Genomic DNA, 54381 nt, shown 5'->3' with positions numbered 1-54381 from the left:
CCGTCTCCATCAGCGTCTGACTCCAGCGGCGCAGCCGTGCCATGGCTTCCGGGTCGGTCTCGAAGGCCTCGACGACTTGCCTGACACGCTGAACCGCGCCCTCCACCGAGGGCTGGGCTGCCCGTATCCATTCCGCCAAATGAATGAGCCAGAGGTGGCGTTGCGCAAGCCCGGCGTCGGGGTCCAGAGCTGCGATCAGCTCTGGCAGGGTTGTTCGGTTTTTTTTCATGTAAGAGGGGGCAAATCTTTCAGTGCAGCACGCGCTTTTCAGTCATGGGCATGACTTCGCCGGGATCGGTGGTCTGCAGCACAAAGAGCGGAATCTCGCATTCGAAAGTTTCTCCCTCATGGGTGACGCACAGATAGCTGCCCTGCATGGTCCCTGTGGGAGTGCGCAGCTGGCAGCCGCTGCTGTATTCGAAGGACTCACCGGGCTGTAAGAGAGGCTGGCGGCCCACCACGCCCAGGCCCTTGACCTCTTCGACATGGCCCAGCTCATTGGTGATGATCCAGTGCCGCGCAATCAGCTGCGCCGGCACCTCACCGGTGTTGGTGATGGTGATGGAATAGGAAAACACATAGACACCGGCTGCCGGAGCGGATTGCTCGGGCAGGTAGGCGGGCTGGACTTGGACCAGAAACTCGTTCATTGGCATGGCGCAATGGTAACTGCGACAATTGCACCTCATGAGCCCCACCTACCGTATTGCCCCCTCCATCCTGTCAGCCGACTTTGCCCGTTTGGGCGAAGAAGTGCGCAACGTCATTGCTGCCGGTGCAGACTGGATCCACTTCGACGTGATGGACAACCATTACGTGCCCAACCTGACTTTCGGCCCCATGGTTTGCCAGGCCTTGAAGCCCCATGCAGTCACTCCCGATGGCAAGCCCGTGCCTATCGACGTACACCTGATGGTGCAGCCGGTGGACGATCTAGCCACTGCTTTTGCCAAGGCTGGTGCTGACTACATCAGCTTTCACCCCGATGCTTCGCAGCACGTGCACCGCAGCATCCAGAACATCAAGAGCCATGGCTGCAAGGCTGGCTTGACCTTCAACCCCGCCATGCCGCTGGATGTGCTGGACTGGGTGATTGAAGACATCGACCTGATCCTGTTGATGAGCGTGAACCCCGGTTTCGGGGGGCAAAGCTTTATTGATAGCACGCTGCGCAAGGTGGAAGACGCCCGCAAACGTATTGAAGCCTCTGGTAAGGATATCCGTCTGGAAGTGGATGGCGGCATCAAGGAAGCCAATATCCGCGCCGTGGCCGATGCTGGTGCCGACACCTTTGTGGCGGGCAGCGCCATCTTTGGCAAGCCGGACTACAAGTTGGTGATCGATCAGATGCGCAAGAACCTGGCCGCCTGAGCGAGCCGGAGAAACCCAAGGCCTGCATGGTCGCATCATGCAGGCCTTTTTTAACGTTTTTGGCTGCAAGCCTAATGCTGGAAAGCGCATGCAGCTATTGAATTGATAGTTGTATGAAGCTGACTCTGCCCGCACCTGCCCAAGCCCTTGAAATTGACGCCGTGATGGTCGATCTGGACGGCACCATGGTGAACACCTTGGGTGACTTTGCAGAATCGCTCAATCGCATGCTGGCGGACCTGCGACTGCCCGCGATCGCGCCCCAAGCCATTGAACACATGGTCGGCAAGGGCAGCGAGCATTTGATCCGCTCCGTGCTGGCCCATGTGGGCGCGCAGGATATTGACGCTCTGTATCCGCAAGCCTGGCAGCGTTATGAGCACCACTACCTGGACATCAATGGCCAGTTCGCCGATGTCTATCCGGGCGTGGTCGAGGGGCTGAACGCGTTGCAGGCTCAAGGTCTGCGCATGGCTTGCCTGACCAACAAACCCTTGTCCTTTGCCCTGCCCCTGCTGGCAACCAAGGGGCTGGATGGTTTTTTTGATTGCGTGTTTGGCGGTGACTCTTTCCCCCGCAAAAAGCCCGACCCCATGCCACTGCTTGAAACCTGCAAGGCGCTGGGCAGCTCTCCTGCACGCACGCTGATGGTGGGTGACTCCAGCAACGATGCCCAGGCAGCCCATGCGGCCGGCTGCCCTGTTGTGCTGATGACTTATGGCTACAACCATGGGTTGCCCATTACTGCTGTGGATGCTAGCGCTCACCTGAGCTCGCTTTCGCAGCTTGCTGTGTGATGGGGTGAAGTTGTATGCATTTCTGGCAGGAATGAGTGCGGATAAGCTTATTTGGTAGAGTCTTTGACTTTGTTTTAACCATGTCGGAGCACCGCTGAGGTGCATGTCCGGCAGAGAACGAAGGGGGACTCACGCCACATGCACGGACTGCACCTGACCGCCGACCTTTACCAATGCTCTGGCGACGAGCGCTATATGCTCGACGCCGACGCCATTGCTCAACTGTGCCGCGACCAGACCGCGGCCTCTGGTCTGACTCTGGTGGATGACACCTGGGTAAAGTTCCCGCCATACGAAGGTCAACCTGGCGGGGTGACTGGCACGGTGCTGCTGGCAGAGTCTCATCTGGCAATCCACACCTGGCCGGAGACCGGCAGCGTCACCATCGACGTATATGTCTGCAACTTCTCCGATGACAACTCCGGCAAGGCGCGTCAGTTGATGGAGGGCGTGATCACTGCGTTCGCGCCCAAGCGCGTGCTGCGTCAGCATTTGATGCGGGGCGATATCAGCATGGCTACGGCCTGCGACAAGGCGGCCCAGGAGCAGCAGCCCGAGACCGATGCCAACTGGGTGCAGGAGCAGCTCACGCCCAACAGCCGCTTTGGCTATCGCGCTACGGCCACTGAAAAGCGTCAGACCCCGTTCCAGAAGCTGGAGCTGCTGGAGACGTTGGAATTCGGCAAGGTGCTGCGCCTGGATGGGCGCTTCATGACCTCCGAAAAAGAGGAGTTTTTCTACCACGAAGCCATGGTGCATCCTGCGGCCATGGCCCACCCCGCGCCGCGCAAGGCCTTGATTCTGGGCGGCGGTGATGGTGGTGCTGCGGAAGAATTGCTCAAGCACCCCAGTATTGAACGCGTGGTGCTGGCTGAGCTGGATGAGACCGTTGTCCAGTTCTCGCGTGAGCACTTGCAGGCCGTGCATCGCGGTGCACTGGATGACCCGCGTGTGCAGGTCAGCATCGGCGATGGCATGGCGCTGGTGGATAGCACGGATGAACGCTTTGATCTGGCCTTCATGGACCTGACCGACCCGGATACCCCCGCCAGCGCGCTGTATGCCTCAGAGTCGCTGGCCCGCATGAAGCGCGTGCTGACGCCGGATGGAGCCTTGGTGCTGCACCTGGGCAGCCCTGTCTTTCATGGCGCACAAGTTGCGGAGCTGGCGCGCAGCCTGCGCGAGCAGTTTGAAGTCGTGCGTTGCTACGGCCTCTACATTCCTCTGTACGGTGCCTACTGGGGGCTGGCGGTGGCCTCTGACCGCCTGGACCCTTTGCAGCTGACAGAAAAGCAGGTGGCAGAGCGTTTGCAGCAGCGCAAGGTGCAGGATCTGCAGTACTACAACGCGCAAACGCACGGCGGCCTGTTTGCGCTGCCGGGCTATTACCGCGACCTGTTGGCACCGCAATATCGCATGCTGTAAGGCTTGGCTTGCCGGACAGCGCTAGCTGGTCTTGCCCAGCAGCGCCTTCTTCAACTGCTGGTCTGCCGGTTGAGGCCCCAGCCAGATGCCCAGCAGGGCGTTGAAGAACTCCGGCTCCTTGAAGGCCTCGCCTTGCGGCTGACCTTTGACGGAAACCAGGGTGCCTTGTCCTGGAACCCAGTCCACCGTGAAGTTCTCCCCGGTATGCAGCTTTTTGTGCTGTGTGAAGATATCGCTCATGCGCATGACGCCGGGGATCAGCTTGGAGAAGGCTGAGCGCTCCATGTTGTCCTCCATGCCGCGAGAGAACAACTTGCCCAGCTCGGCGGAGTCAATGTCACGCAGCATGGTGACGCTGATGCGTTTGGGGCCGGGCAGTGCAGCAATGTCTTGCAGACTGTGCGCTGGCTTTTCCAGGTACAGACCGGCGGTATAGACCTTGAACACGGCTTTGTAGCGCGTGCCTGCGCCATTGAGCTGCAAAGGCTTGCCCTGCAGTTGCAGGGACGGCGCATAGCTGATGCCGTGGATATGGAGTGGCTTGGCTGGCGAATCCTGCGCCAGTGCGACAGAGCTGGTCAGCGCTGTGGCCAGTAGCAGCGCAGGACCTAGGCGAGAGCGGTGCATGGGTGTCTCCTCGTGATTTCTGGTCAGGCGGCTTTGTTGGCGGCCTTGGGTGCTTTGCGCCAAGGCGCTGCCGGTTGGGAGGTGTATGTTTGAATTTGTCAGCAATGCCTGCAATCAGGACTCTCCCCAGCATGTGAGTCTTTGCACTCTGGAGCTTTTGCGTTGTGTAAAAAAGCGGTGGCTCTTGGGCTGCCGCTGTATGCGCTACACTGTCCCAATCATGTTCATTCATCGCACGTTCAATGCAGGTTGTGGAGACCGGGGAGCCTGGCCCTGGCGTAAGCCTGCACATTTGAACTGCTGAAGCACTCCGGTACGAGCCCGGCGTGCACCCGCGGCCTATATGCTTTTGGGCATATCTCACAGGCCAACTGGAATGAACCGGCGCATCTCCCCAAGCACTCTTGCTTCCCCTGCTTTTGACACGCAAACCCAGCAGGTATGCCATGCGCCCTGACTCCCGGAGCTTCTCCCGTGATCACGGAACTGGAATTCAAATCTCTTGCGGCCCAAGGCTATAACCGCATCCCCTTGTTGACCGAGGCCTTTGCCGACCTCGAAACCCCGCTCTCTCTCTACCTCAAGCTCGCCCATGCCAATGGCGATGGCAAGTACAGCTTCTTGCTGGAATCCGTCGTCGGTGGTGAGCGCTTTGGCCGCTACAGCTTTATCGGCCTGCCCGCCCGCAGCTTTGTACGAGCCTCGGGCTTTGGCGCTGAAGCCAAAACCGAAGTCGTGACGGATGGCGCCGTGGTCGAGACCGCCAGTGGCAACCCGCTGGACTTTATTGCTGCCTATCAAAAGCGCTTCAAGGTCGCGATTACGCCCGGTATGCCGCGCTTTTGCGGTGGTCTGGCCGGCTACTTCGGCTATGACGCCGTGCGCTACATCGAGAAGAAGCTCGAGAGCAGCTGCCCGCCCGATTCGTTAGGCACGCCCGACATCATGCTGCTGCAGTGCGAAGAAGTGGCCGTCATCGACAACCTCTCGGGCAAGCTCTACCTCATCGTCTATGCCAACCCTGGCGAGGCCGAAGCCTATACCCGTGCCAAAAAGCGTCTGCGTCAGCTCAAGGACCAACTGCGCTATTCGGTCAGCGCACCGCAGATTCGCGCCGGCGAGAGCTACCCTGCAGAGCGCAGCTTTGACAAGCAGGACTATCTGGATGCGGTGCAAAAGGCCAAGGAGCTGATTGCCGCAGGCGACTTCATGCAAGTGCAGGTGGGCCAGCGCATTCACAAGCGTTTCACAGCCTCGCCGCTGAGCCTGTACCGCGCGCTGCGCTCGCTCAACCCCAGCCCTTACATGTACTTCTACCATTTCGGTGATTTCCATGTGGTGGGGGCCAGCCCCGAGATTCTGGTGCGCCAAGAGACTACGCCCGACGGCGAAAAGGTGACGATTCGTCCGCTGGCCGGCACACGCCCCCGTGGCAACACGCCCGAGGTGGACAAAGCGACCGAAAAAGAGCTGGTGGCCGATCCCAAGGAGCGAGCCGAGCACGTCATGCTGATTGATCTTGCGCGCAACGACATCGGCCGAATTGCCAAGACCGGCAGCGTAAAAGTGACCGAGGCTTTTGCGGTGGAGCGCTACAGCCACGTCATGCACATCGTCAGCAACGTCGAAGGCCTTTTGCAGGGCGGTATGGAGAACATGGACGTGTTCAAGGCCACCTTTCCCGCAGGTACGCTGACGGGGGCGCCCAAGGTGCATGCCATGGAGATCATCGACCAGCTCGAACCCACCAAGCGCGGCATTTACGGCGGCGCCTGCGGCTATCTGAGCTTTGCCGGCGACATGGATCTGGCGATTGCAATTCGCACCGGCGTCATCAAGGACAACGTGCTCTATGTGCAGGCCGCTGCCGGTGTGGTGGCTGATTCCGTGCCCGAGCTGGAGTGGAAAGAGACCGAGCACAAGGCCCGCGCCCTGCTGCGTGCTGCAGAACTGGTTGAGGAAGGTCTGGAATGAAGAGTGACCACCCCCTGAGGCACTGCGCGCCTTCCCCCTTGAAGGGGGACGACGGCCTTTGCTGCGGGGCGGCCCTTGCTGGCCGTCTCGCGCATAGTGCTGTGCTGGTATCCAGCGCCACGCGTGCTTTCCAAAGCTGTGGAGATATGAAGTGACTCGTTCAATTGATCTGGTGCAGCACTGCACCACCATGGAAGATGTGCGCCGCAATGTGAATGCGCTCGACGATGTGCTGGTGCCGCTGCTGGTCACGCGCATTGGCTATATGCAGCAGGCCGCGCGCATCAAGGGCGATGTGGGCCAGGTGCGCGATGAAGCGCGTATCGAAGCCATTGTCAGCCGTGTGCGTGAGCGCACGGTGGCGGAGGGCGGTCAGCCCGACGTGATGGAAGCTGTGTACCGCGAGTTGATGGAGGCCTGCATTGCTTACGAACACCAGGAATTTGCGCGTCTGCGCGGAAATTCTCACCAGGAGGGATGAGCATGAAACTGCTGATGATCGATAACTACGACAGCTTTACCTTCAACATCGTCCAGTACTTTGGTGAGCTGGGAGCCGAGGTGACCGTGGTGCGCAATGACGAAACCACGGTGGCCGAAGTCGAGGCGCTGATGGCGCGTGAAGGCATTGAGCGTCTGGTGATTTCGCCCGGCCCCTGCTCACCCAACGAGGCAGGCATTTCGGTCGGTGCCATCAAGCACTTTGCGGGCAAGCTGCCGATTCTGGGTGTCTGCCTGGGGCACCAGAGCATTGGCGCGGCCTTTGGCGGCGACATCATCCGTGCGGGCCAGCAGATGCATGGCAAGACCAGTGTGATCAGCACCGATCAGAAGGGCGTATTTGCCGATCTGCCCCAAGAGTTCACGGTCAACCGCTACCACTCGCTGGTGATTGACAAGAGCACGCTGCCGGATTGCCTTGAAGTGACTGCCACCAGCGAGGATGGTGAGATTCAGGGCGTACGTCATAAGACGCTGGCCATCGAGGGTGTGCAGTTTCACCCCGAAAGCATCCTGACCGAACATGGCCATGCCATGCTGAAGAATTTTTTGGAACAGAAATAACCGTTGAATGATTGATAGCTGCCAGCGCTTGTCACTGCTTGATTTCAGAATGAAAACGATAGGAAATCAATGCAGCTATTGCGTGAGCAGCTCTCAAAAGCATAGAAGGATATTGCAATGATTACCCCCCAAGAAGCGCTGCAGAGAACCATCGAGCACCGCGAAATCTTCCACGACGAAATGCTGCACCTGATGCGCCTAATCATGCGCGGCGAGTTGTCCCCCGTCATGACCGCGGCCATCGTCGTGGGCCTGCGGGTGAAGAAGGAAACCATTGGCGAGATCTCGGCCGCTGCCGAGGTGATGCGCGAGTTCTCCAACAAGGTGAACGTGCACGATAAGACGCACCTGGTCGATATCGTGGGCACCGGCGGTGACGGCGCCAACACCTTCAACATCTCCACTTGCTCCACCTTTGTGATTGCGGCAGCGGGCGGCAAGGTCAGCAAGCATGGCGGGCGCAGCGTCAGCAGCAAATCGGGCAGTGCCGATGCTATGGAAGCGCTGGGCGTCAACATCAACCTTGAATCGACGCGCATCGCCGATTGCATTCGCGATGTGGGCATTGGTTTCATGTTCGCGCCCAACCATCATCCGGCCATGAAGAACGTGGCGCCCGTGCGCAAGGAGCTGGGTGTGCGCACCATCTTCAATATTCTGGGGCCGCTGACCAATCCGGCATCGGCCCCCAATATTCTGATGGGCGTGTTCCACGAAGATCTGGTCGGTATTCAGGTGCGTGCGCTGCAGCGCCTGGGCGCCGAGCATGCGCTGGTGGTCTATGGCCGCGACGGTCTGGACGAAATCAGCCTGGGAGCAGGCACGCTGGTTGGTGAGCTCAAAGACGGCGTGGTACGCGAATACGAAATTCATCCCGAGGACTTTGGTCTGCGCATGTCCAGTACGCGCTCGCTCAAGGTCGAGAACCCCGAAGAATCCAAAGCCATGCTGATGGGCGTGCTGAAAGGTGAGCAAGGCCCGGCGCGCGACATCGTCTGCCTGAATGCAGGCGCGGCGCTGTATGCGGCCAATGTGGCCAGCTCGATTGCAGATGGGCTGGTGCGTGCTCAGAAGGCCATTGACAGCGGTGCGGCACTGGCCAAGCTCCATGAGCTGGTGGGCTACACCCAAAAGCTGAGCACTGCGGCATGAGTCTGCTCGATGCTCCTATCTGGAACGATGCCGGCACCTGGATTGTGCTGGGCATCTCTTTGCTGTTCATCGTGGTTGGCATCATCATGCACCGCGTCATCATGAAGGTATTGCGCGCCCCTGCGGATGACGCAAGCAACAAGGAAAACCATGTCTGACATTCTGAAAAAAATCTGCGACGTCAAAGTTCAGGAAGTGGCAGCCGCCAAGAAGGCCGTGCCATTTTCCGAGATGCGCCGCGATGCGGAAAGCCGCGTCTCCACGCGTGATTTCGTGGGGGCCATCCGCGCCAAGATCGCCAAGGGTCAGGCGGGCGTGATTGCCGAGGTGAAAAAGGCCAGCCCCAGCAAGGGCGTGATTCGCGCCGACTTTGACCCCGCCGACATTGCCCAGAGCTATATGGTGGGCAACGGCAAGATCAGCGCAGCCTGCCTGTCGGTGCTGACCGATCGCCAGTTCTTTCAGGGCCAGCCCGATTACCTGAAGCAGGCGCGCGCAAGCACGCTGCTGCCGGTGCTGCGCAAGGACTTTATGGTCGATCCCTACCAGATCTACGAGTCGCGTGTGATGGGCGCCGACTGTGTGCTGCTGATCGCTGCCTGCCTGGATGACGCGCAAATGGCGGAGATGGAGCAGATTGCGCACAGCCTGGACATGGATGTGCTGGTGGAGGTGCACGATGGCGAAGAGCTGCAGCGCGCCCTCAAACTCAAGACACCGCTGGTGGGCATCAACAACCGCAATCTGCGCACGTTTGAGGTCGATATTCAGACCACGATTGCGCTCAAGAAGGATGTGCCGGCCGATCGTCTGCTGGTGACCGAGTCCGGCATCATGACGCCGGCCGATGTGAAGACCATGCGCGATGCGGGCATTGATGCCTTTTTGGTGGGCGAGGCCTTTATGCGTGCTCGCGAGCCAGGCGAGGCACTGGCCAAGCTGTTTCAGTAAGCGATGGGTGCAGGGCAGGCTCAGGCCAGCAGCTGCACGTCGGCATCCAGAAAATAGCCAGCGCCACGCTTGGTCTTGAGCAAGGTGGGAGTGCGGCTGGATGCCTCGATCTTGCGACGCAGGCGCAGCATTTGCACATCAATGGCGCGGTCAAAGACATCGTCTTCGGCCTGTGTCATGTCCATGATTTGCTCGCGGCTCATGATTTGCTTGGGGCATTTGAGCATGGCGAGCAGCAGGGAGAACTCGGTCTTGGTCAGGCCCACTTCTTGCCCAGCATCGCTGATCAGGCTGCGCGAGCGCAGGCGCAGCTCCCAATGAGCAAACCGAAAGCCTTGTGGGCCCAGGTTGAAAGCGGAGCGCGCAGAAGTGAAGAAAGCCTGAGCTGCCGATGTGTGGGAATGACTGGTGGACGATGTTTGCATGAATAACTCCTTGTTAGCCTGAGCCATCAAGTGGTTGGCTATGTTGGTGTCGATTTTTTTGCAAATTGTCAGAATTTGTCACTCACTGAAATCAGGTATTTTGATGACGAAAAATAAGCAAAAACCCTTGGCTTTCCATCTGAATGCCGAGGGGAGCTGAAAGAATTGCGCAATGAATGACATCAACCAAGGTGCAAACCCCATGGCTTCTGCTGCAGCGCAGCAGTTGCTGAGTGCTGACCCCGCAAACTGGCGGGTAGCGCCTGGCTGGCAGGCGATAGTGGATGCTTTTTTTGCCGGAGCTACTGGGGGCAGGGTGCTGCAATTTTTGAAGCAAAGAATCGATGCTGGTGCTGTGATTTTTCCGCCAAGTCCTTTGAGGGCTTTAGAGCTGACACCGCCCGAGGAGGTACGTGTCGTCATCTTGGGGCAGGACCCCTATCACGGACGTGGACAGGCTGAAGGCTTGGCATTTTCCGTGGCACCTGGTGTTCGGGTACCGCCTTCGCTGCAAAACATCTTCAAGGAAATGCAGCGTGATCTGGGGACTCCATTCCCTGCTTTTCCTCATCCGGGTGGTAGCTTGGTGAGCTGGGCCCAGCATGGTGTCTTGCTGCTCAATACCTGCTTGACGGTGGAGGAGGGGCAGGCGGCAAGCCATGCCAAAAAAGGTTGGGAGGAGTTGACGGACGCCATTATCCGGCAGGTTGCTGAGCAGGGGCGCCCAACGGTATTCATGCTCTGGGGTGCACATGCCCAGTCCAAGCGCGCTTTCATCCCTCAGGATCGTGGGCACTTAGTGCTTATGAGCAATCACCCCTCACCACTCTCGGCTCTGCGTCCACCGGTTCCATTTATCGGCAATGGGCACTTTGGCAAGGCTAGGGAGTTCAAGGTCAAACACGGCTATTGAGATGACCTAGGCTAAAGAAAATCGGCTTCAGCCTGAAGAGATTTCTGGTGTGCGGCTCAGCAGTCCCTTATGAAAATAAAAAACCGCGTGCTGCCACGCGGTTTTTGATGCGGATATTTTTGCCTTACCAGGGCATGGCCTTGCGAATACGGGCGAGTTTTTCGGCTTGCTCGGGTGAAGACTCTTTTGCGGTACGCACTGCCTGACGGATGAAAACAAACAGCAGCAGCACGAAACCGGTAGCAACTGCGCTGCCAATTGCAAGCAAGGATTTTTTCGGTTTGATGGACTGCTCGGGCAGAGTGGGCATCTGAATCACATCGTCTTGATCCAAGCCAGCGAGGCGGCGCTCCATATCCAGAATGGCGCGCTGGCGAGTGCTATTGGCGGCGAGCAGCTCGCCGTAGAGGCGACTGGTTGCTTCGCTCATGCTTTTGCCGGATGCAAGATTAGCGGCAGTGTCATGTTCAAGCTTGACGGATTCTTGTAGACGCTCTTTTTCGGTCGCCAGCTGTATTTCCAGCTGCTTTTTTTCCAGACCCCGTGGCTTGCTGAGGGGAAATAAAGTGTCAAGCAGCGCTTGGTTCAACTTTTGAGCTGCTTCGGGGGATCTCGCCTGCGTCTCAATGCTCAGCAGCTTGTCCTGCTTGCCGACGCTGACACTGATGCGCTTGCTTAATTTGTTATAGATTTCTTCGGCAGTGAGCTTGTCGTCCAGTCCGGCAACTGGTGCAATTTGATGCAGCACGTCTGCTGATACCGCCAAGCTGGCGGCAATGGGGGCGGTAAAGCTTGATCCTGCGCGCTCAACCTGAACCGATGAGCTACTTTCGAAGGTCTTGGGAATGACAAAGCCAATGCCATATGCCGCAATACCCGCAAGCAATGGCGCAAAAACTAAAAGCTTCCAGTTCTCCGCCAGTGTGACCAGCAGATCCAGTAGGTCGAGCTCTTCATCCTGTGGGTTTTGGTTTTGTATTTCCATTGAATGTTTATGAATGAACAAGTAATTCGATTAAACCTGTAAATCTACCACCTGGCACTGATGCACCCGTGCATTTCATGTAACGCTTTCTTTTGAATTCATGAAATGCACAGGTGTGGTACAGCCAATCAGCGTTTGCGCTCCAGCAGCATGGAGTCTCCATAGCTGAAGAAGCGGTAGTGCTGGGCAATGGCGTGCTGGTACATGTTCATGATGTGTTCGTAACCGGCAAACGCGCTGACCAGCATCATCAGTGTGCTCTTGGGCAAGTGGAAGTTAGTGATCAGCATGTCGACCACCTGGTACTGAAAGCCCGGTGTGATGAAGATGCTGGTATCGCCGCTGATATTGCCGTATTTCGCCCAGGATTCCAGTGTTCGAACGGTAGTCGTTCCCACAGCGACGATACGGCCCCCCCTCTTGCGGCAGCGCTCCATGGCCGCCAGTGTGGGCAGGGGGATGTCGTACCACTCGCTGTGCATGGTGTGCTCGGCGATGTTTTCGGTCTTCACTGGCTGGAAGGTGCCGGCTCCTACGTGCAGGGTGACGCTGGCGCGCTCCACGCCCTTTGCTTCGAGAGCAGCGAGCACTGTCTCGTCAAAGTGCAGGGCGGCAGTGGGAGCGGCTACGGCGCCAGGGTGGGCAGCAAACACGGTTTGATAGCGTTCGCTGTCTTCTTTTTCGTCAGGGTCGTGCTCTGCGTTTTGCTGGCGCTCGATATACGGAGGCAGCGGCAGGTGACCAAACTGCTCCAGCAAGTCGTAAGGGGACTCTGCGTTGTTGCCTTTGAAGGCAAGGTGGAAGAGGGGCCCGTTTTCGTCAGGCCAGCGGCCTAGCAGCGTGGCTTCAAAGCCGCCGTTCTTGAGGCCACCGCACAGGTGAATTTTGGCGCCGGGCAAGGGCTTCTTGCTCACGCGCATATGGGCGACAACTTCGTTGTTCTGCAGCACGCGCTCGACCAAGAGCTCGATTTTGCCGCCGCTGGCTTTCTCGCCAAAGATACGGGCCTTGATGACCTTGGTGTCGTTGAAGACCAAGAGATCGCCCGGTTGCAGCAGATCTGGCAGCTCGCGGAAGATGCGGTCGGTAGGGGGGAGGCTGCGGCCATCAAGCAGGCGCGAGGCGCTGCGAACGGCTGTGGGATGCTGGGCAATCAGGGATTCGGGCAGGTCGAAGTCGAAATCGCTGAGAGTGAATTCACGGGTGCAGGAAGACATGTGCTGCTTGAGGGCCGTACGGGGCCCGTTCCAAGTTCAATCAAACAAGGGGCTGATTGTCGCAAATCGGTATTAGGGCTGCCCGACTCAGGGCTGTGTGGCACTGAGGGGAGTCCAGAGGTCTTCGAGGTTGCGAAACGGCCAGTCGCAAGGATCTTCGCGACCGATGATTGCGTTGCTGGCATGGGGGGGCGGCAAGGTCCACGATCTCAGGGGTGATGCGGCGCTTTTGCTGGAGGCAATAAAAGCGCCGCACTTGAGGCGTCAAGAGACGGGACTGAGAGTTATCCGTCACCACTGCCAGATGCTGCGATTGAAGCCGTACCAGCGATCCCAGAGGGTAGATACCAATGGTCTGAACAAACTGCTCAAAGATGGCTTTGTCGAAGTGCTGGGGTGCCCATTGCGCCATGCGCTGCAGGGCGATTGCCGGTGGCCAGGCTTTTTTGTAAGGACGATCTGAGGTGACAGCGTCATAGATATCGGAGACGGCCGTCATGCGGGCGAGCAGTCCGATCTCGTCGAGTTTCAAGCCATCGGGGTAGCCACTGCCATCGACTTTTTCGTGATGATGCAGACAGGCGTCGGTGATCGCTTCATCCAGCCCTTGAGGCTGCAGAATTTCATAGCCCCTGCGAGGGGGGGACTTCATGATGTCCCATTCCTGGGCGTCCAAGGCGCCAGGCTTGTTCAGCACCTCCAGTGGAATCTGCGTTTTGCCAATGTCGTGCATCAGCCCTGCCCTGCCTGCTTGATGGCTCTGGTGCTCGTTCAGACCCATGCGGCGGGCCAGGCCAATCATGAGAGCGCACACAGCGATGCTATGCATATAGGAGTAGTTGTCCGCAGTCTTCAAGCGCGCCAGGCTGATCAGTGCATGTGGATTGCGCTGAATGGACTGCGTCATCTCTTCGACCAGCAGGCCGGATACAGGAAGGTCCACGGGATGACCAAGGCGTACATCGTGAAGCATGTCCTTGAGGACATCACAAGCCTGGTTGATGATTTGCTGGGCCGGCTGCAACTCCACGCGGGTTGACGTGGGCGAGACCTGTGCTGCAGGAGGGGGGCAGTTTTTGTATTGGGGGCGGCTGCAAGCTCCACTGTTTCTGCATCGGAGTCAAGATTCGCTCCCTTGCTGGTATCAATCCACACTTGGCGAACAGTGGTGGCGAGCAGCCGCTCCAGGTCGCGTGGTTGATCGAGGAGAAAGCGGGAACGCAAAAAAGGATGTTCCATCCACGAGCCGCAAAACCCATGCACAAACATTCCTAGACGCAGATGCTCAACATTGACTCGCTTCAACATGCTATTGATGGAAACAAAAGGTAACAAAAAAGGATGTGAGCGATTTTGAGGAGCCCTCGCTAACGGCCCGCTGTCGTAAACTCGAACATGCTGTACATACATACACTGTTTATTCCGCAAACACAGTGTAGATAAGGAGCGTGAGTTGTCTGTGTCAAAAAAGCCTGCCGAGGAGTCCAAGCCTGCTGTCAAGCGCAGCGGCACTCGCGTCAAAAAGGCCGATGCAGACAAGGCGGTCACACCTAAAAAGACGATCAGCCCTGCACAGCAGGCGTTGCAGAAGATGGGGCTGACACGCGATATCGACTTGGCTTTGCATCTGCCCTTGCGCTACGAGGATGAGACGCGCATCGTGGCGCTGAAAAATGCCCGCGACGGCGACACTGTTCAGATAGAGGCAACCGTCACGCACAGCGAAGTGCAACTGAGGCCTAGGCGCATGCTCAAGGTCACGGTGGATGATGGCACTGGCACTTGTGTGCTGACGTTCTTTAGCTTCTACCCCTCACAGCAAAAGACCATGGCTCCCGGGGCACGTCTGCGTATCCGAGGCGAGGTCAAGGGCGGCTTCTGGGGGAGGCAGATGATGCATCCTGCTTTTCGGGTGGCTGGCGGCGAGCTACCGACGGCCTTGACGCCCGTCTACCCCGCAACGGCAAGCCTGCCCCAGGCTTATCTGCGCAGGGCCATTGCATCGGCCTTGTTGCGCGCAGACCTCTCGGAGACTTTGCCGCCGGGACAAGAGCCACCGATTGCTCAGTTTTATAGTGAAAATGGGCTGCAGGCAGCGTATGACCTGCGCAATGCGCTTACTTTTCTGCATCATCCGACACCCGATGTGGCCCTGGTGACGCTGGAAGATCATTCGCACCCGGCCTGGCAGAGGCTCAAGGCAGAGGAGCTGCTGGCGCAGCAGCTCTCGCAGTACGAGGCCAAGCGTGAGCGGGCTAGGCTGCGTGCGCCACAGCTTAGGCCGCAGGCAGGTCTACAAGGGCTGACGCAGCAATTCCTGGCCCAACTGCCCTTTGGCTTGACGGGGGCGCAGCAGCGCGTAGTGGCTGAAATCTGTGCCGATATGGAACGCCATGTGCCCATGCACCGCCTGCTGCAAGGGGATGTCGGGTCCGGCAAGACCGTGGTGTCTGCTTTGGCTGCGGTGGCCTGTATTGAGGCCGGCTGGCAATGCGCGCTGATGGCACCCACGGAAATTTTGGCCGAGCAGCACTTCGGAAAGATGGTGGGCTGGCTGGAGGCTTTGCTTGCCCCTTTGGGCAAGAAAGTCGCCTGGCTGGCGGGCGCGCAGAAAAAGAAAGAGCGCGCTGAAATGCTGGCGCTGGTTGCCAGCGGTGAAGCGGCCTTGGTCGTGGGCACCCATGCTGTGATTCAGGAGCAGGTGCAGTTCAAGAACCTGGCTCTGGCCGTGATTGATGAGCAGCACCGCTTTGGCGTGGCGCAGCGACTGGCGCTGCGGCAAAAGCTGGCGGCAACAGGGCTTGAGCCGCATATGCTGATGATGAGCGCGACGCCCATTCCACGTACGCTGGCCATGAGCTATTACGCCGACTTGGATGTCTCCACTATCGATGAGCTGCCGCCGGGGCGAACTCCCATTGTCACCAAGCTGATTTCGGACAGCCGCAAGGATGAGGTGATCGAGCGCATTGGCGCACAGGTTGCCAGTGGGCGGCAGGTGTATTGGGTCTGCCCACTGATCGAGGAGAGCGAGGCGCTGGATTTGTCCAACGCCACGGCGACCCACGAATATTTGAGTGAAATGCTGCCGGGCGTCATGGTCGGTCTGCTTCACTCGCGCATGCCGGTGGCGGAGAAAAAAGCCGTGATGGAGCTGTTCACCGCCGGTGTCATGGGGGTGCTGGTGTCCACCACCGTGATCGAGGTGGGGGTGGATGTGCCCAACGCCAGTTTGATGGTGATCGAGCATTCCGAGCGCTTTGGGCTCTCGCAGCTGCACCAGCTGCGCGGCCGGGTTGGCCGAGGAGCTGCTGCATCGGCCTGCGTCCTGCTGTATTCCGTCAACGACAACGGACGGCTGTCGGATACCGGCAAAGAACGACTGCGAGCGATGGCAGAGACCAATGACGGCTTTGAAATCGCCCGGCGTGACCTGGAAATTCGTGGCCCGGGAGAATTTCTGGGAGCCAGGCAGTCAGGAGCGCCCATGCTGCGTTTTGCCGATCTGGAGCAAGACATATTGCTGCTGGACTGGGCCCGAGAGCTGGCACCGCGCATGCTGGAGCAATATCCGGCACTGGCAGCACGCCATGTCAGTCGCTGGCTGGGGGGCAAGGCTGAATACCTGAAGGCTTAGGTGGGCTGACGCATGTTCTGGTGAGGGGGAAGGGATCTGATCTCTTGCCTGGCTCAGGCTTGATGGCGCCTCTTGGGGGCAAATACCCGCAAAGCATTGGCGATGCTGCTTTTGCTCATGTGTTTGTAATTTCTGGTGGGGTCGATCTGTGTTTGAATGCACTCCATTAGATGAATCAATGCTGTTATTGGTGAACTGCATCACCGACTATTTATGACGCTTACCGAATTGAAGTACATCGTGGCTGTAGCACGGGAAAAGCACTTTGGCAGAGCCGCCGAAGCTTGTTATGTTTCCCAGCCTACGTTGTCCGTGGCCATCAAGAAGCTGGAAGAGGAGCTTGACGTCAAGATTTTCGAGCGCAGCGCTGGCGAGGTTTCGGTCACCACGCTGGGCGAGGAAATCGTGCGCCAGGCACAAAGCGTGCTGGAGCAGGCCAACGAGATCAAGGAAATTGCCAAGCGCGGCAAGGATCCGCTGTCAGGCGTTCTGACCCTGGGCGTGATCTACACCATTGGCCCTTATCTGCTGCCAGATCTGGTGCGCAACTCCATCAATATGACGCCGCAGATGCCATTGATGCTGCAGGAGAACTTCACCGTCAAGCTGCTGGAGATGCTGCGCACGGGCGAAATCGACTGTGCCATCATGGCCGAGCCTTTCCCGGATACCGGGCTGGCGCTGGCACCGTTGTATGACGAGCCCTTCATGGCAGCCGTGCCCAGCACCCACCCGCTGGCGGCGAAAAAAAGCGTTTCCACCTCCGAACTCAAGAACGAGACCATGCTGCTGCTGGGCGCGGGCCACTGCTTTCGCGACCATGTGTTGGAGGTCTGCCCCGAGTTTGCGCGCTATGCCAGCAACTCTGAAGGCATTCGCCGCACGTTTGAAGGCTCCTCGCTGGAAACCATCAAATACATGGTAGCTGCAGGCATGGGTGTGACTCTGGTGCCGCGCCTGTCCGTGCCGGAAGAGGCGCTGGTCACGACCGAGCGCCGTCGCCGTGCCGATGAGCCTCATATTCGCTATCTGCCCATCCATGAAGAGGATGGTATTGCGCCCCCCACACGCCGTGTGGTTCTGGCGTGGCGCCGCAGCTTTACCCGCTATGAAGCCATTGCCGCCTTGCGCAATGCGGTGTATGCCAGCCCGCTGCCGGGGGTGAAGCGACTGTCGGAGTAAGCGTGGCTTCAGCGGCTCGATGAGGGCGGGAGTCTGGATTCGTTAAACATGAAAGGTGAGTGCATGACCAAGCAAGGCAAGGACAAATCGCAGAAACAGAAGTCGGACGCTACGCCGCAGATGCCCGCAGGCATCCACATCGGCATCAGCGACGAGGATCGCGCCGCCATCGCCAAGGGGTTGTCGGCGCTGCTGGCCGACACCTACACGCTGTACCTGACCACGCACAACTTCCACTGGAATGTCACGGGACCCATGTTCAACACGCTGCACACCATGTTCATGGCGCAGTACACCGAGCTGTGGAATGCCGTGGATCCCGTGGCCGAGCGCATCCGCGCACTGGGCCACCATGCGCCCGGCTCCTATGCCCAATTCGGCAAGCTCACCAGCCTGCCCGATGCACCGGCGCAGCCGCCCAAGGCTCTGGAGATGGTGCGCATTCTGGTACAAGGCCATGAGGCCGTGGCGCGCACGGCCCGCCAGCTGTTTCCCCGTGCCGCCAAGGCCGGAGACGAGCCCACGGCAGATCTGTTGACACAGCGCCTGGCCGTGCACGAGCAGACCGCCTGGATGCTGCGCTCCCTGCTTGAGGAGTGAGCTGCTTACAGTCCCCCGTTCTTGCGAACTACCCAAGCCCTGACGGGCCTGCCTCCAAAGGCCCGTCAGGGCTTGGTCGCTTTTGCACCTGAAAGGAATGCCTGTGTTTTCTGCGACAACTTCCGTGGTCCTGCTGGCGCAGTGGGTGGACAGCCATGCCATCTGGGCGTTGCTGCTGTTGTTGCTGCTCGCGGCCGGCCGCATGGCTGTGGCAGGACCGCAGAGCGGACTTCAGGCTGGATGGCGGCTGGCTGATGGCGGTGGCAGCACTGGCGGCTGTGCTTCTGGCCCTGCTGAGCCTGGTCGTGGGCCTGTGGCTGCTGTGGCTGCTGTGGCTGCTGTGGCAGCGCCAGGGTCTGCAGTTGCTGAACTGGGTGGTGGCCGTTGCGGGCACCGGTCTGTGGGTAGGTTTCATCAAGGCGACCATGCAGCGCATGCATCTGCTGAACGGACTGGTGCATGAGGCCGGCTTCAGCTTTCCCTGCGGCCATAGCGCCGGTACGGCCGCGATTTTCGGCATGCTGGCCTGGTTGGCGGCACGTCGTCTGTCGCCGCGCTGGCGGGCGGGGGTGTTTGCGGTGGCGGTGCTGCTGGCCCTGAGCATAGGCCTGAGCCGCGTGCTGTTGTCCGTGCACCATGCCAGCGATGTGATGGCAGGTCTGTGCCTGGGTCTGGGCTGGACGGCTCTGCTGCTCTGGTTGACAGACCGTGTCGAGCATGGGGACAGTACCATCGCGCCGCCACAGGCCAAGGCACAATTACCGCTGCGCTGACCGTGGCCTGCGGGCCCGGTCCTGAACCCCTGCTTTCCGGAACCCCTCCCATGTCCGCCTCCATTCCTGCTTCGTCGCGCTCCAAGCTGTCGCTGTATCTGGATCTGATTCGTTTTGACCGTCCTGCCGGCTGGCTGGTGCTGGTCTGGCCCACGCTGGTGGCGCTGTGGGTGGCCTCCAATGGTTTTCCGGGCTGGCATCTGCTGATCGTCTTTGTGCTGGGAACGGTGCTGATGCGCAGTGCGGGCTGCACCATCAACGACATTGCAGACCGCGACTTTGACAAGCACGTCAAGCGCACTACGCAGCGCCCCATCACCAGCGGACAGATCAGCGTCAAGGAGGCGGCCATGGTGGGTCTGGTGCTCACGCTGGTCTCGTTCGGACTGGTTCTGTCCACGCGCTGGGAGGCCGTGGCCTGGTCGGTGCCTGCGGTGCTGTTCACCATCCTCTACCCATTCACCAAGCGCTTTTTTTCCATGCCCCAGGCCTTTCTGGGCATTGCCTTCAACTTCGGCATCGTGATTGCGTTTGCGGCGGTGATCGGCGAGGTCAACGCCACGGCCTGGACGCTGTGGCTGGCCAATATGTTTTTGGTGCTGGCCTATGACACCGAATACGCCATGGTCGATCGCGACGATGACCTGAAGATCGGCATGAAGACTTCGGCCATCACCCTGGGCCGCTTTGATGTGGCGGGCGTGATGGGCTTTTTCATGCTGTGCTGGGGCCTGATCGCCTGGGTGCTGGCACCGTATCAGCTGGGCTGGCCCTTCTGGCTGGGCATGGCCGTGGCGGCAGCGCAGATCGCCTGGCACTACACGCTGATTCGCCATCGCACCCGTGAGGGCTGCTTTGTTGCCTTTAGCAAGAGCCACTGGATCGGGGCCAGTATTTTTGCGGGCGTAGCCCTTGGGTTCTTGCTGAAGTGATCTCGCTGTGAACTTGTAAAGATGTAGCGCTTACCGCTGGATGGATAATGACTTCAGAGTGTTTTGTATCTGAAATCATTACCAATCGAGCGCAAGCAGCTATCAAAAAAGGCTTCTGCAATATCGCAGAAGCCTTTTTGTTTGGGGGCGTGGTTGCTTAGCGGCCAAACTCGGCGGCCAGCTCCTGCGCACGGATCTGGGCCTGGCGCATGGCTTCAATGAAATGCTCAGGCAGCTTCTGCGCTTGCATATGGGTGATGGCGGCGTACGTGGTGCCGCCCTTGCTGGTCACGCGCTCGCGCAGTGTTGCGGCGCTCTCTGTGGAGCGGGCGGCCAGCTCGGCACCACCGGCAAAGGTGGCCACGGCCAACTGGTAGCTTTGCTCGGCGCTTAGACCCATGTTGACGCCGGCCTGCGTCATGGCTTCCAGGAACAGAAACACATAGGCGGGGCCGGAGCCGGACAGGGCCGTCACGGCGTCCAGCTGCTCTTCCTTGTCCACCCACGTGAATTCGCCCGTGCTGCCGATCACGGCTTCGATCAGGGCCTTGCCTGCGGTATCGACTTCGGGGCGGGCGAACAGGCCGGTCATGCCCTTGCCCACCAGCGCTGGCGTGTTGGGCATGGCACGCACGATGCGCTGCGTGCCAATCCAGCTGGCGATGCTGTCGGTGGTGATGCCGGCGGCCACGCTCAGGTGCAGGGCGCTACCGGTGAAAGCGGCTACGGGCGCCGCAGCTTCCTTGAAGCTCTGGGGCTTGACGGCCCAGACCACGAGTTGCGCTTTTTGCAGTGCGTCGGTGGCAGCGGGCAGGGCTTCAATGCCGAAGTTGGTTTTCAGCGCTTCGCGCGCAGCTTCAAAAGGCTCGACCACAATGATGCTGCTGGCCGGAACACCCTGGCGGATCAGCCCGCCCATGATGGCGCTGGCCATATTGCCGCCGCCGATAAAGGCAATGGGAGGGAAAGCGGTTTGCGAGGTGTTCGTCTGGCTCATGGTCTTGTGATGGAGTCTGCAAAAAGAGGTTGCCGGCAACTATAAACCCGCAGCGCAACTACCTGTTTCTTGCCGCAGCGCCACAAACTGCGTGACTTCGGCGGGGTTGAAGTTGTTGTCGCTGACCAGCAGCAGCACGCGGCGGCCATCGGGCAGGGGCGGGCCCCAGCTCATGCCCTCGATGTTGTCCACCGATTGCAGGCCTGTGTCAGCCAAGTCCAGCACTAGCGTTTTTGATAGCGCTTGAGGAAGGCCTGGATTGAGTTGCGGCATGTTGAGCGTGTTGACTGCTGATTGCGTGCTGATGCGGTAGATGCGAGCCCCAAAGTGCAGCGGCGGCGCAAAGGATCGCTCCAGCACCAGCAGGTGCTCAGGCCCGTCGGCCAATATTTCACTGACGCCGTTGAGCGCTCTGCGCTTGATCCACAGGTCGGTGGGCAAAGCATCGGGCTGATAGGCGAGCTGGCGCAGCGGCTGGCGCGTGGCTGTGTCATAGGCGGTGATGCGGATGGGGCCGCCGGCTTTGCCGGGGGCGGGCATGGGGCCATCCTGCTTGAGTGGGGCTTCCATGGCCGTCCACAGCGTGCGGCCGTCGTCGCTGAGCGCCATGCCTTCCAGCGTGAAGTTGTTGCGTGGACCTTCGGCTTTGTGGGAGCTCAAGGCGTGGCCGGGTGGCAGCGGCCATTCTTGCTGCCAGTGGCCATCGGTGCTGGATTGAATCAGCTGCGGGCCAAAGCCACGCGCAAAGTCGCCCTCCGAGCTCCAGAGCAAAGACTGCCCGCCGGGCAGTACGCGCAGTGCTTCGGCATCGGGTGTGGCAATGCCGGACTCAGGCGTTTTGCTGCTGGCAAAGGGCTTTTGCTTTGGGCTCAGCAGGCGCGTGGCACTTTGCAGGCTGACCTCATGCAGCCCGGCAGCGTCATAGCGAATGCGGGCGGTGTAGACGCGCGCTGCATCGTGGCCCGAGCGGTCATCGCTGATCAGGTAGTACAGGCCGCTGCTGTGGTCGTAATCCATCCCGGACAGGCCCCCCACCGTGGTGCCGGCAAATTGCAGATCATGGGGCCAGCGCAGCTCGCCCAGCAGCGTCCACGGGGTGGCTTCAGGGCTGCTGCAGATCACCTGCTGGCGCTGTGGCCCCGCAGCGCAGCCGGCCAGCAAGGCCAGGCCGCTCGTCAGCAGCAAGGCTGACAGCGAGAAGTTGAGTCGTGGATTGTTCACATTTATGTCTTGTGCGCTTCTGGCTGCACTTTTTAAGATGCTCGGCGGTGCGCTTGGTACGGCGCAGGGCCGTATGGACTGCATCCATCGAAGAGGGGAGAGTAATCATGGCATCCAATGTCAAAAAATGGTCAGCGGAGTTTCTGGGGACCTTCTGGCTCACGTTTGGTGGCTGCGGCAGCGCGGTGCTGGCGGCGGCCTTTCCGGAGGTGGGCATTGGCCTGCTGGGCGTGTCTTTGGCGTTCGGCTTGACGGTGCTGACCGGCGCTTACGCATTCGGCCCTGTTTCTGGCGGCCACTTCAACCCTGCGGTCTCCGTGGGGCTGATGGTGGCAGGGCGCTTTCGTGCGGCAGAGCTGCCGGGCTACATCATCGCGCAGGTGCTGGGCGCGATTGCCGCCGCCGCAGTGCTGTACCTGATTGCCACGGGCAAGGCTGGTGCCAATGTGACCGATCTGGCTACCAACGGCTTTGGCGATCATTCACCCGGCAAGTTCAATATGACGGCCGCACTGGTGACCGAGGTGGTGCTGACGGCGGTGTTCCTGCTGGTGATTCTCGGCTCCACCACCAAAAAGGCTGCGGTGGGCTTTGCGGGCATGAGCATTGGCCTGTGCCTGACGCTGATCCACCTGATCTCGATTCCCGTGACCAATACTTCGGTCAACCCTGCACGCAGCACCGGTCCAGCGCTGTTCGGCCCTTCGATTGCGCTGGAGCAGTTGTGGCTGTTTTGGCTGGCGCCTATCGTGGGAGCGATCATTGGCGCGCTGATTCACAAGGCGCTGCTGGGTGATGACGACTGACCGCCTCTGAAGGGTGCGCAAAAAAGGGATGCAATGGCATCCCTTTTTTGGTTTTTTTGCCTTCTGGCGCTTATCTGTAAAGCGCTGCTAGCTATTGATTTCGATGCTTACAGAGCCGTGGTCTGGCGCACAGCCAGCTCCCAGCGCTGCATCAGCTCATCGGCGCGCTCCTTGCTCAGGGTGGGCATGAAGCGGCGCTCTGCCTTCCACAGGGCAGACAGCTCCTCGGTGCTTTGATACACGCCGCAGGACAGACCGGCCAGATAGGCCGCGCCCAGCGCCGTGGTCTCCACGCAGGCAGGGCGCACCACGGGGATGCCCAGCAGGTCGGCCTGGAACTGCATGAGCAGATTGTTCACGCTGGCGCCGCCATCCACGCGCAGCTCGCTGACCGGACGGCCACCGTTGCCCACGGCATCGCGGCTCATGGCCTGCAGCAAGGCCGCGCTTTGGTAGGCGATGGATTCCAGCGCGGCGCGGGCGATATGGGCAATGGTTGTGCCACGCGTCAGCCCGGTGATGGTGCCGCGCGCGTCGGGCTTCCAGTAAGGGGCACCCAGGCCGGTAAAGGCGGGCACCATCATCACGCCGCCGCTGTCGGGCACGGACTCGGCCAGTTGCTGCACCTGGCCGCTGTGCTCGATGGCTTGCAGGCCGTCGCGCAGCCATTGCACCACGGCGCCGCCGACGAACACACTGCCTTCCAGTGCGAACTGGGGCGTCGCATTGGGCTGTGCGGCAGAAGTGGTCAGCAGGCCGTTGGCCGATGTCTGGAATTGCTGGCCCGTGTGCATCAGCATGAAGCAGCCCGTGCCATACGTGTTCTTGGCCATGCCGGCCTCAAAACAGGCTTGGCCGAAGAGGGCGCTTTGCTGGTCACCCGCTACGCCGCCGATATTGATGACTCCGCCCAGCACATCATCCGCCGTCTGACCAAAGTCGGCTGCGGAGGGCAGGACTTCGGGCATCAGGCTGGCGGGAATATCCAGCAGGGCCAGCAAGTCGGCATCCCATTGATTGGTATGCACATTGAAGAGCATGGTGCGGCTGGCGTTGCTGACGTCAGTGACATGGCGCTTGCCGCCCGACAACTGCCAGATCAGCCAGCAATCCACGGTGCCAAAGGCCAGCTCGCCGGCCTGTGCCGCTGCGCGCGCACCAGCCACGTTATCCAGCAGCCATTTGAGCTTGGTGCCTGAAAAATAGGCATCGATGCGCAAGCCGGTCTTTTGCAGGATGGCATCGCTGTGACCGGCATCGCGCAACTGTTGGCAGGTGGGCTCGGCCCGGCGATCCTGCCAGACGATGCCGTGGTGAATGGGCTGACCTGTCTTGCGGTTCCAGACGATGGTGGTTTCGCGCTGATTGGTGATGCCCACGCTGCGGATGTCGCTGGCTTTCAGGCCTGCCTTGGTCAGCGCTTCTTTGGCCGTGCTCAGCTGGGTGCGCCAGATTTCGCGTGGGTCATGCTCCACCCAGCCGGGCTGTGGATAAATTTGCGGCAGCTCCAGCTGGGCCGAGGCGACGATGCGGCCCTGTGTATCAAACACGATGGAGCGAGAGCTGGAAGTGCCCTGATCTAGGGCGAGCAGATAGGTTGTCATGCTTGGTTCGTCGTATTGAGCGGGAGTACAAAACGGGCCATCTCGGCCTGTTCGCTCCAGCCCTGTCGGGAATAAAAGCCGCGCACATAGGATGGGCGCTCGCGGTTGTTGACCAGCCAGATGCGCAGGCAGCCGCGCTCGCGCGCCGCTTGTGTGGCGGTGTCCAGCAATTGCTGGCCCAGGCCTTCTCCTCGTGCGGCTTCGGCCACAAAAAGCTCGCTCAGATAGGCTTCCCAGCCCTGCAGCACAGCGACGGGTAGCCAGTGCACGGCGCAGTAGCCGTGGATGCGTTGCTGTTCATCTTCGGCGATCAGCAGCAGGCCGCGCTCGGTGGCCGGTGCCTGCAGGCTATCCAAAAGCGCTTTTACGGCCTGCGTGTTCTCGGCGCTGCTGCGGCCCTCATAGGCCTTGAACCAGCCAATGCCTTGCAGCAGCCCGGCGATGCCCTGTGCATCGTCCGGCCGGGCGGGGCGAATCTGGTAGGAGGTCGCGCTCATTGCGCAATCGTGCATTGCACTTCGGCGTCACGCAGCAGGACGTCGAACGGGGCTGAAGGCGGAATGTCCGTGAACAGGCGGTCGATCTGGTTCAGGCGGGCCAGCTCCACCATGGCTTGACGGCGGAACTTGCTGTGGTCGGCGGCCAGCCAGACCTCACGTGACTGGCCGATGATGGTCTGAGCCACCTTGACCTCGCGCAGATCGAAGTCGCGCAGGCTGCCGTCCGACTCGATGGCCGAGATGCCGATCACGGCAATGTCTACCTTGAACTGGCGCATGAAGTCCACGGCCGCCTCGCCCACAATGCCGCGGTCGCGTGTACGCACCACGCCGCCCGCAACAATGACTTCGCAATCGGCATTGCTGCTGAGGATGGCCGCCACGTTGAGGTTGTTGGTGATGACACGCAGGCCCTTGTGCTGCAGCAGGGCCTGGGCGACGGCCTCGGTGGTGGTGCCGATATTGAGAATCAGCGAGCAACCGTTGGGAATGGCTTCGGCAATGGTGCGGGCAATGCGCATCTTGCCTTCGGCATGCAAGACCTGGCGCTGGGTGTGGGCCAGGTTTTCTACGGTGGCGCTAGGGACGCGCACACCGCCGTGAAAGCGCACCAGCAAGCCGGCATCGGCCAGCTTCTGGATATCGCGGCGAACGGTTTGCAGCGTAACCCCCAGGATGTCGGCCAGTTGCTCTACAGATGCAGACTGGCGGGAGCGAACTTCTTCGACGAGCTGCAACTGACGTGGATTGCTGTTCATGGCTGTGTAGTAGTTATGAAGCTTGATGTCTTTCGCGCATTGCTGTGCGACCGACCTTGGGGTGCCGCAGTGCCGCAGTAAATGCAAGGATTGTGAGCGAATCCAAACGAACCTCTAATAGGGTGATTTTCTACGCAATAGCTTCGTAAGAATCAAAAATGAACGCTTGTGGTTCTACTCAGACCGCTAGTGCTGACCAAAAGCTCGGCGGATTGTGGTCCGAAGACGCAAGGCGGCCTCGCTGTTGTGAAGTGATTGCGGTCATCAAACGCGCGACCAACTCTGCTTGTGCCATAGCGTTGTCGGGTGAAAGTAGGGCGCATTGTGCACGCCACTTTGCAACGAGGTGATGTAAATCGCGCTAAAACGAAACAGTGTTTATGCATTTTTGTGCGCGAAAAACGAAAAAGAGCGAAAATGCGGAATTCGAATTTTGTTTTTATGTCTGGCATGACGCGTTGTTTGAGGCAGCGCGGCGGCGCAGGCGGACACCGCTGAAACCCACCCATGAATCAGTCCACTCAAGCTTTGGCTACAACGCGCTCGCAACTGCTGGAGCGTCTGGCGCAGACGGAAACCTTCGATCTGGCCATCGTGGGTGGGGGGGCTACCGGCCTGGGCGTGGCCGTGGATGCCGCGGCGCGTGGATTCAAGGTGGTGCTGCTGGAGTCCATGGACTTTGCCAAAGGCACCTCGTCGCGCGCTACCAAACTGGTGCACGGCGGCGTGCGCTATCTGGCCCAGGGCAATATCTCGCTAGTGCGCGAGGCGTTGCACGAGCGCACGACCTTGCTGCACAACGCGCCGCACCTGGCTCAGCCGCTGGCATTCGTCATGCCTTCCTACAGGCTGCTCGATACGCCGTTCTACGGCATCGGCCTGAAGATGTATGACGCTCTGGCCGGCAAGGCGGGTCTGGGCTCCACCGAGTTTCTTTCTGCGGCCAAGACGGTGCAATACCTGCCGACTGTGCAGCAAAAGGGCTTGAAGGGCGGCGTGAAGTACTGGGACGGTCAGTTTGACGACGCCCGTCTGGCATTGGCGCTGGCGCGTACCGCGGCGTCCAAGGGGGCTTTGCTGATCAATTACTGCCCTGCGGAAAAGCTGATCTACGAAGACGGCAAAGTCGCTGGGCTGACATGCCGCGATGCCGAGTCGGGCCAGAGCTTTACCGTGCGTGCCCAATGCGTGGTCAATGCCACGGGTCCCTGGGTGGATCTGCTGCGCCAGCAGGATGCCGAGGCCCAGGGCAAGCCTGTCAAGCCCATGGTGGCGCCCAGCCAGGGCGTGCACGTGGTGGTGGATCGCGACTTTCTGCCCACCGATCACGCGTTGCTGATTCCCAAGACAGCCGATGGCCGCGTGCTGTTTGCCGTGCCATGGCTGGGCAAGGTAATTCTGGGCACGACCGACACACCTCGCCATGATCTGGCGCGCGAGCCTCTGCCTTTCCCCGAAGAACTGGATTTCATTCTTGGCGAGGCCGGCAAGTATCTGAGCCGTCAGCCCACGCTGGCCGATGTGCGCAGCATGTGGGTGGGCCTGCGTCCGCTGGTCAAGCCCCAGGATGACGATGGCGAGAACACCAAGAAGATCAGCCGCGAGCACACGGTGATGTCCAGCAAAACCGGGTTGGTGACGGTGACGGGCGGCAAGTGGACGACCTACCGCGCCATGTCCGAGGATGTGCTGGCCGAATGCTTCCAGATTGGTGCCCTGTCCAGTCGCCCCGCCGGCGTGACCGTGAATCTGCCCCTGGTCGGCGCGCCGGCCGAGGCTGCTGTCACGCACCGCATGAACCAGGTCCAGGGTCTGCATTCCTACGGCACGGATGCATCGGCTGTAGCGGATCTGCCCGGTGCGCAGAACTGGCTGGCGGATGGCTTGTCGGAAGCCATGGTGCGCTTCGCAGCCCGCTTCGAGTACGCCCGCACCGTCGAAGACATGCTGGCGCGCCGCAGTCGCCTGCTCTTTCTCGATGCCCGCAAGGCGGCGGAGATTGCGCCTCGCGTCGCGGCCATCCTGATCGAGGAGTTGGGCCAGGATGTGCATCTCAACGACTTCCTGACACTCTCGCGCCAATATCTGCCCGTGCAGGCTTGATGATGTAAGCGCCCTGCGGGTGTGGCAGGTGAGCAACACCCGCAGGGCGGCGCAATTGCAAAAAAATGAGCAGCTAGCGCTCTTCTTTCAAAGACTTCAAATACTTTTTTGTTTGAAATCAATGAAATAAAGGCGCTAGCTGCTATTGTTTTGGGTGCGAAGGTAAGAGGTCGTGGAATAGGCCTTGGCAGCAGTGAAATCAGTGCGGTTATTGCAGGCTAAGCGCTTGACGCACAAAGGAATTCCTGCGATACTCTCCTGCTTCACGTGTAAAAGCGTGGAACTTTCTGCCCAGCGGGAAGCCCTCCGGAATGGTCCGGGAGGTGGACGACGGGCCCAAGACTGACCGGCTGCTCGTTCGGCCCTTGAGAAGTTCTCTGGGGCTGTCCGGGTCTGCTGGAGCAAGTTGGGAATATTGAAATGATCCAAACAGAATCTCGGTTAGAGGTTGCCGACAACACCGGCGCGAAGTCTGTCCAGTGCATTAAGGTGCTGGGTGGTTCTCATCGCCGCTACGCAAGTGTTGGCGACATCATCAAGGTGAGCGTCAAGGAAGCAGCTCCTCGTGGTCGCGTCAAAAAAGGCGAGGTCTACAGTGCTGTGGTGGTGCGCACCGCCAAGGGCATCCGTCGTGCAGACGGTTCGCTCGTGAAGTTCGACGGCAATGCCGCCGTGCTGCTGAATGCCAAGCTGGAGCCTATCGGCACCCGCATCTTTGGCCCCGTGACTCGTGAACTGCGTACTGAAAAGTTCATGAAGATCGTGTCGCTGGCCCCTGAAGTTCTCTAAAGGAATAGCACCATGAACAAGATTCGCAAGGGCGACGAAGTTATCGTGCTGACCGGCCGTGACAAGGGTAAGCGTGGCATTGTTTCTCTGCGCAAGGATGACTCCCACGTTGTCGTGGAAGGTATCAACCTGGTCAAGAAGCACACCAAGCCTAACCCCATGAAGGGCACCACCGGCGGCATCGTGGAAAAGGCCATGCCTATCCACCAATCCAACGTGGCTATCTTCAATGCAGCGACCGGTAAGGCCGATCGCGTGGGCATCAAGGTGAACGCCGACGGCACACGTGTTCGCGTGTTCAAGTCCAATGGCGCTGAAATCGCCGCCTAAGGAGTAACACATGGCACGACTGCAAAAACTCTATCGCGAAAAGATCGCGGCTGAACTGAAAGAAAAGTTCGGCTACACCTCCGCTATGGAAGTGCCCCGTCTGACCAAGATCACTCTGAACATGGGTGTGAGCGAAGCCGTGGCCGACAAGAAGGTGATGGACAACGCCGTGGCTGACCTGACCAAGATTGCTGGTCAGAAGCCTGTGGTGACCAAGGCCAAGAAGGCTATCGCTGGTTTCAAGATCCGCGAAGGCCAAGCTATTGGCTGCATGGTGACCCTGCGTGGCGTTCAGATGTACGAATTCCTGGACCGTTTCGTGACCGTGGCTCTGCCCCGCGTGCGTGACTTCCGTGGTATCTCGGGCCGTTCGTTCGATGGTCGCGGCAACTACAACGTTGGCGTCAAAGAACAAATCATCTTCCCCGAAATCGAGTACGACAAGGTGGACGCTCTGCGTGGTCTGAACATCAGCATCACGACAACAGCGAAGAACGACGAAGAGTGCAAGGCACTGCTCGCCGCTTTCAAATTCCCCTTCAAGAACTGAGGTGGCGCATGGCTAAAGTAGCAATGATTCAGCGCGAAATCAAGCGCGAAAAGCTGGCAGCCAAGTATGCTGCCAAGTATGCAGAACTGAAGGCAATCGCCGGCGACGCAAAGCGTTCCGACGAGGAGCGTGATGCCGCTCGCCTGGGCCTGCAAAAGCTGCCCCGTAACTCGAACCCCACTCGTCAACGTGCACGTTGCGAGATCACTGGCCGTCCTCGCGGTACTTTCCGCCAATTCGGTCTGGGTCGTGCAAAGATCCGTGAACTGGCTTTTGCTGGCGACATCCCCGGTGTCACCAAGGCCAGCTGGTAAGCAAGCAGGAGAGATTAAACATGAGCATGAGTGATCCCATCGCTGACTTGCTGACACGCATCCGCAACGCACAAATGGTCTCCAAGGCCACTGTGTCGGCTCCTTCCTCCAAGGTGAAGGTTGCCATCGCACAAGTGCTGAAGGAAGAAGGCTATATCGACGGTTTTGAAGTCAAGACCGAAGGTGGCAAGTCCGAACTCGAAATTACCCTGAAGTACTACGCCGGTCAGCCTGTGATCGAGCGTATCGAACGCGTTAGCCGTCCTGGCCTGCGTGTTTACAAGGGTCGTCACGCAATCCCTCAGGTCCAAAACGGCCTGGGTGTGGCCATCGTCACTACACCCAAGGGTGTGATGACCGACCGCAAGGCACGTGCAGCCGGTATCGGCGGCGAAGTGCTGTGCTATGTGGCCTAACGGACATTGAAGGAGAAATACTGAAATGTCTCGCGTAGCAAAAGCTATTGTGACCATCCCCGCTGGTGTGGATGTGTCCATCAACGCTGAATCCATCAAGGTCAAGGGCAAGGGCGGCGATCTGTCGCTGGCTCTGAACGGCCTGGTGACTATCGGCAACAACGACGGCAAGCTGTCCTTTGCTCCCGCCAACGACTCCCGTGAAGCTGATGCTCTGGCCGGTACTGTCCGCCAGTTGGTCAACAACATGGTCAAGGGCGTGTCTGAAGGCTTCGAGAAGAAGCTGACGCTGATTGGCGTTGGCTACAAGGCCGCTGCACAAGGTTCCAAGCTGAACCTGGCAGTGGGTTACTCGCACCCCGTCAACTTCGAGATGCCTGCTGGCATCACTGTCGCAACCCCCACTCCGACCGAAATCGTGATCAAGGGTGCTGACCGCCAAGTCGTCGGTCAATTGGCTGCTGAGATCCGCGCCGTTCGTCCTCCCGAGCCTTACAAGGGCAAGGGCATCCGCTATGCGGGTGAGAAGGTCACGATCAAAGAGACCAAGAAGAAGTAAGGAGCTGCATGATGTTGAACAAGAAAGAGCAGCGTCTGCGTCGCGCCCGTCAGACTCGCATCCGCATTGCCCAGCAAGGCGTTGCACGTCTGAGCGTGAACCGCACCAACCTCCACATCTACGCCTCCGTGGTTTCGGAAGACGGCACCAAGGTGCTGGCTTCGGCCTCCACTGCAGAAGTCGAAGTGCGTTCGCAACTCGGCGCCGCTGGCAAGGGTGGCAACGTGGCTGCCGCCACACTGATCGGCAAGCGTATTGCTGAGAAGGCTAAGGCTGCTGGCGTTGAGAAAGTGGCTTTCGACCGCGCCGGTTTTGCATACCATGGCCGCGTGAAGGCTTTGGCAGAAGCCGCTCGCGAAGCGGGCCTGCAGTTCTAAGCGGAGCGGATACAAATGGCTAAATTTTCCCCCAAAGTGCAAGACCAGGGTAATGACGACGGTCTGCGCGAAAAAATGATCGCGGTGAACCGCGTCACCAAGGTTGTGAAGGGCGGTCGTATTCTCGGCTTCGCTGCACTGACCGTGGTTGGCGACGGTGACGGTCGCGTTGGCATGGGTAAGGGCAAGTCCAAGGAAGTGCCCGCTGCTGTGCAAAAAGCGATGGAAGAATGCCGTCGCAACCTGATGAAGGTTGCACTCAAGAGCGGCACCATTCACCACTCGGTGAAGGGCCATCACGGCGCTGCCAAGGTGGAGCTGCACCCAGCTCCCAAGGGTACCGGCATCATCGCTGGCGGCCCTATGCGCGCTGTTTTTGAAGTGGTGGGTATCACCGACATCGTGGCCAAGAGCCATGGTTCGTCGAACCCCTACAACATGGTTCGCGCAACTTTCGACGCTTTGAAGAACTCCACGACCCCTGCGAACGTGGCTGCAAAGCGTGGCAAGTCGGTTGAAGACCTCTTCACCGCCTGATCGGAGTCCAGCACATGACAACACAACAAACTGTCAAGATTCAGCTGGTTCGTAGCCCCATCGGCACAAAAGAGTCGCACCGTGCGACTGTGCGTGGCCTGGGTCTGCGTAAGCTGAACAGCGTCAGCGAACTGCAGGACACTCCTGAAGTGCGCGGCATGATTAACAAGATCGCCTACTTGGTGAAGGTTCTCTGAAAGGATTGATGATGGAACTCAATAGCATCAAGCCTGCAGACGGCGCCAAGCACGCCAAGCGTCGCGTGGGTCGTGGTATCGGTTCTGGTCTGGGTAAGACTGCCGGCCGCGGTCACAAGGGTCAGAAGTCGCGTTCGGGTGGCTACCACAAGGTGGGCTTCGAAGGCGGTCAAATGCCTCTGCAGCGTCGCCTGCCCAAGCGTGGCTTCAAGTCGCATCTGCTGAAGTTCAATGCAGAAGTGACCCTGACCGAGCTGGAACAGCTCGGCCTGGCCGAAGTCGATCTGGCTGCTCTGAAGCAAGCCGGTCTGGTTGGTTCTATCGCTAAGGTCGTCAAGATCATCAAGAGCGGTGAAATCACCAAGGCTGTCAAGCTGAGCGGCATCGGTGCTACTGCCGGTGCCAAGGCTGCCATCGAAGCTGCCGGTGGCAGCATCGCCTGATTAAAGTTCTGAAAGAAGACATCCGTGGCTACTAGCGCAGCTCAAATTGCAAAGACTGGAAAATTCGGCGACCTGCGTCGTCGTCTGGTTTTTCTGTTGCTTGCGCTGGTCGTATACCGAATCGGGGCGCATATCCCCGTGCCGGGCATCGACCCAGCGCAGCTGCAGCAGCTGTTCTCTGGCCAGCAGGGCGGCATTCTCAATCTGTTCAATATGTTCTCGGGTGGGGCGCTTTCGCGCTTCACAGTGTTCGCACTGGGGATCATGCCGTACATCTCGGCGTCGATCATCATGCAGCTCATGACCTATGTGGTCCCTACATTCGAGCAGATGAAAAAGGAAGGTGAAGCGGGTCGTCGCAAGATTACCCAGTACACCCGCTACGGCACTCTGGGCTTGGCGCTGTTTCAGTCCTTGGGGATTGCTGTTGCACTGGAAAGCTCTGCAGGTTTGGTCTTGAACCCAGGCTTTGGCTTCCGCCTCACGGCAGTGGTCAGCCTGACGGCCGGCACCATTTTCCTGATGTGGCTCGGTGAACAGATTACGGAACGTGGTCTGGGCAACGGTATTTCGATACTGATCTTTGGCGGTATCGCCGCAGGTCTGCCGAGCTCTATCGGCGGCTTGCTGGAACTGGTGCGCACCGGTGCGATGAGCATTCTGGCTGCAATCTTCATTGTCCTTGTTGTGGCAGCCGTGACGTATTTCGTCGTGTATGTCGAGCGAGGTCAACGCAAGATTTTGGTGAATTACGCACGCCGACAAGTCGGCAACAAGGTGTACGGTGGTCAGTCTTCGCACTTGCCATTGAAGCTGAACATGGCAGGTGTGATTCCTCCCATCTTTGCTTCCTCGATCATCTTGTTGCCTGCGACGGTGGTGAATTGGTTCAGTGCGGGAGAATCCATGCGCTGGCTGAAGGATATTGCGAGTACGTTGACCCCCGGTCAGCCGATCTATGTCATCCTTTATGCTGCCGCAATCATTTTCTTCTGCTTCTTCTATACGGCCCTGGTCTTTAACAGCCGGGAAACTGCCGACAATCTGAAGAAGAGTGGTGCTTTCATCCCCGGGATCCGTCCTGGCGAACAGACAGCCCGCTACATTGACAAGATTCTGGTTCGCCTGACCCTGGCTGGCGCGATCTACATTACCTTCGTGTGCTTACTGCCCGAATTCCTTATCCTGAAGTACAACGTTCCGTTCTATTTCGGTGGTACATCGCTGCTGATTATTGTGGTGGTGACCATGGACTTCATGGCGCAAGTGCAGAACTACGTGATGTCGCAGCAATACGAGTCGCTCCTGAAAAAAGCGAACTTTAAGGCTGGTATTTGATGACAAGGCTGCCCTGAAAGGGCAGCCTGCCAAAAGTTAGTAGACGCCCATCGAGCCATCGCGGGCATTGATCCCGGTCGATTGGCCGATAGTGGATGGAAAGTTTTAGGAGAAAAGAATGAGAGTTTCGGCTTCGGTCAAGAAAATCTGCCGTAACTGCAAGATCATCCGCCGCAAAGGTGTTGTGCGCGTGATCTGCACTGACCAGCGCCACAAGCAGCGCCAAGGTTGATTGAAAGCATTAGAGGACTAATATGGCACGTATTGCTGGCATTAACATCCCGCCGCACAAGCATGCTGAAATCGGCCTGACCGCCATCTATGGCGTCGGTCGTACTACAGCTCGCAAGATTTGCGAAGCATGCGGTATCGAATATTCCAAGAAGGTCAAGGACCTGACGGACGCTGATCTGGAAAAGATCCGTGACTTCCTGAATCCCATGACTCTGGAAGGCGACCTGCGTCGCGAAACCACGATGAACATCAAGCGTTTGATGGACATCGGCTGCTACCGCGGTTTCCGTCATCGTCGTGGTCTGCCCATGCGCGGTCAACGTACCCGCACGAATGCTCGTACTCGCAAGGGTCCGCGCAAGGGTGCAGCGGCTCTGAAGAAATAAGGGATTGAGAGATCACTATGGCTAAGGCACAAAACAACGCTGCAGCACGCGTTCGCAAAAAAGTTCGCAAGAACATTTCGGACGGCATCGCTCACGTTCACGCTTCGTTCAACAACACGATCATCACCATCACCGACCGCCAGGGCAATGCTCTGTCGTGGGCTTCGTCCGGTGGCCAGGGCTTCAAGGGTTCGCGTAAGTCGACTCCTTTTGCAGCTCAGGTTGCTTCGGAAGTGGCTGGTCGTGCTGCTATCGAACAGGGCATCAAGAACCTGGAAGTTGAAATCAAGGGTCCCGGTCCTGGTCGTGAATCTTCGGTTCGCGCTCTGGGTGCTCTGGGCATCCGTATCACATCCATCTCGGATGTGACTCCGGTTCCCCACAACGGCTGCCGCCCTCAAAAGCGTCGTCGTATCTAATTTTTATCAAGCCCACCGCCGCCCAGGTGCATTAGCATCGCGGGCGGCTCCCGTGCTTGTGCACGGTAGATGACACAAAGGAAATCAAGTGGCACGTTATATCGGCCCCAAGGCCAAGCTCTCTCGCCGCGAAGGCACCGATCTGTTCCTGAAGAGCGCCCGTCGCTCCATCGCTGACAAGGCAAAGTTTGACACCAAGCCTGGTCAGCATGGCCGCACTTCCGGTCAGCGCACTTCTGACTACGGTCTGCAGCTGCGTGAAAAGCAGAAGGTCAAGCGTATGTACGGCGTGCTGGAAAAGCAATTCCGCCGCTACTTCGAAGCTGCTGAGCGCAAGCGTGGCAACACTGGTGCCAACCTGCTGTCCCTGCTGGAAACTCGCCTGGACAACGTGGTGTACCGCATGGGCTTCGGCTCTACACGTTCGGAAGCTCGTCAGCTGGTCTCGCACAAGGCCATCACTGTGAACGGTCAATCCGTGAACATTCCTTCCTACTCTGTGAAGGAAGGCGACGTGATCGCTGTGCGTGAAAAGTCCAAGAAGCAAGCTCGTATCGTCGAAGCTCTGCAACTGGCTTCTCAAGTGGGCTTCCCCGCCTGGGTGGAAGTGGCTGCTGACAAGGCAGAAGGCACTTTCAAGAAGTCTCCTGACCGCGACGAATTCGCAGCTGACATCAACGAATCCCTGATCGTTGAGTTGTACTCGCGTTAATCTTTAGCAGCGACATTTCTGTAAACCGTTCCCACGGCGCGAGGCATCGCGCCGTGGGTGCTTCACCAGCCTTACCGGTGTAACGAGCCGGGGGTATTGAGAGGAAGTCTGCATGCAAACGAATTTGCTGAAGCCCAAGACAATCAATGTCGAGCAACTTGGTCACAATCGTGCCAAGGTTGTTCTGGAGCCGTTTGAGCGTGGCTACGGTCATACGCTGGGTAATGCCCTGCGCCGTGTTTTGCTCTCCTCCATGGTGGGTTACGCAGCGACCGAAGTGACGATTGCTGGGGTGCTGCATGAGTACTCCTCTATCGACGGTGTCCAGGAAGATGTGACCAACATCCTGCTGAACCTCAAGGGTGTGGTGTTCAAGCTGCACAACCGTGACGAAGTCACCCTGAGCCTGCGTAAGGATGGCGAAGGTGTTGTCACGGCACGTGACATCCAGACCCCCCACGACGTTGAAATCGTCAACCCTGATCATGTGATTGCCCATCTGTCGCAAGGCGGCAAGCTGGACATGCAGATCAAGGTGGAAAAAGGCCGTGGCTATGTGCCCGGCAACGTGCGCCGCTACGGTGACGAGTCGACCAAGTCGATCGGCCGTATCGTGCTCGACGCTTCGTTCTCGCCCGTCAAGCGCGTGAGCTACGCTGTCGAATCCGCACGTGTGGAACAGCGTACCGACCTGGACAAGCTGGTTCTGGAAATCGAAACCAACGGTGCTATCACCGCTGAAGATGCAGTGCGCGCATCCGCCAAGATCTTGGTGGAGCAGCTGGCCGTGTTCGCCCAGCTGGACGGTGGCGATATCGCCAGCGTGTTCGACGCTCCTGCAGGTGGCCGTGGTGCTGCCGCTTCGTTCGATCCCATCTTGCTGCGTCCCGTGGACGAGCTTGAACTCACCGTGCGTTCTGCCAACTGCCTCAAGGCAGAGAACATCTACTACATCGGTGACCTCATCCAGCGTACCGAAAATGAGCTGCTCAAGACGCCTAACCTGGGTCGTAAGTCGCTCAACGAGATCAAGGAAGTTCTGGCTTCTCGCGGTCTGACACTGGGCATGAAGCTCGAAAACTGGCCACCAGCTGGCTTGGAAAAGCGTTAATTGCTACAATAGTGGGCTTTGCTTGGGTCATCTCGACTTGAGCAAAGTCTCAAGTGCCTCGGGCAGTACCTGATACGGCTGTCTGATTTAATTTTAAAAAATGACCTTAGGGTCAAAGGAAAAGCACCATGCGTCACGGCAACGGCCTCCGCAAACTGAACCGTACTTCTGCACACCGTAAGGCTATGCTGCAGAACATGATGAATTCGCTGATCGAACACGAAGCCATCAAGACTACCGTCCCCAAGGCCAAGGAACTGCGCCGCGTGATCGAGCCCATGATCACTTTGGCCAAGGTTGACACCGTGGCTAACCGCCGCCTGGCTTTTGACCGTCTGCGCGACCGCGATAGCGTGACCAAGCTGTTCAACGTGCTGGGTCCCCGCAACGCTAACCGTCCCGGCGGCTACACACGTATCCTGAAGATGGGCTTCCGCGTGGGCGACAACGCTCCCATGGCCTATGTGGAACTGGTTGAGCGCGCTGAAGAAGTCGCTGCAGCTGAATAAGCCACGGCAGGTTGAAAAGCCTGCTATAATTTGGAAATACCGCGCGATGGAGCAGTCTGGTAGCTCGTTGGGCTCATAACCCAAAGGTCGGAGGTTCAAATCCTTCTCGCGCAACCAAATTGAAAACGCCTGCTGAAATCAGCAGGCGTTTTTGTTTTGGGGCTTCGTTTCAGTGTCTTGTCGTTGAGCGGAACCCGAGAGCAGCTACATATTTTCAGGCGCAATCACTTAAAGAAGTGAGCTGCTAGCGCTTGATCTTGAAGGCTTTGGGAATAAAAGCATTTCCAAGTCAATATGCAGCAGGCGATTGCTGCTTCTATTTTTGAACTCTCATGTCAACTGCATTGACTGTTCCCACAACCCTAGGCATTGACTTCGGGACCTCCAACTCGGCGGCGGCATACCGTGTGCCTGGCCAGACTGCGCAACTGCTGTCACTGGAGGGCGCTGCAACGGGAATACCCACTGCGCTGTTCTTCAATACGGAAGAGCGCAGCACGCACTTTGGCCGCGATGCCATGCAGCAGTATCTGGCGGGTGAAGAGGGGCGTTTGATGCGCTCGCTCAAAAGTCTGCTGGGCAGCAGCTTGCTGCTGGAGAAAACGGCGGTGCATGAGCAACTGGTCAGTTATCAGGACATCATCGCCATCTTCCTCAAGCGAGTTGCCGATCAGTCGCGTGCCGCGCTGGATGGCCACCTGCCGCAGCGCGTGGTGCTGGGGCGGCCCGTGCATTTTGTGGATGCCCATCCCGAGCGTGACCGCCAGGCGCAGGATGCATTGGCAGCAGCTGCCAAGACGGCAGGACTGGGTGAGGTCAGCTTTCAGCTGGAGCCGATTGCAGCGGCGCTGGATTACGAGCAGCGCCTGAGTGCAGAGCAGGTCGTGCTGGTGGTGGATATTGGTGGGGGTACCTCCGACTTCACCGTGGTGCGCCTGGGCCCGCAGCAGGCCCAGCATTCAGACCGTACGCAGGACATTCTGGCAACCACCGGCGTGCATATTGGTGGCACGGACTTTGACCACCGTCTCAATGTCTCTCAGGTCATGCCTTTGCTGGGCTACAAGCACATTGGCCCCAGCGGACGTGAAGTGCCCAGCAGTGTGTTTTTTGATCTCTCCACCTGGCACCTGATTCAATGGCTGTATACGGCCAAGTCCATGGCGGCGGCGCGCAATCTCAAGAGCGACTACAGCGATCTGCAGCTGCATCAGCGCTTGATGAAGGTGCTGGAGTGGCGTGAAGGTCATCGTTTGGCGGATGCCGTGGAGCAAGCCAAGATTGCGGCTTCGCAAGGCGATCAGGGGGCGGCTATTGCGCTGGACTGGCTGGAGGCGGGCTTGCCCGCCGAGATCTCTCCGCTGATCTTGCAGGAACAGTTGCAAGCCTTGCTGCAGCAAGTGGTTGAGTGCGCGCAGCAATGTGTGCAGCAGGCGGGCGTCGCTGCGCCAGATGCGATTTATCTGACCGGCGGCTCGTCGGCCTTGCGTACCTTGCGTGATGCGCTGCAGATGGCCTTCCCTGATACGCCTCAAGTGGAAGGTGATTTGTTTGGCGGTGTGGCCACCGGTCTGGCCTACGCTTAATGAAAGATTGATATCAAAAAGTGAGCTGCTAGCGCTTATTGATTAAGCGCTGCAGGCACTTTTGATTCTTATTCGTCTTCGGCAGCGCGCTTGAGCTCCAGCGCGCGGTCGTACAGCGTATTGCGGCTGGCTCCGGTGATTTCGGCGGCCAGTTTCACGGCGGTCTTGGTGGGTAACTCTGCCAGCAGCAGCTTGAGCACGCGCTCGGCTTCGCCTGATTCTTGCTGCACGGCCACGGGGTGCAGCACGATGGCGAACTCGCCCTTGACGCGCTGGGGCGAGGCCTGCAACCAGCTCGTCAGTTCGCTGGCAGGCATGGTGGCAATGTCTTCAAACTGCTTGGTGATCTCGCGTGCCAGCGTGACCTGGCGTTCGCCCAGCAAGGCTAGCGCCTGCGCCAGCTCGATGATGCGGTGCGGAGCTTCGAGCAAGACGGTGCAGCGAGGCTGCTCGGCCAGCTTTTGCACAGCGGAAAGGCGCTCGGCATTCTTGGTGGGCAAAAAGCCGGCAAACAGAAAACCGCTCTCGCCTTGAGCGGGTGTGATGGCACCCGCCACACTGATGGCCGAGGTCACGCTGCTGGCACCGGGCAACGGAATGCTGCGCAAACCAACAGCCTGCAGCGCTGCGCACAAGCGCGCCCCAGGGTCGCTGACGCCGGGTGTTCCGGCATCGCTGACATAGGCGATGCGCTGACCCTGCTGCAGGCGCTCTATCACTTGCAGGGCCGCTTCGGCCTCGTTGTGCTGGTGCACGGCCAGCAACTGGCTGCCGGGGCGCTCCAGTCCATAGCTGCGCAGCATGCCCTGGGTGTGGCGCGTGTCTTCGCAGGCAATACAGTCCACCATTTGCAGCACATGCAGCGAACGCAGGCTGATGTCGGCCAGGTTGCCAATGGGCGTCGCCACCACATAGAGCGCCCCCTGCGGATAATGCTGGGAAGCAGCCGCATCATGTGCGGCAGTCAGTGCAGAGGCAAAAGAGGTAGTCAATGGATTTCCTTGGAAAGCGGTCTGAGCCGGCGCAAAGCACCACCGCACGCGGAAAGCAGGCCGAGGATACGGCGCTGGCCTATTTGCAGGCACGGGGCTTGAGGCTTGTCGAGCGCAATTATCGGACGCCAGGGCGGGGCGGCGGGGAAATCGATTTGATCCTGCGTGATCGCGATGGGTCTTTGGTGTTTGTCGAGGTGCGCAGCCGCAACACCGATCGCTTTGGCGGTGCCGGTGGCAGCATCGGCCATGCCAAGCAGCAGCGCATTGTGCTGGCCGCCAGGCATTATCTGATGCGCTGGGCTACGCCTCCAGCCTGTCGCTTTGATGTGGTGCTGGTTCAGACACAGGGCGACAAAGGGTCGGTGGAGTGGCTTCAGGCAGCTTTTGATGCACTGTAGTTACAGCGTCACATTTGACGCACAACACTGATGTGCAAATAACGGTTTGCTACCAAAGAGATAACAGGTGGCGGGTATCATCGGGCCTCCATGCTTGAGCAACGAATCCAACAGCATTTCATCGATAGTGCCGACCTGAAATACCAGGCCGCCCAGGCGCTGAGCCAACCCATTGCTTCTGCCGTACAGGCCATGCTGGCCTGCGTGACGGGCGGCGGCAAGGTACTGGCTTGCGGCGCGGGCGTATCGGCCAGCGATGCCCAATTATTTGCATCCCTGTGCGTCGCAGGCTTTGAGCGAGATCGGCCAGAGCTGGCGGCCGTGGCCCTGACGTCAGATGGCGGGCTGCTGGGCTCCGTGGGGGCCACGGGCTCCGGTGGCAATGCCAGCCAGTATCTGGCCAGGCAGGTGCGTGCCCTTGGTCAGCCCGGCGATTTACTGCTCCTCATGTCCGTGACTGGAAATGACATAGCAGTGCTGGATGCACTGGAAGCGGCTCATGAGCGGGACATGATGGCTGTTGTATTGACGGGCCGTACAGGCGGCAACCTGGCGGCTGTCGTGCGCGAGACCGATGTACTGATCTGCGTGCCTCATGACCGTGCGGCGCGCGTGCGTGAAACCCATACTTTGATCCTGCACTGTCTGGCAGATGGTGTGGATTCTCAACTGCTTGGTGACCAGGAGATGCCTTTATGAAATTGCAGTGGAGCCGTGTTGCTTGTGCAGCCATGAGCGTGGTGGCTCTGGGCGGTGCTTTGAGTGGTTGCGTCGCGCTGGTAGGCGGTGGCGCCGCTGTGGCAGGAATGTCAGCGGTGGACAGGCGCACTACGGGCACCCAGGTTGAAGATCAGGGGATTGAGCTACGCGCAGGCAATCGCATCGCTGAGGTGATGGGTGATAAAGCCCGAGCCATTGTCACCAGCTATAACCGCGTGGTGTTATTGACTGGTCAGGCAGGCAATGCCACGGACAAGGCCACCATTGAAAAGCTGGTGCGCGAGCAGTCGCAGGTGCGCGAGGTCTATAACGAAATTGAAGTGGCCCCGTTTACAGCCACGCTGGGCCAGCGTTCGCAGGATTCGCTGATCACCACCAAGGTCAAGGCCAGTCTGGTCAACGCTAAAGATATTTCCGCGTCTGCGATCAAGGTCGTGACCGAAAACAATGTGGTTTATCTGATGGGCATCGTCACGCCGCGTGAGTCCAAGCGTGCTGCCGAGATTGCGCGTGGCGTCAATGACGTGGCCAAGGTGGTGCGTGTGTTTGATGTCATCTCTGAAGAGGAGCTGGCAGCCATGAGCCCCCAGCCAGCACCGGTGACAGAAGACAAGACCATCAGTAATTAAGCTCGCTCTTGTGCAAATCAAAAAACCGGACTCCATTCAGTCCGGTTTTTTATGGTCAAGCCTAGCACTAGGCTAGGCGCTGTGGCGCTTCAGCGAAGGCGCTGTATGAGGCTGGATGTATCCCAGCGATTGCCGCCCATGGCCTGTATGTCGGCATAGAACTGATCGACCAGTGCTGTGACGGGCAAGCGTGCTCCGTTGCGCTGTGCTTCGGTCAGCACCAAGCTCAGGTCCTTGCGCATCCAGTCCACGGCAAAGCCAAAGTCAAACTTGCCCACCGCCATGGTTTTGCCGCGGTTGTCCAGCTGCCAGCTTTGAGCGGCTCCCTTGCCAATCACATCCAGCACCTTCTCTACATCAAGATTGGCACGCAGGCCAAAGGCTACGGCCTCCGACAGGCCTTGTACTAGGCCTGCAATGCAGATTTGATTGACCATCTTGGTCAACTGCCCACTGCCGCTTTCTCCCATATAGGTGATGGCGCGAGAAAAGGCATTGGCTATAGGGACCACTTGATCGAACACCGCCTGGTCGCCACCGCACATCACGGTGAGCTGGCCGTTGACTGCGCCTGCCTGACCACCGGAAACCGGGGCATCGATAAAGTGCAGGCCCTGCTTTTGGGCTTCGACATATAGCTCACGCGCCACCTGGGCGGAGGCGGTGGTGTGGTCCACAAAAATGCTGCCCGGCTCCATGCCAGCAAAAGCACCGTCAGTGCCGAGGACCACAGATCGCAGGTCGTCGTCATTGCCCACGCAGCAAAACACCATGCGTGCGCCCTTGACGGCCTCGCGGGGCGTTGGTGCGTGGCGGCAGCCCTGAAACTCCTCTGCCCAGGCCTGGGCCTTGGCAGATGTGCGGTTGTAGACGGTGACAGAGTGGCCGGCAGCCGCCAGGTGTCCAGCCATGGGGGCGCCCATGACGCCCAAGCCCAGAAAGGCAACAGGTGTGGAGGTGACGGGCTCGTAGCTACGAGAGGCGATGGTGGCTGTGCTCATGAAATCCTTGAAAGCGAGTTAAACGATCGTCAGGTGTTCAGTGCCGGCTGCCAGATCCAGCGTGCGGGCACGCTGGCTGTTGAGTTTGATCTGCAGGCGCAGATCGTTGACCGAGTCGGCATTGCGCAGCGCGTCCTCATAGGTGATGAGGTTGGACTCGAACAGGTCGAACAGCGCCTGGTCAAAGGTCTGCATGCCGATGTTGCGGCTCTTCTTCATGATTTCCTTGATCTCGGCGACTTCGCCCTTGAAGATCAGGTCGGCAATCAAGGGGGAGTTCAGCATCACCTCAATGGCGGCCACGCGGCCCTTGGCGTCCTGCTTGGGGATCAGGCGCTGGGAGATGATGGCGCGCAGGTTCAGCGACACATCCATCAGCAACTGGGGGCGGCGCTCTTCGGGGAAGAAGTTGACGATGCGGTCCAAGGCCTGGTTGGCGCTGTTGGCGTGCAGCGTGGCCAGACACAGGTGACCGGTTTCCGAGAACGCAATGGCATGCTCCATGGTTTCGCGGTCGCGGATTTCGCCCATCAAGATCACATCGGGGGCCTGGCGCAGCGTGTTCTTGAGTGCGGCTTCCCAGCTTTCGGTATCCAGCCCCACTTCGCGTTGTGTCACCACGCAGTTCTTGTGCGGGTGCACGAATTCCACCGGATCTTCCACGGTGATGATGTGGCCAAAGGACTGCTCATTGCGCCAGTCCACCATGGCGGCCAGGGTAGTGGATTTGCCCGATCCTGTCGCTCCCACCAGAATGCACAGACCGCGCTTGGTCATGGTGATTTCCTTGAGTACCTGCGGCACGCCAAGGCTGTCAATGGTAGGCAAAGTCGTGGGAATGGTCCGCAGCACCATGCCGACCTTGCCCTGCTGGACAAAGGCATTGACACGAAAGCGGCCTACGCCCGCAGGCGAGATGGCGAAATTGCATTCCTTGGTGTGCTCAAAGTCGGCAATCTGCTTGTCGTTCATGATGGAGCGCGCCAAGGCCAGCGTGTGCAACTGATTCAGGGGTTGCGGTGAGACTTTGGTGACCTTGCCGTCGATCTTGATGGCGGGCGGAAAATCTGCAGTGATGAACAGGTCGCTGCCATTGCGGCTGACCATTAGCTTGAGCAGATCGTTGATAAATTTACTGGCCTGATCGCGTTCCATGATCACTCCTTGTGCAGTGGCTCCAGGCAGGAGCCACTCTTAAAAACTGGCGCAACCCAAGCGAGAGACAGCCAGCAAGGGCCGCCCCGCAGCAAAGGCTGTCGTCCCCCTTGGGGGAAGCGGCAAAGCCGCTCAGGGGGGTAATGGTTTATCCTGGAAAGTTCTCGGGAATCTTCGCCTTGGCCCGTGCTTCAGCCGGGCTGATGAGGTTGCGGCGCACCAGATCCGTCAAGTTTTGGTCCAGCGTCTGCATGCCCATGTTCTGGCTGGTCTGAATGGTGGAGTACATCTGAGCCACCTTGGCTTCGCGGATCAGGTTGCGGATAGCGGGGGTGCCCAGCATGATCTCGTGGGCGGCGACACGGCCCTGACCGTCCTTGGTCTTGCACAGCGTCTGTGAAATGACGGCCTGCAGCGACTCGGAAAGCATGGCGCGCACCATCTCTTTTTCTTCGGCCGGAAAGACGTCGATGATACGGTCGATGGTCTTGGCTGCCGACGAGGTGTGCAGCGTGCCAAACACCAGGTGACCGGTTTCGGCAGCCGTCATGGCCAGGCGGATGGTTTCCAGGTCGCGCATTTCACCGACCAGAATAGCGTCCGGGTCTTCACGCAAAGCAGACTTCAGTGCGGCAGCGAACGACAGTGTCATGGGGCCGACTTCGCGCTGGTTGATCAGGCACTTCTTGGACTCGTGCACGAATTCGATGGGGTCTTCCACCGTCAGAATGTGGCCGTACTCGGTCTCGTTGAGGTAGTTGACCATGGCAGCCAGCGTGGTGGACTTGCCCGAACCCGTAGGCCCCGTCACCAGCACCAGACCGCGTGGCTTGAGCGCCAGTTCACCAAAAATCTTGGGTGCGTTGAGCTGCTCCAACGTCAGAATCTTGCTGGGAATGGTACGAAACACCGCCGCCGAGCCGCGGTTTTGGTTGAAGGCGTTGACACGGAAACGGGCCAGACCTTCGATCTCGAAGGAGAAGTCCACTTCCAGAAACTCTTCGTACTGCTTGCGCTGGGCATCACTCATGATGTCGTACACCATGGCATGAACCGTCTTGTGATCCAGAGGGTCGATGTTGATGCGGCGCACATCGCCGTGCACACGAATCATGGGTGGCAGTCCTGCAGACAAATGCAAGTCCGAAGCCTTGTTCTTGACACTGAAAGCCAGCAATTGCGTGATATCCACGGAGAACCCTCTCTGGTTTGATACTCTGGCGCCAATTATGACGACGATTGCAAACAATCTGGGGCAGATTCACGCCCGTATGGCTGCGGCTTGCGCTCAGGCAAACCGGGCCGTGACATCGGTGCAACTGCTGGCGGTCTCCAAGACCTTTGGCGCAGAAGTCGTGCGCGAAGCCGTGCTGGCCGGTCAGCGCAGCTTTGGCGAGAACTATATCCAGGAGGCGGTGGAAAAGATTGCCGCGGTGCGCGCCATGGCACTGCCCGGTGGCGAGGCGCTGCAATGGCATTGCATAGGACCGATCCAGAGCAACAAGACCAAGCTGGTGGCCGAGCACTTTGACTGGGCCCAGACCGTGGACCGGCTCAAGATTGCCGAGCGCCTGTCTGCCCAGCGCCCGGCCGGTATGGGGCCGCTCAATGTCTGCATTCAAGTCAATGTGGATGGCGGCAAGACCAAGTCCGGTGTGATGCCGCAGGACGCGCTGGCGCTGGCCGAGGCTATTACCAAGCTTCCCAATCTGGTGCTGCGCGGCATCATGAGCATTCCTGACGATACTCCTGATTTTGCAGCGCAATGCGAAGTCCATAAAAGGGCTGCAGCCCTTTTTGATGCCATTAAAGACAGCGCCTTGCCGGGACTGGAGCAGTTTGACACCCTGTCCATGGGTATGACGGGTGATCTGGAAGCCGCCGTGGCAGCGGGCAGCACCATGGTGCGTGTGGGCAGTGGAATATTTGGAAGGCGGACCTACGGTACGCCCACTCCCTGAAGAACTTGAAGACCCCCCTGAGCCGCTGCGCGGCTTCCCCCTCTCTCGCTTCGCGGGAGGGGGACAACGCCCTCCCTGCGGGGCGGCCCTTGCTCGGCGTTTCTGACTTGGGCCGCGCCGGTATTAGCGTTAGCGGCTGTGTCGCAGCTTCGCTCAAGGCCGTTTCATCTGGCATTCGCTCGGCAGCTCAACCTGTTGGGCTGAATAGACGGCATCGGTTCTGAAGCCGTAGTTCGTCCCTTCCCAGCCCGCCTTGACGGCTTTGCCATCCACGGGGGCGATGGTGTTGACGACCTGGGGTAGCAGCAACTGGTGGTCTTTGCCGCGCATCTTGACGGGGCCGAAGATGGTGTCCATCTGCATGTCCTCCATGGCCTTGGCAATTTTCACGGGTTCGGTGGATTGGGCTTTGGCCATGGCGGCAGCCAGCATGCGCGGCACCAGGTCCATGCGGGGAGACAGAAAGTCCTGGCCCATCTTGGCTTTGTATTCTCGGGCGCGGGCATCGGCCTGCGGGCGATCTGCCATGCCGGGGTGCCATTCGGCCACCCAGGTGACCTGGCCGATCTTGGCTTGCGAGATGGCCGTCACCGTGCCTGGCATGCCGCCTGCACTATGGTTGAAGTAGCGCAGGCTGTAGCCTGAGTCACCAGCGGATTTGAGCAGCAGTGCCAGGTCCTGCCCCCAGTTGCCGGTGATCACCGAGTCCGTGCCCACCTCTTTCATCTTGGAGACATAGGGCGCGAAGTCCTTGATGCGCCCCATGGGGTGCAGGGTCTCGCCCACGAACTGAATATCCGGCCTGGCCTTGCTCACCATGCTGCGCCCGAAACTGGCCCATTGCTTGCCGTGGGCATAGTCCTGGTTGAGCAAAAAGACTTTCTTGATTTCGGGCTGGGTCTGGATGTAGTTCGCAACGGCCTGCATGCGCATGGCCGTGTTCGCATCGAACATGAAATGCCAGAAGCTGCAGGCTTTTCCCGTCAGCTCGGGGTCGATGGAGCTGTGGTTGAGTATCAGCACTTCCTTGCCCGGATTGCGCTGGTTGTAGCGCGTTGCCGATTGCACCAGGGCCGTGACGACCGATGAGCCAGAGCCTCCCGTCACCACCACGCGTGCTCCCTGATCAATGGCCGCTTGCAACGCGCTCTGGCTTTCCTGAGCCGAGAGTTTGCTGTCGAACTGCAGCAGCTGAAACTTGGCGCCGTTGTAGAGACTGCCTTTGGCATTCACATCATCGACGGCGTAGAGCACATGGTTGCGCATCAGCTCGCCCACGTTGGCAAACGGGCCGGAAAGCGGATCTATGAAGGCGATCTTGAACGGCTCTGGCGTCTGGGCGAATGCGGCGCCAGCGTACAGACCGGTACAAAGGCTGGCAGCCAGTGCAATGGCTGAAAAACGAACGGACATGGTTTGTCTCCAGGGAATGGCAGCTCGGCTGTTTCAACTCTTATGTGGTGGCGCTGCGGGTGGATGGGGCGCTCTTGCGGCGCTTGGTAGGAGGAGGGGACTCTTCTGACGCGAAAGACTGTGCGGCCACGGCCTTGGCGGCGCGCTTGCGGGGTGCAGAGGGACGGGTGGGTTGAATACGCAGGCCCAGCACGCGTGAGGCCAGATCGGTCAGCTCCACCACCATCTCGGCGGGTCCCAGCTTGCCGCCGGGTTGGTACCAGTTGTAGAGAAAGCCGGGCAGGCTGCAGGCCGCCTGGGCGGTGATGCGGGTGTCACGAAAATCAAAATGTCCGCTGGCGCGGCCTTCGTCGAGCAGGGCGCAGAACTGTTTGTAAAACTGCTGGGCCACATGGCGCGAGGCCTTGAGATAAGCGGGGCTGAAGGCCTGTGGTTCGCGGTATGGAAAGAAGCCCGCCGGGTAGTGCGCAATGGTGGCTGCAATCAGGCGCTGCAGGCCGTCAACGGCTTTCTCATGCGCGGGGCGCGGGTCGTCGGCCGCGAAGTCCAGCACCGTGAAGCAGGCTTCGGTAGGTGCCCAGCACAGGGTCTCGAAAATCTCCTGCTTGTTGCGAAAGTAGTAGTAGACGAAAGGCTTGGTCACGCCCAGCGCCTGCACGATCTGTTCGATGGTGGTGTTGGCATAGCCGTAGCGGTCAAATAAGGCCTCGGCGGCTTTGAGAATGCGCTCGCGTTTCTCGTCGGAGCCGGCAGTGGGCAGGCGCTGGCGACCTCGCGGGGCGACCGGTGCAGCCGGTTTTTTGCTCGTCTTTCTGGGCGTGGCAGACATGAGGGTTTGCGTGTGTCGCATTCGTTATACCAATGGGTAGCATTGTTCTACCCGCAGGTATACATTGGCAAGACACCGAGCTGCAGATTGCCCTAAGGCAATCCCTGAGAAAGCCCGCAAAGTGGCTCCAGTGCTTGGTTTTCACGAGACTCCCAGGAGACAACCATGGCTGAATCCGAGACCCTCATTCCCTTGCATGAGGCCTTGCGCCGCAATGCTCGCAAGCATCCCGAGCGCGACGCTTATATCTGGTACGGGCAGCACATCAGCTGGCGCCAGATGGATGAGGCCAGTGATGCAGTCGCGGCCTATTTGCAGCAACTGGATGTCAAGCCCGGCGAGCCGGTGGCACTGTTCATGAACAACTGCCCGCAGTACATCGTGGCGCATTACGCGGTGCAGAAAATAGGGGCCATCGTCTGCCCTTGCGGGCCGCTGAACAAAGAGCACGAGCTGGAGTACCAGCTCAATGATCTGCAGGCAAAAATCATCATTGCAGCCGATGTGCTGCTTCCTGTGGTGAACAAGGTGCGCAGCCGCACGGCGCTGCAACATGTGCTGGCGGTGCGCTATAGCGACTGGCTGCCGCAAGCGCCCACACTGCCGCTGCCGCCAGAGCTGCAAATCCCCGACCAGCCATTGCCTGAAAATGTGACGGCGTTCTGGGATCTGATGCACAGCGGTGCCAAGCCCCAGCCCGTGGATGTGGGCATGGATGATGTGGCGCTGATGACCTACACCTCAGGCACGACCGGTTTGCCCAAGGGCGCGATGCTGAGCTACGGCAGCGCGGCGAGCAAGACGGCGGGGGCTTCGGACTGCACCGGCGTGACCGATCAGGATGTGCTGCTGGCCGTGGCGCCGCTCTATCACATTGCCGGCATGTCCATGGGGGTGAACATGCCCGTGCATTCGGGGGCGACCTGTGTGCTGCTGCACCGCTTTGACCCGATGGCGGTGGCGCAGGCCATGGAGCGCTACCGCGTGAGCTGGTGGTACAGCATCGCGCCCATGAATGTGGCGCTGATGCAGTTGCCGGGTGTGGAGAAGATGGACTTCAGCGCGCTGCGGCGCAACACCGTCACCAGCTTTGGCATTGCCTACACCGAGGAGCTGGCCACGCAGTGGCGCAAATTTGCACCCAATGCCATCTCCAGCGAGGCCTCCTATGGCCTGTCCGAAACCCACACCATGGATACCTTCATGCCCGGCGATGCCATCCGCTGGGGCACGCATGGCAAGCCCGTGCCGGGCAACGAAATCCGTGTGATCGACCCCGAAACTGGTGCGCCTCTGGCAGCGGGCGAGGTGGGCGAAATCATCATTCGCGGCCCCGGCAACTTCAAGGGCTACTGGAACAAGCCCGAGGCCACGGCCAAGACGCTCAAGGACGGCTGGGTATACACCGGCGATATGGGCAAGTTCGATGCAGACGGCTATCTGACCTTCATCGGCCGCTTCAAGGAAATGATCAAGGTCTCGGGCTACAGCGTCTTTCCCGAAGAGGTCGAAACTATTCTGATCAAGCACCCGGCTGTTGCGCAGGCAGCGGTGATTGGCGTGCCCGATGCGCAAAAAGGCGAGGTGGTGCGCGCCTTCATCGTCTGCAAGAGCGGGCAGAGCGTGGATGCCGATGCGCTGCTGGTCTGGTGCAAGGAGCATATGGCCACGTACAAGGTACCGCGCGAGCTGCGTTTTATCGATGCGCTGCCAGCCACGGGCGCGGGCAAAGTGCTGCGCCGCCTGCTCAAGGATATTCCCTGAGATTTAGGAAAAAAGGCCTGAAACCATTTAACAGAAAGCGCAAGCAGCTACTAAAACGAGAGCTTCATGTTGGAAAAAGTTCTGATCGCCAATCGCGGTGAAATTGCGCTGCGCATCATTCGTGCCTTGCAGGAGCTAGGTATTCCCAGCCTTGCGATCTACGCCGAAGACGATGCCGATGCCGCACATGTCAAAGCCGCCGATGAAGCGGTGGCGTTGAACGCCAGCGGCCCGGCTGCCTATCTGGACGGCGCACAATTGCTGCAGATTGCGCGTGAACAAAGCTGCGATGCGCTGCACCCCGGCTATGGTTTTTTGAGCGAAAACGCCGACTTTGCCCGTGCCTGTGCGGCAGCCGGTGTGCGCTTTATCGGCCCCACGCCCGATCAGCTGGTGCTGCTGGGCGACAAGGCCAAGGCCCGTGCGCTGGCCCAGCAATGCGGCGTGCCGCTGATGCCTGGCAGCACCGAGGCTGTGACGCTGGCGCAGGCCCAGCAGTTCTTCGCGCAGCAGCAGGCCGATGGTGCCAGCGGCATCATGATCAAAGCCATTGGCGGCGGTGGCGGGCGCGGCATGCGCGCGGTGACGCATGCGGATGAGGTGGCTGCTGCTTATGAGCGCTGCCGCAGCGAGGCGCAGGCCGCATTTGGCGTGGACGGCGTGTATGTAGAGCGCCTGATGACCGGCGCACGCCATATCGAGGTGCAGATTCTGGGCGACGGCAGCGAATGGCCGCTGGCGCTGGGCGAGCGCGAATGCACGCTGCAGCGGCGCTTTCAGAAGCTGGTGGAGATTGCGCCCAGCCCCAGCTTGCCGCAGCCGCTGCGCGAGCGCATCACGGCAGATGCGCTGCGCATGGCGGCCGAGATTCGTTATGAAAGCCTGGGCACGTTTGAGTTTCTGGTGGACTTGCGCAGCCAGTCTCTACCCTATGTTTTCATCGAGGCCAATCCGCGCCTGCAGGTGGAGCACACCATCACCGAAGAAGTGTTTGGCGTGGACCTGGTGCAGGCCCAGATTGCCATTGCGGCGGGCGAGCATTTTGCGGATCTGGGGCTGGATGTGAATGCGCCGCCCATGCCGCGCGGCTATGCCATGCAGTGGCGCATCAATGCCGAGACGCTGGACGCCCAAGGCCAGTCCCGCCCCGGCAGCGGGCGCATCGGCCATCTGCGCTGGCCGCAGGGCCCGGGCATTCGTGTGGACAGCCATGCGCAGCAAGGCGTCAGCCCCTCACCGCATTACGACAGCCTGCTGGCCAAGCTCATTGTGCACAGCCATGCGCCGCGTTTTGAGGACGTGCTGCGCCGCTCTCAGCGTGCGCTGGCCGATTGCCGTATTGCGGGCCTGGCCAGCAATCTGCATTTGCTGCAGGCGCTGGCGCAGCGAGCCGAAATGCAGTCGCAGCAAGTGCATACGCGCTGGCTGGAAGAGGTGTTGCCAGAGCTGCTCAGTGCTTCTGAAAAAATAGCTGCTAGCGTATGTGAAGCAAGCAATTTAGATACAAAACCATCTGAAAATCATGAACAGCAAGCGCTAGAAGCTCCTGAAAACGCATTGCTGGCCCCCATGCCTGCACGCGTGGTGCAGTGGAGTGTTGAGGCTGGACAGAGCGTGGCCAAAGGCGCAGAGCTGGGCATTCTCGAAGCCATGAAGATGCAGCATGTGCTGCTGGCGCAGCGCGCTGGCGTGGTGCAGCAGTGCCTGGTGCCGCCGGGCGCGTATGTGGCGCAGGGCCAGCCCTTGCTGCTGCTGGAGGCCGCGCAGGGCCATGCCGCCCATGCCGAGCTGGCCGCCGAGGCGCTGGACCCCGACCACATTCGCGCCGATCTGCAGCGTGTGAAAGATCGCCACGCCTTCACGCTGGATGCGGCGCGACCCGAGGCCATGGCTAAGCGCCATGCACAGGGCAGCCGCAGCGCGCGCGAGAACATTGCCGACCTGTGCGACGAAGGCAGCTTTATCGAATATGGTGCGCTGGCAATTGCGGCGCAAACGCGCAGGCGCAGCATCGACGACCTGGTGGTCAACACGCCCGCCGACGGCATGGTGACCGGCATTGGTTCCATCAACGCCGCGCAGTTTGGCGATGAAAATTCCCGCGCCGTGGTCATGTCCTATGACGCGACGGTGCTGGCGGGCACGCAAGGCATGCGCAACCACGCCAAGACCGACCGCATGCTGGGTATTGCGCTGCAGCAAAAACTGCCCGTGGTGCTGTTTGCCGAAGGCGGTGGCGGGCGCCCCGGCGATACCGACACGCCCGTGGTCGCGGGCCTGCATGTCCATACCTTTGCGGCCTATGCCGCGCTGTCGGGTCAGGTTCCGGTGGTGGGCATCACGCATGGGCGCTGCTTTGCGGGCAATGCGGCGCTGCTGGGTTGCAGCGACGTGATCATCGCCACGCGCAGCAGCAATATCGGCATGGGTGGCCCGGCCATGATTGAAGGCGGTGGGCTGGGTGTTTTCAAGCCCGAAGAAGTTGGCCCTGCCAGCGTGCAGCATGCCAATGGCGTGATCGATATTCTGGTGGACGATGAAGCGCAGGCGGTGGCGGCGGCCAAGCACTACCTGTCGTTCTTTCAGGGCCGCACGCAGCAATGGACAGCGCCCGATCAGCGCCTGCTGCGCCATGTCGTGCCCGAGAACCGCTTGCGCGTTTACGACACACGCGCAGCAATGGCCGGTTTGGTGGACGAGGATAGCTTGCTCATGCTGCGCACCGGCTTCGGTCTGGGCATACACACGGCGCTGGCGCGCATTGAAGGCAGGCCTGTGGGGCTGATGGCCAACAATCCCGCGCATCTGGGTGGGGCGATCGATGCCGATGCCGCTGACAAAGCCGCGCGATTCATGCAGCTGTGCAATGCGCATGGCATTGCCATCGTCAGCCTGGTCGATACGCCCGGTTTCATGGTGGGGCCGGAGATTGAAAAGACTGCCCAGGTGCGCCATGTCAGCCGCTTGTTTGTGATGGCGGCCAAGCTGCGCGTTCCTTACTTCAGCGTGGTGCTGCGCAAGGGCTATGGCTTGGGCGCCATGGGCATGACGGCGGGCAGCTTTCACGCACCCATCTTCAATGTGGCCTGGCCCACAGGCGAGTTCGGCGCCATGGGGCTGGAGGGGGCGGTTCGGCTGGGCTTTCGCAAGGAGCTTGAAGCCCTGCCCGAAGGTGCCGAGCGCGACGCGCTGTTCCAGAAGCTGCTGGCCCAGCAATACGCGCATGGCGAGGCCATGCACATGGCGGCCACGCTGGAGGTCGATGCGGTGATCGACCCGGCGGAAACGCGGGCCTGGCTGGTGCGCGGCCTGGCCGGTGCGCAACTGCGTGAAGGTGACGGGCGCTTTGTCGATACCTGGTAAATGCGGATGAAAGTGCTAGCAGTTACAAGCTAAATATGGCTTAAGAGCAGGTGAGGTATGCGCTTTAAGCTCATGTTTTTGATATGAAACCTATATGGAAATTCATATCTTCCCTCGTGCTAAGCTGAAACGACGTGCCAACGCCCGGCGGCCTTTTCAGGCTGTGACCGGGCGTTTTTGACCGCTCAATTTGTGAATGGAGACATCCCCATGCCCGGACTTTTGCCCGACGTTGATCCTGATGGCCTGCTTGAATTTTCAGTGGTCTATACCGACCGTGCGCTCAACCACATGTCCCAGAAGTTTGTGGGAGTGATGCAGGACATCCTGGGCATGCTCAAGGAGGTCTATCACGCCAACACGGCCGTGCTGGTTCCCGGCAGCGGCACCTTCGGCATGGAAGCCGTGGCGCGCCAGTTCGCCAACCGCGAGAAGGTGCTGATCGTGCGCAATGGCTGGTTCAGCTATCGCTGGACGCAGATTTTCGATGCCGACGCCGGTTTGGGCGGTGGCTCCGTGGTCTGCAAGGCGCGCAAGCAGGGTGCGGGCAGCCAGGACCCCTGGGCACCGTGCCCGGCGCAGGATGTGGCAGAGACCATTCGTGTGGAGCGCCCCAAGGTCGTGTTTGCGCCGCATGTGGAGACGGCCAGCGGCATCATGCTGCCCGATGAATACCTGCGCACCGTCGCCGATGCGGCACACGAGGTCGGCGCGCTGTTCGTGCTCGATTGCGTGGCTTCGGGTGCCATGTGGGTGGATATGGAAAAGACGGGCGTGGACGTGCTGATCTCCGCGCCGCAAAAGGGCTGGAGCAGCTCGCCTTGCTGCGCCATGGTCATGCTCTCTGAGCGTGCCCGCGAGGCGATCGAGCACACGCAAAGCTCGAGCTTTTCCTGCGACCTGAAGAAGTGGATGCAGATTGCCGAGGGCTACGAAAAAGGCCAGCACGCCTATCACACCACCATGCCCACCGATGCGCTGCTGCGCCTGCGCGACGTGATGCAGGAGGCGCGTGACTACGGCTTTGCCAAGGTGCGTGAAGAGCAGATGGAGCTGGGCCGCAAGGTGCGCGAGCTGCTGGAGTCGCGCGGCTTCCCCAGCGTGGCTGCCGATGGCTACAAGGCTCCCGGTGTGGTCGTCAGCTACACCACCGACCCCGAAATCCAAAGCGGTCGCGCCTTCCTCAAGGTCGGTCTGCAGACCGCCTCGGGTGTGCCGCTGCAATGCGATGAAGGGCCGGACTTCAAGACCTTCCGCATCGGTCTGTTCGGGCTCGACAAGTGGCATGCGCCGGATCGCTCCGTGGCACATCTGTCCAAGGCGCTGGACGA

At 59.6% G+C, this 54381-nt stretch carries 60 protein-coding genes, 1 tRNA gene and 2 pseudogenes (2 of these 63 running past the window's edge); 44 read left to right on the top strand and 19 right to left on the bottom strand.

The genetic code is table 11. The features are described 5' to 3' along the window. Both AC2I9W_RS14355 and apaG read right to left on the bottom strand, forming a co-directional pair. On the bottom strand, positions 1–229 hold the 5' end (the start) of the coding sequence (locus AC2I9W_RS14355) for a site-specific recombinase (RefSeq protein WP_486410603.1). 1739 nt of this gene lie to the left of the window's left edge; the window shows 229 of its 1968 coding nt (coding positions 1–229); its start codon is at positions 227–229; the stop codon falls past the left edge of the window. Positions 230–248: 19 nt separating this feature from the next. Further along, on the bottom strand, positions 249–656 hold the full coding sequence (gene apaG / locus AC2I9W_RS14350; protein ID WP_486410602.1) for a Co2+/Mg2+ efflux protein ApaG: 408 nt from the start codon (positions 654–656) through the stop codon (positions 249–251). 31 nt (positions 657–687) lie between these two features. On the opposite strand from apaG, the gene rpe reads away from it, so the two are divergent. From rpe to speE, 4 genes and pseudogenes are all read left to right on the top strand, one after another. Then, positions 688–1371 carry a ribulose-phosphate 3-epimerase gene (gene rpe, locus AC2I9W_RS14345; protein ID WP_486410601.1) on the top strand — a complete coding sequence of 228 codons (684 nt, stop codon included), beginning with the start codon at positions 688–690 and terminating at the stop codon, positions 1369–1371. A 113-nt stretch (positions 1372–1484) separates the two neighbouring features. After that, positions 1485–2168, top strand: coding sequence for a phosphoglycolate phosphatase (gene gph / locus AC2I9W_RS14340; RefSeq protein ID WP_486410600.1), 684 nt, complete (start codon positions 1485–1487; stop codon positions 2166–2168). A gap of 138 nt (positions 2169–2306) precedes the next feature. Then, a pseudogene (speD, locus tag AC2I9W_RS14335) lies at positions 2307–2660 on the top strand (adenosylmethionine decarboxylase); the annotation flags it as partial. Positions 2661–2663: 3 nt separating this feature from the next. Beyond that, positions 2664–3593, top strand: coding sequence for a polyamine aminopropyltransferase (gene speE / locus AC2I9W_RS14330; RefSeq protein WP_486410663.1), 930 nt, complete (start codon positions 2664–2666; stop codon positions 3591–3593). Between the two features lie 21 nt (positions 3594–3614). On the opposite strand, the gene AC2I9W_RS14325 is transcribed toward speE, so the two are convergent. After that, positions 3615–4220 (bottom strand): chalcone isomerase family protein, encoded by a 606-nt coding sequence (locus AC2I9W_RS14325; RefSeq protein WP_486410599.1) that lies wholly within the window; start codon positions 4218–4220, stop codon positions 3615–3617. A gap of 474 nt (positions 4221–4694) precedes the next feature. On the opposite strand from AC2I9W_RS14325, the gene trpE reads away from it, so the two are divergent. The 6 genes from trpE to trpC all read left to right on the top strand — a co-directional run bounded on the left by trpE (position 4695) and on the right by trpC (position 9362). After that, the gene (gene trpE, locus AC2I9W_RS14320; protein ID WP_486410598.1) at positions 4695–6194 is read left to right on the top strand and encodes an anthranilate synthase component I; all 1500 of its coding nucleotides are present in this window, start codon (positions 4695–4697) and stop codon (positions 6192–6194) included. A gap of 151 nt (positions 6195–6345) precedes the next feature. Beyond that, on the top strand, positions 6346–6675 hold the full coding sequence (locus tag AC2I9W_RS14315; protein ID WP_486410597.1) for a chorismate mutase: 330 nt from the start codon (positions 6346–6348) through the stop codon (positions 6673–6675). Between the two features lie 2 nt (positions 6676–6677). Further along, entirely contained in the window at positions 6678–7259 is a 582-nt protein-coding gene (locus tag AC2I9W_RS14310; RefSeq protein WP_486410596.1) for an anthranilate synthase component II, read from the top strand. A gap of 111 nt (positions 7260–7370) precedes the next feature. Further along, a complete protein-coding gene (trpD, locus tag AC2I9W_RS14305; protein WP_486410662.1) occupies positions 7371–8411 on the top strand; it encodes an anthranilate phosphoribosyltransferase in 1041 nt (346 codons plus the stop codon). Beyond that, positions 8408–8569, top strand: a complete 162-nt coding sequence (locus tag AC2I9W_RS14300) for a hypothetical protein (protein WP_201742896.1) — start codon at positions 8408–8410, stop codon at positions 8567–8569. Before trpD ends, AC2I9W_RS14300 begins: the two co-directional genes overlap by 4 nt. After that, positions 8562–9362, top strand: a complete 801-nt coding sequence (gene trpC / locus AC2I9W_RS14295) for an indole-3-glycerol phosphate synthase TrpC (protein ID WP_486410595.1) — start codon at positions 8562–8564, stop codon at positions 9360–9362. The genes AC2I9W_RS14300 and trpC overlap by 8 nt, the downstream gene beginning before the upstream one ends. A 20-nt stretch (positions 9363–9382) precedes the next feature. Here trpC and AC2I9W_RS14290 read toward each other — a convergent pair whose 3' ends face one another. Beyond that, a complete protein-coding gene (locus AC2I9W_RS14290; RefSeq protein WP_486410594.1) occupies positions 9383–9787 on the bottom strand; it encodes a winged helix-turn-helix domain-containing protein in 405 nt (134 codons plus the stop codon). Between the two features lie 202 nt (positions 9788–9989). Here AC2I9W_RS14290 and AC2I9W_RS14285 point away from each other — a divergent pair, with 202 nt between their 5' ends. Further along, positions 9990–10700, top strand: a complete 711-nt coding sequence (locus AC2I9W_RS14285; protein ID WP_486410661.1) for a uracil-DNA glycosylase — start codon at positions 9990–9992, stop codon at positions 10698–10700. Positions 10701–10824: 124 nt separating this feature from the next. Here the strand turns inward: AC2I9W_RS14285 and AC2I9W_RS14280 are convergent, their stop codons facing one another. The 4 genes and pseudogenes from AC2I9W_RS14280 to AC2I9W_RS14265 all read right to left on the bottom strand — a co-directional run. After that, complete coding sequence (locus AC2I9W_RS14280) at positions 10825–11685, bottom strand: Wzz/FepE/Etk N-terminal domain-containing protein (RefSeq protein ID WP_486410593.1); 861 nt, start codon at positions 11683–11685, stop codon at positions 10825–10827. 128 nt (positions 11686–11813) lie between these two features. Next, positions 11814–12902, bottom strand: coding sequence for a tRNA preQ1(34) S-adenosylmethionine ribosyltransferase-isomerase QueA (gene queA, locus AC2I9W_RS14275; RefSeq protein WP_486410592.1), 1089 nt, complete (start codon positions 12900–12902; stop codon positions 11814–11816). Positions 12903–12942: 40 nt separating this feature from the next. Further along, complete coding sequence (locus AC2I9W_RS14270) at positions 12943–13932, bottom strand: HD-GYP domain-containing protein (protein WP_486410591.1); 990 nt, start codon at positions 13930–13932, stop codon at positions 12943–12945. 38 nt (positions 13933–13970) lie between these two features. Further along, positions 13971–14210, bottom strand: a pseudogene (locus AC2I9W_RS14265) (DUF3391 domain-containing protein); the annotation flags it as partial. Between the two features lie 145 nt (positions 14211–14355). On the opposite strand from AC2I9W_RS14265, the gene recG reads away from it, so the two are divergent. The 5 genes from recG to ubiA all read left to right on the top strand — a co-directional run bounded on the left by recG (position 14356) and on the right by ubiA (position 20026). Continuing rightward, positions 14356–16539 (top strand): ATP-dependent DNA helicase RecG, encoded by a 2184-nt coding sequence (gene recG / locus AC2I9W_RS14260; protein WP_486410590.1) that lies wholly within the window; start codon positions 14356–14358, stop codon positions 16537–16539. A 213-nt stretch (positions 16540–16752) separates the two neighbouring features. Further along, positions 16753–17721, top strand: coding sequence for a LysR substrate-binding domain-containing protein (locus AC2I9W_RS14255; protein ID WP_486410589.1), 969 nt, complete (start codon positions 16753–16755; stop codon positions 17719–17721). A gap of 120 nt (positions 17722–17841) precedes the next feature. After that, on the top strand, positions 17842–18321 hold the full coding sequence (locus AC2I9W_RS14250; RefSeq protein WP_486410660.1) for a Dps family protein: 480 nt from the start codon (positions 17842–17844) through the stop codon (positions 18319–18321). A 254-nt stretch (positions 18322–18575) separates the two neighbouring features. Beyond that, on the top strand, positions 18576–19094 hold the full coding sequence (locus AC2I9W_RS14245; RefSeq protein WP_486410588.1) for a phosphatase PAP2 family protein: 519 nt from the start codon (positions 18576–18578) through the stop codon (positions 19092–19094). A gap of 50 nt (positions 19095–19144) precedes the next feature. Beyond that, on the top strand, positions 19145–20026 hold the full coding sequence (gene ubiA / locus AC2I9W_RS14240; protein ID WP_486410587.1) for a 4-hydroxybenzoate octaprenyltransferase: 882 nt from the start codon (positions 19145–19147) through the stop codon (positions 20024–20026). Positions 20027–20183: 157 nt separating this feature from the next. Here ubiA and proC read toward each other — a convergent pair whose 3' ends face one another. Both proC and AC2I9W_RS14230 read right to left on the bottom strand, forming a co-directional pair. Beyond that, entirely contained in the window at positions 20184–21023 is an 840-nt protein-coding gene (proC, locus tag AC2I9W_RS14235) for a pyrroline-5-carboxylate reductase (protein ID WP_486410586.1), read from the bottom strand. Positions 21024–21062: 39 nt separating this feature from the next. After that, positions 21063–22244 carry an esterase-like activity of phytase family protein gene (locus AC2I9W_RS14230; RefSeq protein WP_486410585.1) on the bottom strand — a complete coding sequence of 394 codons (1182 nt, stop codon included), beginning with the start codon at positions 22242–22244 and terminating at the stop codon, positions 21063–21065. Between the two features lie 107 nt (positions 22245–22351). Here AC2I9W_RS14230 and aqpZ point away from each other — a divergent pair, with 107 nt between their 5' ends. Further along, the gene (aqpZ, locus tag AC2I9W_RS14225) at positions 22352–23050 is read left to right on the top strand and encodes an aquaporin Z (protein WP_486410584.1); all 699 of its coding nucleotides are present in this window, start codon (positions 22352–22354) and stop codon (positions 23048–23050) included. Between the two features lie 107 nt (positions 23051–23157). Here aqpZ and glpK read toward each other — a convergent pair whose 3' ends face one another. Genes glpK through AC2I9W_RS14210 form a run of 3 tightly spaced genes read right to left on the bottom strand, consistent with a single transcriptional unit; the run spans position 23158 to position 25912 of the window. Then, a complete protein-coding gene (glpK, locus tag AC2I9W_RS14220; RefSeq protein ID WP_486410583.1) occupies positions 23158–24654 on the bottom strand; it encodes a glycerol kinase GlpK in 1497 nt (498 codons plus the stop codon). Then, positions 24651–25151 carry a GNAT family N-acetyltransferase gene (locus tag AC2I9W_RS14215; RefSeq protein WP_486410582.1) on the bottom strand — a complete coding sequence of 167 codons (501 nt, stop codon included), beginning with the start codon at positions 25149–25151 and terminating at the stop codon, positions 24651–24653. The genes glpK and AC2I9W_RS14215 overlap by 4 nt, the downstream gene beginning before the upstream one ends. Continuing rightward, complete coding sequence (locus AC2I9W_RS14210; protein WP_486410581.1) at positions 25148–25912, bottom strand: DeoR/GlpR family DNA-binding transcription regulator; 765 nt, start codon at positions 25910–25912, stop codon at positions 25148–25150. Before AC2I9W_RS14210 ends, AC2I9W_RS14215 begins: the two co-directional genes overlap by 4 nt. Positions 25913–26419: 507 nt before the next feature. Between AC2I9W_RS14210 and AC2I9W_RS14205 the strand changes: the two genes are divergently transcribed. The 20 genes from AC2I9W_RS14205 (at position 26420) to AC2I9W_RS14110 (ending at position 38822) form a co-directional block, all read left to right on the top strand. After that, positions 26420–28015, top strand: coding sequence for a glycerol-3-phosphate dehydrogenase/oxidase (locus AC2I9W_RS14205; protein WP_486410580.1), 1596 nt, complete (start codon positions 26420–26422; stop codon positions 28013–28015). A gap of 420 nt (positions 28016–28435) precedes the next feature. Continuing rightward, on the top strand, positions 28436–28804 hold the full coding sequence (gene rplN / locus AC2I9W_RS14200) for a 50S ribosomal protein L14 (protein ID WP_027016133.1): 369 nt from the start codon (positions 28436–28438) through the stop codon (positions 28802–28804). Positions 28805–28816: 12 nt separating this feature from the next. After that, the gene (gene rplX, locus AC2I9W_RS14195) at positions 28817–29134 is read left to right on the top strand and encodes a 50S ribosomal protein L24 (RefSeq protein WP_486410579.1); all 318 of its coding nucleotides are present in this window, start codon (positions 28817–28819) and stop codon (positions 29132–29134) included. A gap of 10 nt (positions 29135–29144) precedes the next feature. Next, the gene (rplE, locus tag AC2I9W_RS14190) at positions 29145–29684 is read left to right on the top strand and encodes a 50S ribosomal protein L5 (RefSeq protein WP_003050507.1); all 540 of its coding nucleotides are present in this window, start codon (positions 29145–29147) and stop codon (positions 29682–29684) included. Between the two features lie 8 nt (positions 29685–29692). Next, on the top strand, positions 29693–29998 hold the full coding sequence (gene rpsN, locus AC2I9W_RS14185) for a 30S ribosomal protein S14 (RefSeq protein ID WP_158393893.1): 306 nt from the start codon (positions 29693–29695) through the stop codon (positions 29996–29998). A gap of 20 nt (positions 29999–30018) precedes the next feature. Then, on the top strand, positions 30019–30414 hold the full coding sequence (rpsH, locus tag AC2I9W_RS14180) for a 30S ribosomal protein S8 (RefSeq protein WP_158393892.1): 396 nt from the start codon (positions 30019–30021) through the stop codon (positions 30412–30414). A 25-nt stretch (positions 30415–30439) separates the two neighbouring features. Then, a complete protein-coding gene (gene rplF / locus AC2I9W_RS14175; protein ID WP_486410578.1) occupies positions 30440–30973 on the top strand; it encodes a 50S ribosomal protein L6 in 534 nt (177 codons plus the stop codon). A gap of 11 nt (positions 30974–30984) precedes the next feature. Continuing rightward, complete coding sequence (gene rplR, locus AC2I9W_RS14170; protein WP_158393890.1) at positions 30985–31350, top strand: 50S ribosomal protein L18; 366 nt, start codon at positions 30985–30987, stop codon at positions 31348–31350. Positions 31351–31365: 15 nt separating this feature from the next. Next, a complete protein-coding gene (gene rpsE / locus AC2I9W_RS14165) occupies positions 31366–31887 on the top strand; it encodes a 30S ribosomal protein S5 (RefSeq protein WP_486410577.1) in 522 nt (173 codons plus the stop codon). 14 nt (positions 31888–31901) lie between these two features. Beyond that, positions 31902–32084, top strand: coding sequence for a 50S ribosomal protein L30 (gene rpmD, locus AC2I9W_RS14160; protein WP_003050517.1), 183 nt, complete (start codon positions 31902–31904; stop codon positions 32082–32084). 11 nt (positions 32085–32095) lie between these two features. Then, positions 32096–32527 carry a 50S ribosomal protein L15 gene (rplO, locus tag AC2I9W_RS14155; RefSeq protein ID WP_158393889.1) on the top strand — a complete coding sequence of 144 codons (432 nt, stop codon included), beginning with the start codon at positions 32096–32098 and terminating at the stop codon, positions 32525–32527. Between the two features lie 24 nt (positions 32528–32551). Then, the gene (gene secY / locus AC2I9W_RS14150; RefSeq protein ID WP_486410576.1) at positions 32552–33865 is read left to right on the top strand and encodes a preprotein translocase subunit SecY; all 1314 of its coding nucleotides are present in this window, start codon (positions 32552–32554) and stop codon (positions 33863–33865) included. Positions 33866–33983: 118 nt separating this feature from the next. Beyond that, positions 33984–34097, top strand: a complete 114-nt coding sequence (gene rpmJ, locus AC2I9W_RS14145; RefSeq protein WP_003050535.1) for a 50S ribosomal protein L36 — start codon at positions 33984–33986, stop codon at positions 34095–34097. A gap of 22 nt (positions 34098–34119) precedes the next feature. Beyond that, positions 34120–34485 carry a 30S ribosomal protein S13 gene (rpsM, locus tag AC2I9W_RS14140; RefSeq protein WP_158393887.1) on the top strand — a complete coding sequence of 122 codons (366 nt, stop codon included), beginning with the start codon at positions 34120–34122 and terminating at the stop codon, positions 34483–34485. 17 nt (positions 34486–34502) lie between these two features. Next, positions 34503–34904, top strand: coding sequence for a 30S ribosomal protein S11 (gene rpsK, locus AC2I9W_RS14135; protein WP_158393886.1), 402 nt, complete (start codon positions 34503–34505; stop codon positions 34902–34904). 88 nt (positions 34905–34992) lie between these two features. Then, a complete protein-coding gene (gene rpsD, locus AC2I9W_RS14130) occupies positions 34993–35616 on the top strand; it encodes a 30S ribosomal protein S4 (RefSeq protein WP_158393885.1) in 624 nt (207 codons plus the stop codon). 112 nt (positions 35617–35728) lie between these two features. Next, positions 35729–36727: a DNA-directed RNA polymerase subunit alpha gene (locus tag AC2I9W_RS14125; RefSeq protein ID WP_158393884.1), complete on the top strand. Its 999-nt coding sequence runs from the start codon at positions 35729–35731 to the stop codon at positions 36725–36727. 128 nt (positions 36728–36855) lie between these two features. Further along, on the top strand, positions 36856–37236 hold the full coding sequence (rplQ, locus tag AC2I9W_RS14120) for a 50S ribosomal protein L17 (RefSeq protein WP_486410575.1): 381 nt from the start codon (positions 36856–36858) through the stop codon (positions 37234–37236). Between the two features lie 40 nt (positions 37237–37276). After that, positions 37277–37353 (top strand) — tRNA-Met (locus AC2I9W_RS14115). Positions 37354–37568: 215 nt separating this feature from the next. Beyond that, positions 37569–38822, top strand: coding sequence for an Hsp70 family protein (locus AC2I9W_RS14110; RefSeq protein ID WP_486410574.1), 1254 nt, complete (start codon positions 37569–37571; stop codon positions 38820–38822). A 68-nt stretch (positions 38823–38890) separates the two neighbouring features. Here AC2I9W_RS14110 and rsmI read toward each other — a convergent pair whose 3' ends face one another. Next, positions 38891–39814: a 16S rRNA (cytidine(1402)-2'-O)-methyltransferase gene (gene rsmI, locus AC2I9W_RS14105; RefSeq protein ID WP_486410573.1), complete on the bottom strand. Its 924-nt coding sequence runs from the start codon at positions 39812–39814 to the stop codon at positions 38891–38893. On the opposite strand from rsmI, the gene AC2I9W_RS14100 reads away from it, so the two are divergent. The 3 genes from AC2I9W_RS14100 (at position 39814) to AC2I9W_RS14090 (ending at position 41564) form a co-directional block, all read left to right on the top strand. Continuing rightward, complete coding sequence (locus AC2I9W_RS14100) at positions 39814–40215, top strand: YraN family protein (protein WP_486410572.1); 402 nt, start codon at positions 39814–39816, stop codon at positions 40213–40215. The two genes, rsmI and AC2I9W_RS14100, sit on opposite strands and share 1 nt — an antisense overlap. Before the next feature lie 90 nt (positions 40216–40305). Beyond that, positions 40306–40914: an SIS domain-containing protein gene (locus AC2I9W_RS14095; RefSeq protein ID WP_158393879.1), complete on the top strand. Its 609-nt coding sequence runs from the start codon at positions 40306–40308 to the stop codon at positions 40912–40914. Beyond that, on the top strand, positions 40911–41564 hold the full coding sequence (locus AC2I9W_RS14090; protein ID WP_486410571.1) for a BON domain-containing protein: 654 nt from the start codon (positions 40911–40913) through the stop codon (positions 41562–41564). Before AC2I9W_RS14095 ends, AC2I9W_RS14090 begins: the two co-directional genes overlap by 4 nt. Before the next feature lie 89 nt (positions 41565–41653). Here AC2I9W_RS14090 and AC2I9W_RS14085 read toward each other — a convergent pair whose 3' ends face one another. The 3 genes from AC2I9W_RS14085 to AC2I9W_RS14075 all read right to left on the bottom strand — a co-directional run bounded on the left by AC2I9W_RS14085 (position 41654) and on the right by AC2I9W_RS14075 (position 44912). Continuing rightward, on the bottom strand, positions 41654–42565 hold the full coding sequence (locus tag AC2I9W_RS14085) for an NAD(P)-dependent oxidoreductase (protein WP_486410570.1): 912 nt from the start codon (positions 42563–42565) through the stop codon (positions 41654–41656). 18 nt (positions 42566–42583) lie between these two features. Continuing rightward, on the bottom strand, positions 42584–43720 hold the full coding sequence (locus AC2I9W_RS14080; RefSeq protein WP_486410569.1) for a PilT/PilU family type 4a pilus ATPase: 1137 nt from the start codon (positions 43718–43720) through the stop codon (positions 42584–42586). Between the two features lie 148 nt (positions 43721–43868). Next, positions 43869–44912, bottom strand: coding sequence for a type IV pilus twitching motility protein PilT (locus AC2I9W_RS14075; protein WP_158393875.1), 1044 nt, complete (start codon positions 44910–44912; stop codon positions 43869–43871). A gap of 37 nt (positions 44913–44949) precedes the next feature. On the opposite strand from AC2I9W_RS14075, the gene AC2I9W_RS14070 reads away from it, so the two are divergent. Beyond that, positions 44950–45681 carry a YggS family pyridoxal phosphate-dependent enzyme gene (locus AC2I9W_RS14070; protein WP_486410568.1) on the top strand — a complete coding sequence of 244 codons (732 nt, stop codon included), beginning with the start codon at positions 44950–44952 and terminating at the stop codon, positions 45679–45681. A gap of 153 nt (positions 45682–45834) precedes the next feature. On the opposite strand, the gene AC2I9W_RS14065 is transcribed toward AC2I9W_RS14070, so the two are convergent. Both AC2I9W_RS14065 and AC2I9W_RS14060 read right to left on the bottom strand, forming a co-directional pair. Next, on the bottom strand, positions 45835–47094 hold the full coding sequence (locus AC2I9W_RS14065) for a branched-chain amino acid ABC transporter substrate-binding protein (protein ID WP_486410567.1): 1260 nt from the start codon (positions 47092–47094) through the stop codon (positions 45835–45837). Positions 47095–47134: 40 nt separating this feature from the next. Then, positions 47135–47923, bottom strand: a complete 789-nt coding sequence (locus tag AC2I9W_RS14060) for a TetR/AcrR family transcriptional regulator (protein WP_486410566.1) — start codon at positions 47921–47923, stop codon at positions 47135–47137. Between the two features lie 165 nt (positions 47924–48088). Between AC2I9W_RS14060 and AC2I9W_RS14055 the strand changes: the two genes are divergently transcribed. The 3 genes from AC2I9W_RS14055 to AC2I9W_RS14045 form a co-directional block, all read left to right on the top strand. After that, complete coding sequence (locus AC2I9W_RS14055) at positions 48089–49687, top strand: AMP-binding protein (protein ID WP_486410565.1); 1599 nt, start codon at positions 48089–48091, stop codon at positions 49685–49687. A gap of 66 nt (positions 49688–49753) precedes the next feature. Beyond that, entirely contained in the window at positions 49754–53050 is a 3297-nt protein-coding gene (locus tag AC2I9W_RS14050; protein WP_486410564.1) for an acetyl-CoA carboxylase family protein, read from the top strand. A gap of 210 nt (positions 53051–53260) precedes the next feature. Further along, positions 53261–54381, top strand: partial view of an aminotransferase class V-fold PLP-dependent enzyme gene (locus AC2I9W_RS14045; protein WP_486410563.1) — the 5' portion only. Its footprint extends 28 nt past the window's final position; 1121 of the gene's 1149 nt are visible here — the first part of the coding sequence; its start codon is at positions 53261–53263; its stop codon lies off the right edge, out of view.

It is taken from the genome of Comamonas sp. FUJ_7, from assembly GCF_057369555.1.
This window is presented reverse-complemented; position numbering and strand designations above follow the sequence as displayed.

Coding starts and splice junctions, on each gene's coding strand:
- AC2I9W_RS14245 (WP_486410588.1), top strand. CDS start 18,576: ATGGCGGTGGCAGCACTGGCGGCTGTGCTTCTGGCCCTGCTGAGCCTG.
- rpsN (WP_158393893.1), top strand. CDS start 29,693: ATGGCTAAAGTAGCAATGATTCAGCGCGAAATCAAGCGCGAAAAGCTG.
- AC2I9W_RS14095 (WP_158393879.1), top strand. CDS start 40,306: ATGCTTGAGCAACGAATCCAACAGCATTTCATCGATAGTGCCGACCTG.
- AC2I9W_RS14310 (WP_486410596.1), top strand. CDS start 6,678: ATGAAACTGCTGATGATCGATAACTACGACAGCTTTACCTTCAACATC.
- AC2I9W_RS14210 (WP_486410581.1), bottom strand. CDS start 25,912: ATGAACAGCAATCCACGTCAGTTGCAGCTCGTCGAAGAAGTTCGCTCC.
- AC2I9W_RS14300 (WP_201742896.1), top strand. CDS start 8,408: ATGAGTCTGCTCGATGCTCCTATCTGGAACGATGCCGGCACCTGGATT.
- rplN (WP_027016133.1), top strand. CDS start 28,436: ATGATCCAAACAGAATCTCGGTTAGAGGTTGCCGACAACACCGGCGCG.
- AC2I9W_RS14100 (WP_486410572.1), top strand. CDS start 39,814: ATGGATTTCCTTGGAAAGCGGTCTGAGCCGGCGCAAAGCACCACCGCA.
- trpC (WP_486410595.1), top strand. CDS start 8,562: ATGTCTGACATTCTGAAAAAAATCTGCGACGTCAAAGTTCAGGAAGTG.
- AC2I9W_RS14255 (WP_486410589.1), top strand. CDS start 16,753: ATGACGCTTACCGAATTGAAGTACATCGTGGCTGTAGCACGGGAAAAG.
- queA (WP_486410592.1), bottom strand. CDS start 12,902: ATGTCTTCCTGCACCCGTGAATTCACTCTCAGCGATTTCGACTTCGAC.
- AC2I9W_RS14055 (WP_486410565.1), top strand. CDS start 48,089: ATGGCTGAATCCGAGACCCTCATTCCCTTGCATGAGGCCTTGCGCCGC.
- AC2I9W_RS14090 (WP_486410571.1), top strand. CDS start 40,911: ATGAAATTGCAGTGGAGCCGTGTTGCTTGTGCAGCCATGAGCGTGGTG.
- apaG (WP_486410602.1), bottom strand. CDS start 656: ATGCCAATGAACGAGTTTCTGGTCCAAGTCCAGCCCGCCTACCTGCCC.
- glpK (WP_486410583.1), bottom strand. CDS start 24,654: ATGACAACCTATCTGCTCGCCCTAGATCAGGGCACTTCCAGCTCTCGC.
- rpsK (WP_158393886.1), top strand. CDS start 34,503: ATGGCTAAGGCACAAAACAACGCTGCAGCACGCGTTCGCAAAAAAGTT.
- ubiA (WP_486410587.1), top strand. CDS start 19,145: ATGTCCGCCTCCATTCCTGCTTCGTCGCGCTCCAAGCTGTCGCTGTAT.
- AC2I9W_RS14285 (WP_486410661.1), top strand. CDS start 9,990: ATGGCTTCTGCTGCAGCGCAGCAGTTGCTGAGTGCTGACCCCGCAAAC.
- rpmD (WP_003050517.1), top strand. CDS start 31,902: ATGACAACACAACAAACTGTCAAGATTCAGCTGGTTCGTAGCCCCATC.
- proC (WP_486410586.1), bottom strand. CDS start 21,023: ATGAGCCAGACGAACACCTCGCAAACCGCTTTCCCTCCCATTGCCTTT.
- AC2I9W_RS14215 (WP_486410582.1), bottom strand. CDS start 25,151: ATGAGCGCGACCTCCTACCAGATTCGCCCCGCCCGGCCGGACGATGCA.
- AC2I9W_RS14205 (WP_486410580.1), top strand. CDS start 26,420: ATGAATCAGTCCACTCAAGCTTTGGCTACAACGCGCTCGCAACTGCTG.
- AC2I9W_RS14080 (WP_486410569.1), bottom strand. CDS start 43,720: ATGGAACGCGATCAGGCCAGTAAATTTATCAACGATCTGCTCAAGCTA.
- speE (WP_486410663.1), top strand. CDS start 2,664: ATGCGGGGCGATATCAGCATGGCTACGGCCTGCGACAAGGCGGCCCAG.
- rplR (WP_158393890.1), top strand. CDS start 30,985: ATGTTGAACAAGAAAGAGCAGCGTCTGCGTCGCGCCCGTCAGACTCGC.
- rpsE (WP_486410577.1), top strand. CDS start 31,366: ATGGCTAAATTTTCCCCCAAAGTGCAAGACCAGGGTAATGACGACGGT.
- rpsM (WP_158393887.1), top strand. CDS start 34,120: ATGGCACGTATTGCTGGCATTAACATCCCGCCGCACAAGCATGCTGAA.
- rplO (WP_158393889.1), top strand. CDS start 32,096: ATGGAACTCAATAGCATCAAGCCTGCAGACGGCGCCAAGCACGCCAAG.
- AC2I9W_RS14060 (WP_486410566.1), bottom strand. CDS start 47,923: ATGTCTGCCACGCCCAGAAAGACGAGCAAAAAACCGGCTGCACCGGTC.
- AC2I9W_RS14325 (WP_486410599.1), bottom strand. CDS start 4,220: ATGCACCGCTCTCGCCTAGGTCCTGCGCTGCTACTGGCCACAGCGCTG.
- AC2I9W_RS14065 (WP_486410567.1), bottom strand. CDS start 47,094: ATGTCCGTTCGTTTTTCAGCCATTGCACTGGCTGCCAGCCTTTGTACC.
- AC2I9W_RS14250 (WP_486410660.1), top strand. CDS start 17,842: ATGCCCGCAGGCATCCACATCGGCATCAGCGACGAGGATCGCGCCGCC.
- AC2I9W_RS14050 (WP_486410564.1), top strand. CDS start 49,754: ATGTTGGAAAAAGTTCTGATCGCCAATCGCGGTGAAATTGCGCTGCGC.
- rplF (WP_486410578.1), top strand. CDS start 30,440: ATGTCTCGCGTAGCAAAAGCTATTGTGACCATCCCCGCTGGTGTGGAT.
- AC2I9W_RS14290 (WP_486410594.1), bottom strand. CDS start 9,787: ATGCAAACATCGTCCACCAGTCATTCCCACACATCGGCAGCTCAGGCT.
- aqpZ (WP_486410584.1), top strand. CDS start 22,352: ATGGCATCCAATGTCAAAAAATGGTCAGCGGAGTTTCTGGGGACCTTC.
- rpmJ (WP_003050535.1), top strand. CDS start 33,984: ATGAGAGTTTCGGCTTCGGTCAAGAAAATCTGCCGTAACTGCAAGATC.
- rplQ (WP_486410575.1), top strand. CDS start 36,856: ATGCGTCACGGCAACGGCCTCCGCAAACTGAACCGTACTTCTGCACAC.
- AC2I9W_RS14070 (WP_486410568.1), top strand. CDS start 44,950: ATGACGACGATTGCAAACAATCTGGGGCAGATTCACGCCCGTATGGCT.
- rpsH (WP_158393892.1), top strand. CDS start 30,019: ATGAGCATGAGTGATCCCATCGCTGACTTGCTGACACGCATCCGCAAC.
- AC2I9W_RS14085 (WP_486410570.1), bottom strand. CDS start 42,565: ATGAGCACAGCCACCATCGCCTCTCGTAGCTACGAGCCCGTCACCTCC.
- rplX (WP_486410579.1), top strand. CDS start 28,817: ATGAACAAGATTCGCAAGGGCGACGAAGTTATCGTGCTGACCGGCCGT.
- AC2I9W_RS14125 (WP_158393884.1), top strand. CDS start 35,729: ATGCAAACGAATTTGCTGAAGCCCAAGACAATCAATGTCGAGCAACTT.
- rpe (WP_486410601.1), top strand. CDS start 688: ATGAGCCCCACCTACCGTATTGCCCCCTCCATCCTGTCAGCCGACTTT.
- AC2I9W_RS14280 (WP_486410593.1), bottom strand. CDS start 11,685: ATGGAAATACAAAACCAAAACCCACAGGATGAAGAGCTCGACCTACTG.
- AC2I9W_RS14110 (WP_486410574.1), top strand. CDS start 37,569: ATGTCAACTGCATTGACTGTTCCCACAACCCTAGGCATTGACTTCGGG.
- rplE (WP_003050507.1), top strand. CDS start 29,145: ATGGCACGACTGCAAAAACTCTATCGCGAAAAGATCGCGGCTGAACTG.
- gph (WP_486410600.1), top strand. CDS start 1,485: ATGAAGCTGACTCTGCCCGCACCTGCCCAAGCCCTTGAAATTGACGCC.